At 70.9% G+C, this 55125-nt stretch carries 57 protein-coding genes (1 of these 57 only partly in view); 22 read left to right on the top strand and 35 right to left on the bottom strand.

Features of this window, described 5'->3' with window-relative positions; genetic code table 11:
• Positions 1-80: the 3' portion of an LPXTG cell wall anchor domain-containing protein gene (locus ACFPIJ_RS63610; protein ID WP_380129281.1), read on the top strand. The gene continues 895 nt to the left of window position 1, outside the view; only the last 80 of its 975 coding nucleotides appear in the window; its start codon lies off the left edge, out of view; the stop codon is at positions 78-80.
• Here ACFPIJ_RS63610 and ACFPIJ_RS63605 read toward each other — a convergent pair.
• Complete coding sequence (locus ACFPIJ_RS63605) at positions 27-1298, bottom strand: MFS transporter (protein ID WP_380129280.1); 1272 nt, start codon at positions 1296-1298, stop codon at positions 27-29. The genes ACFPIJ_RS63610 and ACFPIJ_RS63605 overlap by 54 nt on opposite strands.
• Before the next feature lie 22 nt (positions 1299-1320).
• The gene (locus ACFPIJ_RS63600) at positions 1321-2667 is read right to left on the bottom strand and encodes an aspartate aminotransferase family protein (protein ID WP_380129279.1); all 1347 of its coding nucleotides are present in this window, start codon (positions 2665-2667) and stop codon (positions 1321-1323) included.
• 79 nt (positions 2668-2746) lie between these two features.
• Here ACFPIJ_RS63600 and ACFPIJ_RS63595 point away from each other — a divergent pair, with 79 nt between their 5' ends.
• Complete coding sequence (locus ACFPIJ_RS63595; RefSeq protein ID WP_380129278.1) at positions 2747-3367, top strand: pyridoxamine 5'-phosphate oxidase family protein; 621 nt, start codon at positions 2747-2749, stop codon at positions 3365-3367.
• Positions 3368-3500: 133 nt separating this feature from the next.
• On the opposite strand, the gene ACFPIJ_RS63590 is transcribed toward ACFPIJ_RS63595, so the two are convergent.
• Positions 3501-4115 carry a hypothetical protein gene (locus ACFPIJ_RS63590; RefSeq protein WP_380129277.1) on the bottom strand — a complete coding sequence of 205 codons (615 nt, stop codon included), beginning with the start codon at positions 4113-4115 and terminating at the stop codon, positions 3501-3503.
• Positions 4116-4168: 53 nt separating this feature from the next.
• A complete protein-coding gene (locus tag ACFPIJ_RS63585; RefSeq protein ID WP_380129276.1) occupies positions 4169-6031 on the bottom strand; it encodes a M48 family metallopeptidase in 1863 nt (620 codons plus the stop codon).
• A 146-nt stretch (positions 6032-6177) separates the two neighbouring features.
• Here ACFPIJ_RS63585 and ACFPIJ_RS63580 point away from each other — a divergent pair, with 146 nt between their 5' ends.
• From ACFPIJ_RS63580 to ACFPIJ_RS63570, 3 genes are read left to right on the top strand one after another with little or no spacing between them, the layout of a single operon-like run.
• Positions 6178-7140, top strand: a complete 963-nt coding sequence (locus ACFPIJ_RS63580) for a hypothetical protein (RefSeq protein WP_380129275.1) — start codon at positions 6178-6180, stop codon at positions 7138-7140.
• Positions 7141-7187: 47 nt separating this feature from the next.
• Entirely contained in the window at positions 7188-8486 is a 1299-nt protein-coding gene (locus tag ACFPIJ_RS63575; RefSeq protein ID WP_380129274.1) for a sensor histidine kinase, read from the top strand.
• Positions 8438-9073 (top strand): LuxR C-terminal-related transcriptional regulator, encoded by a 636-nt coding sequence (locus ACFPIJ_RS63570; protein ID WP_203852766.1) that lies wholly within the window; start codon positions 8438-8440, stop codon positions 9071-9073. The genes ACFPIJ_RS63575 and ACFPIJ_RS63570 overlap by 49 nt, the downstream gene beginning before the upstream one ends.
• Positions 9074-9124: 51 nt before the next feature.
• Here the strand turns inward: ACFPIJ_RS63570 and ACFPIJ_RS63565 are convergent, their stop codons facing one another.
• Genes ACFPIJ_RS63565 through ACFPIJ_RS63530 form a run of 8 tightly spaced genes read right to left on the bottom strand, consistent with a single transcriptional unit; the run spans position 9125 to position 17420 of the window.
• A complete protein-coding gene (locus ACFPIJ_RS63565) occupies positions 9125-10258 on the bottom strand; it encodes an ABC transporter substrate-binding protein (protein WP_380129273.1) in 1134 nt (377 codons plus the stop codon).
• 33 nt (positions 10259-10291) lie between these two features.
• Complete coding sequence (locus ACFPIJ_RS63560) at positions 10292-11050, bottom strand: ABC transporter permease (RefSeq protein ID WP_380129272.1); 759 nt, start codon at positions 11048-11050, stop codon at positions 10292-10294.
• Complete coding sequence (locus ACFPIJ_RS63555; RefSeq protein ID WP_380129271.1) at positions 11047-11805, bottom strand: ABC transporter ATP-binding protein; 759 nt, start codon at positions 11803-11805, stop codon at positions 11047-11049. The genes ACFPIJ_RS63560 and ACFPIJ_RS63555 overlap by 4 nt, the downstream gene beginning before the upstream one ends.
• Positions 11802-12662 (bottom strand): ABC transporter permease, encoded by an 861-nt coding sequence (locus tag ACFPIJ_RS63550; RefSeq protein ID WP_380129270.1) that lies wholly within the window; start codon positions 12660-12662, stop codon positions 11802-11804. The genes ACFPIJ_RS63555 and ACFPIJ_RS63550 overlap by 4 nt, the downstream gene beginning before the upstream one ends.
• Complete coding sequence (locus tag ACFPIJ_RS63545) at positions 12659-13657, bottom strand: TIGR03842 family LLM class F420-dependent oxidoreductase (RefSeq protein ID WP_380129381.1); 999 nt, start codon at positions 13655-13657, stop codon at positions 12659-12661. Before ACFPIJ_RS63545 ends, ACFPIJ_RS63550 begins: the two co-directional genes overlap by 4 nt.
• Before the next feature lie 27 nt (positions 13658-13684).
• Positions 13685-15166, bottom strand: a complete 1482-nt coding sequence (locus tag ACFPIJ_RS63540; RefSeq protein WP_380129269.1) for a CoA-acylating methylmalonate-semialdehyde dehydrogenase — start codon at positions 15164-15166, stop codon at positions 13685-13687.
• A gap of 14 nt (positions 15167-15180) precedes the next feature.
• Positions 15181-16584: a dihydropyrimidinase gene (gene hydA, locus ACFPIJ_RS63535; protein ID WP_380129268.1), complete on the bottom strand. Its 1404-nt coding sequence runs from the start codon at positions 16582-16584 to the stop codon at positions 15181-15183.
• A complete protein-coding gene (locus ACFPIJ_RS63530; RefSeq protein WP_380129267.1) occupies positions 16581-17420 on the bottom strand; it encodes a nitrilase-related carbon-nitrogen hydrolase in 840 nt (279 codons plus the stop codon). Before ACFPIJ_RS63530 ends, hydA begins: the two co-directional genes overlap by 4 nt.
• A 157-nt stretch (positions 17421-17577) precedes the next feature.
• Between ACFPIJ_RS63530 and ACFPIJ_RS63525 the strand changes: the two genes are divergently transcribed.
• Positions 17578-18966 (top strand): aminotransferase-like domain-containing protein, encoded by a 1389-nt coding sequence (locus ACFPIJ_RS63525; protein WP_380129266.1) that lies wholly within the window; start codon positions 17578-17580, stop codon positions 18964-18966.
• A gap of 107 nt (positions 18967-19073) precedes the next feature.
• On the opposite strand, the gene ACFPIJ_RS63520 is transcribed toward ACFPIJ_RS63525, so the two are convergent.
• Positions 19074-20216, bottom strand: a complete 1143-nt coding sequence (locus ACFPIJ_RS63520) for an acetate/propionate family kinase (RefSeq protein ID WP_380129265.1) — start codon at positions 20214-20216, stop codon at positions 19074-19076.
• 18 nt (positions 20217-20234) lie between these two features.
• On the opposite strand from ACFPIJ_RS63520, the gene pta reads away from it, so the two are divergent.
• Positions 20235-22307 (top strand): phosphate acetyltransferase, encoded by a 2073-nt coding sequence (pta, locus tag ACFPIJ_RS63515; protein ID WP_380129264.1) that lies wholly within the window; start codon positions 20235-20237, stop codon positions 22305-22307.
• The gene (locus ACFPIJ_RS63510; RefSeq protein WP_380129263.1) at positions 22304-22654 is read left to right on the top strand and encodes a VOC family protein; all 351 of its coding nucleotides are present in this window, start codon (positions 22304-22306) and stop codon (positions 22652-22654) included. Before pta ends, ACFPIJ_RS63510 begins: the two co-directional genes overlap by 4 nt.
• An 8-nt stretch (positions 22655-22662) precedes the next feature.
• Here the strand turns inward: ACFPIJ_RS63510 and ACFPIJ_RS63505 are convergent, their stop codons facing one another.
• Together ACFPIJ_RS63505 and ACFPIJ_RS63500 are read right to left on the bottom strand one after the other, a co-directional pair.
• Positions 22663-23409, bottom strand: a complete 747-nt coding sequence (locus ACFPIJ_RS63505) for a M23 family metallopeptidase (RefSeq protein WP_380129262.1) — start codon at positions 23407-23409, stop codon at positions 22663-22665.
• 251 nt (positions 23410-23660) lie between these two features.
• Positions 23661-24551 carry an AraC family transcriptional regulator gene (locus ACFPIJ_RS63500; protein WP_380129261.1) on the bottom strand — a complete coding sequence of 297 codons (891 nt, stop codon included), beginning with the start codon at positions 24549-24551 and terminating at the stop codon, positions 23661-23663.
• Positions 24552-24617: 66 nt separating this feature from the next.
• On the opposite strand from ACFPIJ_RS63500, the gene ACFPIJ_RS63495 reads away from it, so the two are divergent.
• Complete coding sequence (locus ACFPIJ_RS63495) at positions 24618-25181, top strand: TIGR03086 family metal-binding protein (RefSeq protein ID WP_380129260.1); 564 nt, start codon at positions 24618-24620, stop codon at positions 25179-25181.
• A 9-nt stretch (positions 25182-25190) separates the two neighbouring features.
• Here ACFPIJ_RS63495 and ACFPIJ_RS63490 read toward each other — a convergent pair whose 3' ends face one another.
• Both ACFPIJ_RS63490 and ACFPIJ_RS63485 read right to left on the bottom strand, forming a co-directional pair.
• Complete coding sequence (locus ACFPIJ_RS63490; RefSeq protein ID WP_380129259.1) at positions 25191-26639, bottom strand: serine/threonine-protein kinase; 1449 nt, start codon at positions 26637-26639, stop codon at positions 25191-25193.
• A 145-nt stretch (positions 26640-26784) separates the two neighbouring features.
• Positions 26785-27321 (bottom strand): MarR family winged helix-turn-helix transcriptional regulator, encoded by a 537-nt coding sequence (locus ACFPIJ_RS63485; RefSeq protein ID WP_380129258.1) that lies wholly within the window; start codon positions 27319-27321, stop codon positions 26785-26787.
• A 95-nt stretch (positions 27322-27416) separates the two neighbouring features.
• On the opposite strand from ACFPIJ_RS63485, the gene ACFPIJ_RS63480 reads away from it, so the two are divergent.
• Positions 27417-28058 carry an FMN-dependent NADH-azoreductase gene (locus ACFPIJ_RS63480; RefSeq protein ID WP_380129257.1) on the top strand — a complete coding sequence of 214 codons (642 nt, stop codon included), beginning with the start codon at positions 27417-27419 and terminating at the stop codon, positions 28056-28058.
• An 8-nt stretch (positions 28059-28066) separates the two neighbouring features.
• Here ACFPIJ_RS63480 and ACFPIJ_RS63475 read toward each other — a convergent pair whose 3' ends face one another.
• A complete protein-coding gene (locus ACFPIJ_RS63475; protein WP_380129256.1) occupies positions 28067-28462 on the bottom strand; it encodes a MerR family transcriptional regulator in 396 nt (131 codons plus the stop codon).
• Positions 28463-28499: 37 nt separating this feature from the next.
• Here ACFPIJ_RS63475 and ACFPIJ_RS63470 point away from each other — a divergent pair, with 37 nt between their 5' ends.
• Together ACFPIJ_RS63470 and ACFPIJ_RS63465 are read left to right on the top strand one after the other, a co-directional pair.
• A complete protein-coding gene (locus tag ACFPIJ_RS63470) occupies positions 28500-29288 on the top strand; it encodes a sporulation protein (protein ID WP_380129255.1) in 789 nt (262 codons plus the stop codon).
• Positions 29289-29356: 68 nt separating this feature from the next.
• Positions 29357-30058, top strand: coding sequence for a bifunctional nuclease domain-containing protein (locus tag ACFPIJ_RS63465; protein WP_380129254.1), 702 nt, complete (start codon positions 29357-29359; stop codon positions 30056-30058).
• An 18-nt stretch (positions 30059-30076) separates the two neighbouring features.
• On the opposite strand, the gene ACFPIJ_RS63460 is transcribed toward ACFPIJ_RS63465, so the two are convergent.
• On the bottom strand, positions 30077-31519 hold the full coding sequence (locus tag ACFPIJ_RS63460; RefSeq protein ID WP_380129380.1) for an SDR family NAD(P)-dependent oxidoreductase: 1443 nt from the start codon (positions 31517-31519) through the stop codon (positions 30077-30079).
• Positions 31520-31766: 247 nt separating this feature from the next.
• Positions 31767-32963: an MFS transporter gene (locus tag ACFPIJ_RS63455; protein ID WP_380129253.1), complete on the bottom strand. Its 1197-nt coding sequence runs from the start codon at positions 32961-32963 to the stop codon at positions 31767-31769.
• 87 nt (positions 32964-33050) lie between these two features.
• Between ACFPIJ_RS63455 and ACFPIJ_RS63450 the strand changes: the two genes are divergently transcribed.
• The 6 genes from ACFPIJ_RS63450 to ACFPIJ_RS63425 all read left to right on the top strand — a co-directional run bounded on the left by ACFPIJ_RS63450 (position 33051) and on the right by ACFPIJ_RS63425 (position 37876).
• Positions 33051-34367 (top strand): NAD(P)/FAD-dependent oxidoreductase, encoded by a 1317-nt coding sequence (locus tag ACFPIJ_RS63450; RefSeq protein WP_380129252.1) that lies wholly within the window; start codon positions 33051-33053, stop codon positions 34365-34367.
• A gap of 91 nt (positions 34368-34458) precedes the next feature.
• The gene (locus tag ACFPIJ_RS63445) at positions 34459-35274 is read left to right on the top strand and encodes a lytic polysaccharide monooxygenase (RefSeq protein ID WP_380129251.1); all 816 of its coding nucleotides are present in this window, start codon (positions 34459-34461) and stop codon (positions 35272-35274) included.
• A 5-nt stretch (positions 35275-35279) separates the two neighbouring features.
• Positions 35280-35867 (top strand): DUF305 domain-containing protein, encoded by a 588-nt coding sequence (locus tag ACFPIJ_RS63440; protein ID WP_380129250.1) that lies wholly within the window; start codon positions 35280-35282, stop codon positions 35865-35867.
• A 68-nt stretch (positions 35868-35935) separates the two neighbouring features.
• Positions 35936-36064, top strand: coding sequence for a hypothetical protein (locus ACFPIJ_RS63435; RefSeq protein ID WP_380129249.1), 129 nt, complete (start codon positions 35936-35938; stop codon positions 36062-36064).
• A 78-nt stretch (positions 36065-36142) separates the two neighbouring features.
• Entirely contained in the window at positions 36143-36388 is a 246-nt protein-coding gene (locus ACFPIJ_RS63430; protein WP_380129248.1) for a hypothetical protein, read from the top strand.
• Positions 36389-36763: 375 nt separating this feature from the next.
• Positions 36764-37876, top strand: a complete 1113-nt coding sequence (locus ACFPIJ_RS63425; protein ID WP_380129247.1) for a hypothetical protein — start codon at positions 36764-36766, stop codon at positions 37874-37876.
• A gap of 311 nt (positions 37877-38187) precedes the next feature.
• Here ACFPIJ_RS63425 and ACFPIJ_RS63420 read toward each other — a convergent pair whose 3' ends face one another.
• From ACFPIJ_RS63420 to ACFPIJ_RS63385, 8 genes are all read right to left on the bottom strand, one after another.
• Positions 38188-38781, bottom strand: coding sequence for a GTP-binding protein (locus tag ACFPIJ_RS63420; protein WP_380129246.1), 594 nt, complete (start codon positions 38779-38781; stop codon positions 38188-38190).
• A complete protein-coding gene (locus ACFPIJ_RS63415) occupies positions 38762-39127 on the bottom strand; it encodes a DUF742 domain-containing protein (RefSeq protein ID WP_380129245.1) in 366 nt (121 codons plus the stop codon). Before ACFPIJ_RS63415 ends, ACFPIJ_RS63420 begins: the two co-directional genes overlap by 20 nt.
• A 9-nt stretch (positions 39128-39136) precedes the next feature.
• On the bottom strand, positions 39137-39559 hold the full coding sequence (locus tag ACFPIJ_RS63410) for a roadblock/LC7 domain-containing protein (RefSeq protein WP_380129244.1): 423 nt from the start codon (positions 39557-39559) through the stop codon (positions 39137-39139).
• A gap of 55 nt (positions 39560-39614) precedes the next feature.
• The gene (locus tag ACFPIJ_RS63405) at positions 39615-42041 is read right to left on the bottom strand and encodes a sensor histidine kinase (protein ID WP_380129243.1); all 2427 of its coding nucleotides are present in this window, start codon (positions 42039-42041) and stop codon (positions 39615-39617) included.
• A 169-nt stretch (positions 42042-42210) separates the two neighbouring features.
• The gene (locus ACFPIJ_RS63400) at positions 42211-43839 is read right to left on the bottom strand and encodes a prenyltransferase/squalene oxidase repeat-containing protein (RefSeq protein WP_380129242.1); all 1629 of its coding nucleotides are present in this window, start codon (positions 43837-43839) and stop codon (positions 42211-42213) included.
• The gene (locus ACFPIJ_RS63395) at positions 43836-44741 is read right to left on the bottom strand and encodes a terpene synthase family protein (protein ID WP_380129241.1); all 906 of its coding nucleotides are present in this window, start codon (positions 44739-44741) and stop codon (positions 43836-43838) included. Before ACFPIJ_RS63395 ends, ACFPIJ_RS63400 begins: the two co-directional genes overlap by 4 nt.
• 8 nt (positions 44742-44749) lie before the next feature.
• Complete coding sequence (locus ACFPIJ_RS63390) at positions 44750-46039, bottom strand: cytochrome P450 (RefSeq protein ID WP_380129240.1); 1290 nt, start codon at positions 46037-46039, stop codon at positions 44750-44752.
• 269 nt (positions 46040-46308) lie between these two features.
• Positions 46309-46713 carry a hypothetical protein gene (locus tag ACFPIJ_RS63385; RefSeq protein ID WP_380129239.1) on the bottom strand — a complete coding sequence of 135 codons (405 nt, stop codon included), beginning with the start codon at positions 46711-46713 and terminating at the stop codon, positions 46309-46311.
• A gap of 682 nt (positions 46714-47395) precedes the next feature.
• Between ACFPIJ_RS63385 and ACFPIJ_RS63380 the strand changes: the two genes are divergently transcribed.
• A complete protein-coding gene (locus ACFPIJ_RS63380) occupies positions 47396-47845 on the top strand; it encodes a hypothetical protein (RefSeq protein ID WP_380129238.1) in 450 nt (149 codons plus the stop codon).
• Positions 47846-47903: 58 nt separating this feature from the next.
• Here ACFPIJ_RS63380 and ACFPIJ_RS63375 read toward each other — a convergent pair whose 3' ends face one another.
• Positions 47904-48161, bottom strand: a complete 258-nt coding sequence (locus ACFPIJ_RS63375; RefSeq protein WP_380129237.1) for a hypothetical protein — start codon at positions 48159-48161, stop codon at positions 47904-47906.
• Positions 48162-48237: 76 nt separating this feature from the next.
• Between ACFPIJ_RS63375 and ACFPIJ_RS63370 the strand changes: the two genes are divergently transcribed.
• Together ACFPIJ_RS63370 and ACFPIJ_RS63365 are read left to right on the top strand one after the other, a co-directional pair.
• Entirely contained in the window at positions 48238-49494 is a 1257-nt protein-coding gene (locus ACFPIJ_RS63370) for a hypothetical protein (protein WP_380129236.1), read from the top strand.
• A gap of 33 nt (positions 49495-49527) precedes the next feature.
• Positions 49528-49983 (top strand): hypothetical protein, encoded by a 456-nt coding sequence (locus ACFPIJ_RS63365; RefSeq protein ID WP_380129235.1) that lies wholly within the window; start codon positions 49528-49530, stop codon positions 49981-49983.
• A gap of 15 nt (positions 49984-49998) precedes the next feature.
• Here the strand turns inward: ACFPIJ_RS63365 and ACFPIJ_RS63360 are convergent, their stop codons facing one another.
• Positions 49999-50577 (bottom strand): TetR/AcrR family transcriptional regulator, encoded by a 579-nt coding sequence (locus ACFPIJ_RS63360; protein ID WP_380129234.1) that lies wholly within the window; start codon positions 50575-50577, stop codon positions 49999-50001.
• Between the two features lie 66 nt (positions 50578-50643).
• On the opposite strand from ACFPIJ_RS63360, the gene ACFPIJ_RS63355 reads away from it, so the two are divergent.
• Complete coding sequence (locus ACFPIJ_RS63355; protein WP_380129233.1) at positions 50644-51105, top strand: GNAT family N-acetyltransferase; 462 nt, start codon at positions 50644-50646, stop codon at positions 51103-51105.
• 47 nt (positions 51106-51152) lie between these two features.
• On the opposite strand, the gene ACFPIJ_RS63350 is transcribed toward ACFPIJ_RS63355, so the two are convergent.
• The 5 genes from ACFPIJ_RS63350 to ACFPIJ_RS63330 all read right to left on the bottom strand — a co-directional run.
• Positions 51153-52364: an SGNH/GDSL hydrolase family protein gene (locus tag ACFPIJ_RS63350; RefSeq protein WP_380129379.1), complete on the bottom strand. Its 1212-nt coding sequence runs from the start codon at positions 52362-52364 to the stop codon at positions 51153-51155.
• Positions 52365-52451: 87 nt separating this feature from the next.
• Positions 52452-52598 carry a hypothetical protein gene (locus ACFPIJ_RS63345; RefSeq protein WP_380129232.1) on the bottom strand — a complete coding sequence of 49 codons (147 nt, stop codon included), beginning with the start codon at positions 52596-52598 and terminating at the stop codon, positions 52452-52454.
• A 61-nt stretch (positions 52599-52659) separates the two neighbouring features.
• A complete protein-coding gene (locus ACFPIJ_RS63340) occupies positions 52660-53112 on the bottom strand; it encodes a DUF1203 domain-containing protein (protein WP_380129231.1) in 453 nt (150 codons plus the stop codon).
• A gap of 172 nt (positions 53113-53284) precedes the next feature.
• Positions 53285-54046, bottom strand: a complete 762-nt coding sequence (locus tag ACFPIJ_RS63335; protein WP_380129230.1) for an SDR family NAD(P)-dependent oxidoreductase — start codon at positions 54044-54046, stop codon at positions 53285-53287.
• Positions 54047-54351: 305 nt separating this feature from the next.
• The coding region (locus ACFPIJ_RS63330; protein WP_380129229.1) for a helix-turn-helix domain-containing protein at positions 54352-55125 on the bottom strand (774 nt) is incomplete at its 5' end.

Below are 55125 nucleotides of genomic sequence, written 5' to 3'. Positions count from 1 at the left end.
TCGCCGCCGTCGCGATGTTCGGGCTGCTACTCGTGGCGCTCGGCGGCGCGCTCGTCCGGCGCCGCCGCCGGCACGGTTGAGCCTGCGGCGTCGCCGTTGCGGGCCTTGACGAGGAACGGCAGGGCGCAGGCGGACACCGCGGAGGAGACGAGGAACGAGGCCGGGTAGCCCCACACGTCGGCGACCCGGCCGAGCGCCGGCTGGGTGACGACGCCGCCGGTCGAGGCCATCAGCGAGTCGAACGACAGGATCGTCGCGCGCTGCTGCGAGGGGATGAGCCCGTTGACGTACGCCTGCCGCAGTGGCATCCCGGCCGACGCCAGCACCGCCCACACCACGATGAGCCCGAGCGCCGCCCAGAACTGCCCGGCCAGGCCGAGCCCGACGAGGGCCAGCACGCCGGCCGTCTCCAGGGCGAGGTATGCGGTGAGCCGGTGCGGGAACAGCCGGCCGATCCGTTCGGCGAGGAGCCCGCCGGCGATCTGCGCCCCGGCGACGGCCGCGGCGGCGAGTCCGGCGATGCCGTAGGCGCGCTCGTCGTGGAACAGGTCGAGCAGGTGCGGCTGCAGCGCGTAGAACACGTACACGCCGACGCCGCCGGTGAACGGTACGGCCAGCATCAGCAGCCGGACCTGGCGGACCCGCCAGCCGTAGCGGACCGAGTCGGCGGCGATGCGGCGCATCCTGGCCACCGGGGGCAGGCTCCGGTCAGGGGTGAACCCGAGGTCCCGCATGAGGAACGCGGCGAGGACGAACATGAGCAGGTACACGCCGGCGCGGGCCAGGAACGGCACGCTCAGGTCGGTCAGTTGGGCCAGGTAGCCGCCGGCGACGGATCCGGTGAGCATCGCGACCCCGCCGACGACCTGCCCGCGGGCGAACACCGCCTCCAGGGGTTCGGTCGAGCCCGTCGCGGCGAGGGCGTCGACGAGCCACGCCTCCACCGCGCCGGAGAAGAACGTGAAGCCCAGGCCCAGCAGCAGCGACACGACCGCCCACGACCAGAACGGGGCGTGCAGGCGCCACAGCCACACGTACAGGCCGGTGGTGCCGGCCAGGGTCACGGTGCCGAGCAGGAACGACACCCGCCGGCCCCACAGGTCCGCGACCACGCCGGTCGGCACCTCGAACAGGACCATGCCGGCGGTGAAGCAGGCGTTCGCGGCGAACGCGGCCAGGTTCGACAGGCCCGCGTCCAGCAGGAAGATCGTGTTGATGCCCCAGATGAGCGACCCGGCGAGGGTGTTGCCGGCGGTGAGCAGGTAATAGGTCCGCCGGACCAGCGATGCCGTCAACACCCTCGCCACTGTGCCACGTGGGTCAGGCCACGTACGCGTCGGCCGCGTCCAGGGCGTCGTCGATCGCGTCGATGCCCTGCAGCAGCTCCTCCTCGGTGACGACCAGCGGCGGCACCACATGCACCCGGTTGAAGTGCGTGAACGGCCACACCCCACGGGCCTTGCAGGCGGCGATGACGTCGGCCATCGGCTTCGCGGCGGCGCCGGAGGCGTTGTAGGGCACCAGCATCTCGCGGGTGTCCCGGTCGCGGACCAGCTCGATCGCCCAGAACAGGCCGAGGCCGCGGACCTCGCCGACCGACGGGTGCCGATCGCGGAGCTTCTCCAGCCGCGGCCCGACGACCCGCTCGCCGAGGTCCCGGACCCGCTCGGGGATCCGCTCGTCGCGCATGACCTCGATGGTGGCGATCGCGGCGGCGCAGGCGAGGGGGTGCCCGGAATACGTGAGACCGCCGGGGAACGGGCGTTCGGCGAACGTCTCGTACACCTTCTCGCCGAGAATGACGCCACCGAGCGGGACGTAGCCGGAGTTGACGCCCTTCGCGAACGTGATCAGGTCCGGCACCACATCCCACCGGTCGACCGCGAACCACTCGCCGCACCGGCCGAACCCGCTCATCACCTCGTCGCAGATGAGCAGCACGCCGTGCTTGTCGCACAGCTCGCGGACCCCGGCGAGGTATCCGGGCGGCGGCACCAGGATCCCGTTGGTGCCGACGACGGTCTCGAGAATGACGGCGGCGATGGTGTGCGGCCCCTCGAACGTGAACACCTCCTCGAGGTGCTGCAACGCCCGCTGGGTCTCCTGCTCGGCGCTGTCGGAGTGGAACGACGAGCGGTAGGGATACGGCCCGAAGAACCGCACGACGCCCGGCATCGCGGGCTCGTTGGCCCAGCGCCGCGGGTCGCCGGTCAGCGTGATGGATCCGGTGGTGGCGCCGTGGTACGAGCGGTACGCCGCGAGCACCTTGTGCCGGCCGGTCGTGAGCCGGGCCATCTTCACCGCGTGCTCGTTTGCCTCGGTGCCGCCGTTGGTGAAGAACACGTGCGACAGGTCGCCGGGTGCCACCTCCGCGATGAGGCGGGCGGCCTCGCTGCGGGTCGGGTTGGCGAAGCTCGGCGCGATCGTGCACAGCGTCGCCGCCTGCTCCTGGATCGCGGCGACGACCTTGGGATGCTGGTGCCCGAGGTTGAGGTTGACCAGTTGCGAGGAGAAGTCGAGGTACCTGGTGCCCTCGGCGTCCCAGAACGTGCTGCCGAGGCCGCCGGTGACGACGACCGGGTCCAGCGCCCGCTGCGCCGACCAGGAGTGGAAGACGTGCGCGCGGTCGTCACGGTAGGCGTCGGCTTCGGGGGTGTGTCCGGTCATGAGCCGACGCTAATGGCACACGTCGGCCCGTACAATATCTTCACTGTTACAGCTTGTTACCGCCCGTATCCTTGAGACCATGCAGATCACCTCGACCGCCGAACTGGAGGACCTGCTCGGGTCGCCGATGCCCCGGGCCGTGAGCAAGGAACGCAGCACCCTCACCCAGACCGACCGGGACTGGCTGGCACTGTCGCCGTTCGTCCTCGTCGCCACGTCCGACGCCGACGGCAACTGCGACGTCTCCCCGAAGGGCGACCCGCCCGGCTTCGTCCACGTCATCGACGACCACACGATCGCTGTCCCCGAGCGCCCCGGCAACCGGCGCGCCGACAGCTTCCACAACGTCCTGTCCAACCCGCACGTCGGCCTGATCTTCCTGATCCCGGGCCGCCGCGAGACGCTGCGCATCAACGGCCGCGTCCGGGTCTTCTCCGACGCTCCCTGGTTCGACGAGATGGTGGTCGAGGGGCATCGGCCGATCCTGGCCCTGGTCGTCGACATCGACACGATCTACTTCCACTGCCAGAAGGCGTTCATGCGCTCGAAGCTCTGGAAGCCGGAGACCTGGACCCCCGAGGCCCTGCCGTCGCACGCCAAGCTCATCAAGAGCGTCCAGGACACCCCGGAATCGGTCGAGGACCTCGAGGCGTACTACGCCGAGGAGCGCTACAGCCGCGGCCTCTACGCCACACCCTGACCGCCGCCCGTGATCACGGAACTTCAGCGGGGCGTTCCGTGATCACGCAGGTCGGCGCCTATTCCGCAGTATGCGGTGATCGATCCGCCGGCATCAGAGACGACCTTGGTTCGACACCTGAAGTTGTGCCAAGTCACCGGCTTTCCGGGCTGCCGGTCGGCCATACCGCTTCCAGGCCGTGGTCGGTGGCGTAGAGCAGGTATGGCCGCAACTCAGGGGCGTGTTCCAGGTCGCGGCGCAGCGCGTACAGATGAGCTGACCTCGCCGCCAGGAACGGTTGGGCGGCGAGCAGGCCCCTGAGATCCCCGAACCGCCAATCCACACCCAGCAGCTTCCTTGCCTGTACCAGCAGCTGAACTCCATCGACCGGAATCCTGCCCACATAGACGTCGGCGGTTGGCGGCAGGTTCGGCTCCGGGTCGACCGGCAGAGCGAAACCGGAACGCAGCCACACCTCGAACACCGGGGCAGCAACATCGAGGTCGACTTCGCCGAGACTGCCCAGGTCGGCCCGAAACACCGGGCCGCCGCCATCGTCGCACCTGAGGAAGAATCCCCGATCGCCTTCTTGGCCGATCATGAGGTAGCCCGTCAGCCACTCGCCGATTTCGTAGGTCGTGTTGCGCTCCGGCAGGGATTCCAGGCAGTACATGACCACTCCACCGGCGACGACGTCGTCGGTGACCGACGCCAACCATCGCTGGTAGGCGGCATCCGTCCGTGAAATGAGCTGCTCGACCATCTCCACCGCGGGCTCCTATTCCTTCCCGCACCCGCATGACAACCACGCGAGCACCGGGGTCAGGTCGTGGCGGCGTGCATGGCCTGGGTGAAGACGGTCTCGGCGTCGGCGTGTTCCTCGCTCTGGCCGCCGTTGCGCAGCTCCACCACCGTGCCGTCGTGCAGGGTGAGCTCCCAGCGGAACCGGAGCTTCGTGGTGCGCACCGCGGTGGCGATCTCCTCGTACGGGATGAACCGGCTGCCCGGGGTCGCGGCCAGCTCCCGCGCGTCGCCCTCGCTGAGCCAGCGGCGCATCCGGTAGCGGGCCATGCCCGTCTTGTACCGCGGCATCCCCGGCATCAAGAGCAGCCCGTGGCTCAGGATGAGCAGGTCGGCGCGCTTGCCGTCGACGATGGCGGTGGTGATGCCGGCGAGGATGGTGGCGTGTTCGGTGCCGACCCGGCGGCGGACATGCTTGGCGGCGGTGACGTCGATGCCCCGGTCCCGCAGGCGCTGCCGGGCCAGCGGCAGCGTGGCCGGGTCGCAGGCCAGGCCGGCGAGGTCGGAGAGGTCCAGCGGGGCGCCGTCGCGGCCGAGCAGCGTCGTCGGGCCGGTCCACGAGTGCTGCCAGCGGGCCACGCCGGAGCGCACGGCGGCGAGGGCGAGCAGGGTGCCGAGGGGGTCCGCGAAGCGTTTGCGGGCCTCGCGGCGGGTCGCGTCGGGCAGGATCAGGGCGGCGAGGTCGTCGATGCGGCCGGCGCCGATCAGGTCGAGGACCGCGCCGACGTCCTCGACGGGCTGGCCGACGGCGCGGGTGAAGACCCGCAGCATGGCGTCGGACTCCTCCTGCAGCTCGGCGCCCGCGGAGGCGGCCAGGAACTCGTCCCATGGCAGCAGCACCGCGCCGTCGAGGCGCAGCGCCGCCGCCTGCAGGGCCCGGCCGGCGGCGCCGAGGTCGGCGATGAGGCCGGCGGCGGGGCTGTTGTCGATGGTGGCGGTCGTCTCCGGGGCGGCCATGATCGCGTCGACCCGGGCGCCCAGCGGCGGGTGCGTGTCCCAGCGGCTCGCCGGGGCTCCGGTGGCGGTCCGGGCGCCGGCACGCAGCGCCGAGATCTCCTCCGCGCGGGCCCGCAGCATCGCCGCGAAGCCGCCGAACAGGTCCTCGGGCACGTAACCGGCCTCCAGGCCGGGCAGGACGAACCGGGTCATGTAGAAGCCGAACGCGGTGTCGAGGACCTCGACCTCCTGCAGCGCGCCCGCCGCGGCGTAGCGGCCCGCGACCCGCACCGACGAGAGGTCGGCCTCCAGCTCCTGGCGGCGGCTGACCGCGTGCTCGACCAGCATGAACAGCCGGGCGTAGCCGCGGAAGACCCACCCGGCGACGTTGGCCTGACCGAGGTGACCGATGGTGCGTTCCAGGGCAAGGCGGCCACGGTACGAGATGCCGGCGAACCTGGTGTGCTTGCCCGAGTAGTGCCCGAGCTCGTGGGCCAGGACGGATCGCAGCTGCGCGACGGTGAACGTCTGCAGCAGCGGCATGCCCACGTACAGCGAGCGCTTGCCGCCGATCAGGCCCATCAGCCGGGTCCGTTCGCTGACGGCGGCGTTGACCTCGGCGACCAGGTGGATCTCGTCGGGGGCGCGGGTGCCGACGGCCTTGGACAGCTCGTAGACCGCCTGCCACAGCAGCGGCGCGTTGTGCAGGGTCAGCGGGATGCCGGGCGGGCCGTCGCGGCCGGCGCGCAGGGCCTTCCACGTGCCGTAGCCGACTGCCCACACGGTGCCGAGGAACACCGCGGCGCCGATCTTCGCGCCGAGGACGCCGGTGGTGACCGATGTCACCCAGGCGGCGAGGGCGATGCCGGCGACGAACTGGACGAAGGCCAGCACATAGAACCCGGCCAGCATGACGATCGACAAGAAGGCGCGCACTGCGACGGCCATCGGTGGTTCCTTCCCCACGCGACGCCCCGCGACATCCGAGACACCCGAGACAGACGCGTCACCCGTAGCACCAGGGCGATAGCGGCCATGGCGAACGGACCCTATAGTTCGGGGCCATTGACCGCAACGGGGGAAGGAACGTTTCGATGTGGCCATTCCGGCGAAGAGCGGCGGATGGGATCGAACGGCTCGAGATCGACCCCGCGCAGGGTGACCCCGAGGCGACCCGGCTGATCGCGGCCGCGAAGCGCGGCGACTGGCAGGCGGCGGCGGAGTTCCTGCGCGACGTCGAGCACCCCGACGACCGGTACTTCTACTGCCGCATCCTCGGCGAGCACGCCGGCGACGGCGTCTGGATCGACGAGTGGATCGCCGCGGAGACCGGCAGGGCCAAGGCGACGGCACTCACCGTCAAGGGGCAGTACGCGATCGACTGGGCGTGGCAGGCCCGCGGCAACGGCCGGGCCAAGACGGTCAGCGAGGAGGCGTTCAAGATCTTCTTCCGGCGGTTGAAGATCGCCGAGGACTGCCTTGACGACGCCACCGACCTCGACGCCGACGACCCGACCCCGTGGGCCGGCCTGGTCACCCTCGGCCGGGCCCGGCAGCTGGGTCTGGACGAGACGCGGCGGCGCTTCGACGAGGCGGTCCGGCGGTACCCCTCGCACCGCGACGCGCACTACCACATGCTGCAGCAGCTGTGCCGCAAGTGGAGCGGCTCGCACGCGCTGATGCACGACTTCGCGGAGTCCTCGGCCGCCGCGGCGCCGCCCGGCTCGCCGCTGGGTGTCCTGGTCGCCGACGCCCACATCGAACACTGGCTGGACCTGCCCGAGGGCGAAGACGGCGAATACATGCAGAGCCCCGAGGTCGGCGAGCGGCTGCGGCTGGCCGCGGACCGCTCGGTGCGGCACCACAGCTACGAACGCCGGCCCGGCTGGACCAGCGGCGACAACGCGTTCGCGATGGCGTTCACGCTCCACGGGGACCGGCCCGCCGCCGCGGAGCGCTTCGACGTCCTCGGCGACCGGGTGACCCGCTGGCCGTGGTCGTACCTCGCGACCCCCGACGTCGCCTTCACCAGGGCCCGCCAGAACGCCCGGAGGTAGGGCTAAGCCCACTGACCCCGACCGAAAAGACCGGAAGAATGGCCGGCATGAGGGTGAAGGCGTTCGTGCGGGCAGGGGCCACCGCCATCGGCCGGGTGGCCCTGCTCGGGCTGCTGTCACCGCCGGTCAAGCTGGCCCTGCTCGTGCTGTCCGTGGTGTCGCTGGCACTCACCGTCGTCGGGCTCGGGCTGGTCCTCGCCCCGCTGGTCGCGATGCTGGTGCGGGCCTACGCCGACCTGCACCGGCGGGTCGCCCGGGACTGGTCCGGGGTCGAGATCCCCCGGCCGTACCGGCCGCGGCCGGCGGGCGCGTTCGTCGGCACCCCGAGCCGGTGGCTGTGGCTGGTCCGCGACCCGGCGACCTGGCGGGACCTGCTGTGGCTGCTCGCCGGCGCGCCCACCGGGCTGCTGCTGGGCATCGTCGGTCCGGTGCTGCTCGCGTACGGCCTGGAGGGGCTGCTCGGCATCGCGATCATCATCGACGCCGCGTCGGGCTGGTACGGCTACGGCGTCACCTGGCCGATCCAGGACGCGCTCGACATCATCAGCGTCCCGCCGCAGGGTGCCCTGGTCACCGCCGGTGCCCTGTACGCCGGGCCGTGGCTGCTGTGGGCCCTGGCCCAGTTCGACCGGTCGCTGCTCGGGCCGACCCGCGGCGCCGCGCTCGCCCAGCGGGTCGACCGGCTCACCGAGACCCGCACCCAGGTCGTCGACGCGCAGGCCGCCGAGCTGCGCCGGATCGAGCGGGACCTGCACGACGGCGCCCAGGCGCGGATCGTCTCGCTCGGCATGAGCCTCGGCATGGCCGAGGATCTCGTCACCCGCGACCCGGCCGCCGCGCAGGCGCTCATCGCCGAGGCCCGGCAGGCCAGTGGCCTCGCCCTGGCCGAGTTGCGGCACCTGGTGCGCGGCATCCACCCGCCGGTCCTGGCCGAACGCGGTCTCGACGGCGGCCTGCGCGCCCTCGCGCTGACCCTGCCGGTGCCGGTGGCCGTGGACGTCGACCTGGACGGCCGCCCCGACGCGCCGGTCGAGTCCGCGGCGTACTTCGCGGTCGCGGAGGCCCTCACCAACGTCGTCAAGCACGCGCACGCGTCGGCGGCCTGGGTATCGTTGACCCACCTCGGGGGCGCGCTCTACATCACCGTCGGCGACGACGGCGCCGGTGGTGCCGTGCTCGACCCGCCGGGCGGTGGCTCCGGGCTGGCCGGTGTCGCCCGCCGGTTGGGGGCGTTCGACGGCAGCCTGCACGTCGACAGCCCGGCCGGCGGTCCCACCGTGCTGACCATGGAGCTGCCGTGCGCGTTGTCATCGCCGAGGACCTCGCCCTCCTCCGCGACGGGCTGATCCGGCTGCTGACCGCCTACGACTTCACGGTCGTCGCGGCCGTCGACACCGGCGACGCGTTACGGGCCGCGCTCCTGGAGCACCGGCCCGACGTGGCGGTCGTCGACGTGCGGCTGCCCCCGACGTTCACCGACGAGGGGCTGCGGGCCGCGATCGCCGCCCGGGCCGAGGCGCCGGGCCTGCCGGTGCTGGTGCTGTCCCAGCACGTCGAGCAGTTGTACGCCCGGGAGCTGCTCTCCGACCGTCGCGGCGGTGTGGGGTACCTGCTGAAGGACCGGGTCGCCACGGTCGGCGAGTTCGTCGACGCGGTCCGCCGGGTCGCGGGCGGCGGCACCGCCATGGATCCGGAGGTGGTCTCGCAGCTCCTCGCCCGCAGCGCGCCGACGGCGGCGCTCACCCCGCGCGAGCGGGAGGTGCTGGGGTTGATGGCGGAGGGCCGGTCCAACGCCGCGATCGCCGGTCAGCTGTTCGTCACCGACAAGGCCGTCGGCAAGCACATCAACAACATCTTCGCCAAGCTGGGCCTGCCCCCGTCCGAGGACGACAACCGCCGCGTCCTCGCCGTCCTCGCCTATCTCAACGCGTAGGCGAGAAGGCGGCCGCCCCCGGGGGAAGGGCGGCCGCCTTCAGCGTGGGGGTTACGCGCCGCCGGCCGTCAGGGTGACGGTCTGCGGGGCGAACGAGGAGCCGTTGACGTCGATGCCGGCAGCCTTCGCCGCGGCGATCGCCTTCTGCATGTAGTCGTTGGTGTACGCCAGGCCCTCGGGCTTCTTCTTCAGGACCGTGTCGCCGACCTGGTTCTTCGTCGTCATCGAGATGTCGACGGTCTGGCTCCAGGCGGCCTCGTCGATCAGACCGATGCCCTGCCCGGCCGGCCAGACCAGCTTGTTGACCTCGTTCATCTGCCACAGCTGGTGGCTCTTGCCGAGCTTGGAGCCCTTCGCCACGACCATGTCGCGGCACTCCTCCGGCTTGTCCCGGCAGTACGCCCAGCCCTTGATGGTCGCGGTGAGGAACTTGACCGTCTGGTCCTGGTACGCCTTGTCGTTGAGCTTCTGGGTGTTGGCCCAGACCGCGTCCTGCAGCATCGAGCTGCCGACGGTCTTCCAGTCGATGATCGAGAAGTCCTCCGGTTTGTACAGCGCGCCGGTGGCCGGGTTGGTGGCCTCCAGCAGCTGCGCGTACTCGTTGTAGGACATGGCCTGCGCGACGTCGATCTCCTTCTTCAGCAGCGCCTGCATGTCGAACTGCTGCTGCACGAGGGTGACGTCCTTGCCCGGGTCGAGCCCGGCCTTGGTCATGCCGGCGAAGAGCTCGAACTCGTTGCCGAAGCCCCAGTTGCCGACCTTCTTGCCCTTGAAGTCCGCCGGGGACTTGATACCGCTGGAGGCGAAGGCGACCTGGTAGGTGCCGGAGCGGGCGAAGATCTGCCCGACGTCGGTGATGCCGGCGCCCTGCTCCCGCGAGGCGAGGGCCTTGGGCACCCAGGCGACGGCGTAGTCGGCCTTGCCCGTGGCGAGGACGGTCTGCGGCACGATGTCCACGCCGCCCTCGATGAGCTGCACGTCGAGGCCCTGCTCCTTGTAGAAGCCCTTGTCGACGGCGGCGATGTAGCCGGCGAACTGGGCCTGGAAGAACCACTGCAGTTGCAGCTTCACGGTGGTGACGCCGCCGGCGCCGGTGGTGGTCGTTGTCGGTGTGTCGGCGGTGCCGCAGCCGGTCAACAGCAGACCGGTGATCGCGGTGCCGACGATGAGGGACCTGGTTCTCATGGGGGTTCCTCCGTCATTGGCGAACGAGCGTCTTTATGAACGGGCCTTCCAGGGCATTGCGAGACGCTCCAGCAGGAGCGTGGTCAGGTAGAAGACGAGGCCGAGGGCGCAGGCGCCGACCACGAACGCCCACGCTCGGGGATACGCGGTGAACGCGGCGGCGGAGGTGATCCGCGCCCCCAGCCCGTCCTGCAGGCCGCCGAAGTACTCGGCGACGACCGCGGCGATGACGGCGAGGGAGGACGCCTGCCGCAGTCCGGTGAACACGTAGGGCAGCGCGCCGGGCAGGCGCACGAGCCGGGCGAACGTCCAGCTGCCCGCCGCGTAGCTGGCCATCAGTTCCCGGTGCGTGGGGTCGACCTCGCGCAGCCCGCGCAGCGTGTTGATGAACACCGGGAAGAACGCGATGATCCCGGCCACGACCCGCCGGGGCAGGCTGCTGGTGGAGTCGAACATGTTGTTGAGGATCGGGGCGAGCGCGATGATCGGCAGCGCGTTGACGACCGCGGCGTAGGGCACCGCGACGTCGCTGAGCAGCTTCGACCGGCTGGTGGCCAGGGCCGCGAGGACCGCGACGACGGTGCCGCCGATGAGCCCGACGAGCGCGTTGGCACCGCTGGCGAGGGCCGCGTCGACGACGTTGTCGCGCTGCTCGACCAGTTGCGCCCAGATCGCCGACGGCGCCGGCAGGATGAACGGCGCGATCCGCCCGGCGGTGACGATGAGTTCCCACAGCGCGATCGCGACGACGCCGACGAGCACCGGGGGCACGACCGACCTGACGTACCTCATGCCCGCAGCGCTTTCCGCACCTCGGTCACGTGTTCGAAGTAGGCCGGGGACTGCCGGGCCGCCTCGTCGCGGCCGGGCAGGTCGATGTCGATCGTCGCGGTGATCCGGCCCGGGCGGGCGGACATGACGACGACCTTGTCGGACAGGAACACCGCCTCGGAGATCGAGTGCGTGACGAACACCGTGCTGGTGCCGGTCTTGGCGCAGATCTGCAGCAGCTCGCCCTGCAACCGCTCCCTCGTCATCTCGTCGAGGGCACCGAACGGTTCGTCCATCAGCAGCAGCGGCGGGTGCACGGCCAGGGCACGGGCGATCGCCACGCGCTGCTGCATCCCGCCGGACAGCTGGGCCGGATAGTGCCCGGCGAAGTCGGCCAGGCCGACCAGCGCCAGCATCTCCTCGGCCTTCTGTTTCCGGGCCGCCCGCGGCGTTTTGCGCAGCTCCAGGGGCAGTTCGACGTTGCGGCGCACGGTCCGCCACTCGAACAGGCCGGCCTGCTGGAAGGCGATGCCGTACTCCTGGTCGCGCCGGGCCTGCGCGGCCGGTTTCCCGGCGACGGTGACGGTGCCCGAGGTAGGATCAATGAGGTCGGCGATGAGGCGCAGCAGGGTGCTCTTGCCACACCCCGACGGCCCGATCAGCGACACGAACTGTCCACTGTCGACGGTGAGGTCCACGTCGGACAGTGCGGTCACCTCGTCGGGGCGGCCGGCGTTGAAAACCTTGCTGACACCGGAAATCTCGACCGCGGTCATACGACGTTCACCTCGACCCTACGGCGATGACGCATGAGGGGGAGCTCGAGCAGGCTGACGACGCCAGCGACGACGAGGCCGAGGACGGCGGCGCCGAGCATGGCGGTGTAGACCTTCGCGGGGTCAGAGGTGGCCTCCCGGGAGTACTCGATGACGAGCCGGCCGATCCCGCCCCGGGTGCCGGTGGAGATCTCGCCGACGACCGCGCCGACGACCGCGGCCGCGCCGGCGAGGCGCAGCGCGGGGAACAGGAACGGCAGCGCGGCGGGGAGCCGCAGCTTGCCGTAGGTGCGCCACCAGCCGGCCGCGTAGGAGCGCATCAGCTCCACCCCCGCGGCGCTCGGTGACTGCAGGCCGCGCAGCAGCCCGACGGCGACGGGGAAGAACGCGAGGTAGGCGGCGATGACCGCGACCGTCATCCAGTCCTGCCACGGGTAGGGTCCGAACGACAGCGCCCCGCTCCAGCCCGCGACGAGCGGGGCGAGGGCGACGAGCGGCACCGTCTGCGACAGCACCACGTAGGGCAGCAGCCCCCGTTCGACGACCCGGAACCGCTGCATGAGGGTCGCCAGGACGAAGCCGATGGCCGTGCCGACGACGAAACCGACGGCCGTGACACCCAACGTGAACAGGCACGCGTCGAAGACCACCTGCCACACGGGCCGGCCGCCGGTGAGCTCCGGCCTGCCGAGCCGCTGCGCGACCGTCCACAGGTGCGGCATCGACAGGTCGTCGGCGCGGGGCAGGACCTTCACCCCGAGGACCGCGGTGCCCTCGGGGTTGCCGACCGCCTTGTACCCCTCCCACAACAGGGCGAAGACGATCAACCCCCCGAGGGCACCGAGGACCCGTTTCATCGGGTAACGGCCGGGATGATGTGCTCGCCGTACGCCCGCAACGTCGACTCCTTGGCGTCGTGCTGCAGGTACACTGCGAACTGGTCGACGCCGAGGTCCTTGAGCTCGGCGAGACGCTTGAGGTGCTCCTCGACCGGGCCCAGGATGCAGAACCGGTCGACGATCTCGTCGGGCACGAAGTCGGTGTGCGTGTTGCCGGCCCGGCCGTGCTCGGCGTAGTCGTAGCCCTTGCGGCCCTTGATGTAGTCGGTCAGGACGGTCGGGACCGCGCCGTCGCTGCCATACCGCTCGACGATGTCGGCGATGTGGTTGCCGACCATCCCGCCGAACCACCGGGTCTGTTCCCGCTGGTGCGGCACGTCGTCGCCGACGTACGCCGGCGCGGCCACGCAGAACTTGATCGCGGCCGGGTCGCGGCCCGCCCTCTCCGCCGCGTCCCGGACCGCCTTGATCATCCAGGCGGCGATGTCGGGGTCGGCGAGCTGCAGGATGTACCCGTCGCCGACCTCGCCGGTCAGGGCGAGGGCCTTCGGCCCGTACGCGGCCACCCACACCTCGAGGCGGCTGTCCGGGGCCCACGCGAACTGCAGGTCCTTCTCCCGCAGGCGGACCGGCCGGCCGTTGCCGAGCTCCCGGACCACCTGCACGCACTCGCGCAGCTCGGCGAGGGTCTGCGGCCGGGAGCCGAGGACCCTGACCGCGGAGTCGCCGCGGCCGATGCCGCAGATGGTCCGGTTGCCGTACATCTCGTTGAGCGTGGCGAACAACGACGCCGTCACGGTCCAGTCGCGGGTGCCGGGGTTGGTCACCATCGGCCCGACAATGATCCGCTCGGTGTCGGCGAGGATCTTGCTGTAGATGACGAACGGCTCCTGCCACAGCACGTGCGAGTCGAACGTCCACACGTGGCTGAACCCGGCCGCCTCGGCCTGCTTCGCCAGCTCGACGGTCTGGGTCGCGGGCGGGTCGCACTGCAGCACCACGCCAATGTCCATTGTGGTCACCGCCTTTCGTTCATGTGGCTACCGCACCTTCGGGAAGCCCAGGTCGACCTCGGACGTGGCCGGGTCCGGCCAGCGGGAGGTGACGACCTTGCTACGGGTGTAGAACTGGATCCCTTCGGGGCCGTACATGTGCAGGTCGCCGAAGAGCGAGGACTTCCAGCCGCCGAAGCTGTAGTAGGCGACGGGGACGGGCACCGGCACGTTGACGCCGACCATGCCGCAGACGACGTCGTACTGGAACTGCCGGGCGGCGCCGCCGTCGCGGGTGAAGATGGCGGTGCCGTTGCCGTACTCACTGTCGTTCACGAGCTTCAGGGCCTCGTCGTAGCTGTCCACGCGGACGACCGACAGGACCGGGCCGAAGATCTCGTCCTTGTACAGGGCCTCATCGACGCTGACCTTGTCCACCAGCGACGCGCCGAGGAAGAAGCCCGGGCCGCTGCTGACGGGCGCCTCACGGCCGTCGACCACGACCTCGGCAGTGGTCGCGGCCAGGTAGCCGGCGACCTTGTCGCGGTGCTCGCGGGTGATGAGCGGGCCCATCTCCGCGGACGGGTCGCTGGCCGGGCCGACCGCGATCCGGCCGATCCGCTCGCTGATCGCCGCGACGAGCGGGTCGGCGACAGAGCCGACGGCGACGACGACGGAGATCGCCATGCACCGCTCCCCCGCCGAGCCGTACCCGGCGGACACGGCCGCGTCGGCGGCGGCGTTGATGTCGGCGTCGGGCAGCACCACCATGTGGTTCTTCGCGCCGCCGAGCGCCTGGACCCGCTTGCCCGCCTTCGTGCCCGCCTCGTAGACCGCCTTGGCGATCGGGGTCGAGCCGACGAAGCTCAACGCCTGCACGTCGGGGTGGTTGATGAGGGTCTCGACGGCCACCCGGTCGCCCTGCACGACGTTGAACACGCCGTCGGGCAGGCCCGCCTGCCGCAGCAGGTCCGCCAGGAGCAGCGAGACCGACGGGTCCTTCTCACTCGGTTTGAGCACGAACGTGTTGCCGCAGACGAGCGCGTTGGCGAACATCCACATCGGCACCATCGCCGGGAAGTTGAACGGGGTGATCCCGGCGACGACACCCAGGGGCTGGCGGATCGAGTACACGTCGACGCCGCTGGACGCCTGTTCGCTGTAACCGCCCTTGAGCAGGTGCGGGGCGCCGGTGGCGAACTCGATGTTCTCCAGGCCGCGGGCCAGCTCACCGCCGGCGTCGGCTTCGGTCTTGCCGTGCTCCTTGCTGACCAGCGATGCGATCTCCTTGCGGTTCGCGTCGACGAGCTCCCGGAAGCGGAACATCACCTCGGCGCGGCGGGACAGCGACGCGGCCCGCCACGCGGGGAACGCGGCTTTCGCGCTGGCGACCGCTCGGTCGGTCTCCTCTTTTGTCGCGGCGACCACGTATGCCTGCTGCTCGCCGGTCGCCGGGTCCCAGACCGGCAACTGACGGCCGCTGGTGCCGCTGACAGCGGCACCGTCGAGCCAATGCTTGATCTCACGCATGATGTGTTGCCTCTTCAGATCAGGTAGTCGGAGAGTCCGCGGCGGACGAACTGCCCATGGCCCTTGGCGCCGTGGTACGCACCGTCCTTCACCAGGACCCGGCCGCGGGAGATGACGGTGTCGACCTTGCCGGCGATCTCGTAGCCTTCCCAGGCGGAGTGGTCCATGTTCATGTGGTGCGTCTCGACGCCGATGCGGGTGCGGGCCGCCGGGTCGTAGAGGACGATGTCGGCGTCGGACCCGGGCGCGATGATGCCCTTCTTCGGGTACAGGCCGAACATCCGCGCGGGCGTGGTGGCGATCGTCTCGACCCACCGGCCGAGGCTGAGCTTGCCGTCGACGACCCCCTGGTAGAGCAGGTCGACGCGGTGCTCGACGCTGCCGATGCCGTTGGGGATCTTCGAGAAGTCGCCGATGCCGAGCTCCTTCTGGTCCTTGAAGCAGAAGGGGCAGTGGTCGGTGGACACGACCGACAGGTCGTTGCTGCGCAGGCCCTTCCAAAGGTCGGCGCGGTGCGTCTCGTGCTTGCTGCGCAGCGGCGTCGAGCAGACCCACTTGGCGCCCTCGAAGCCGGGCGCGCCGAGCTGGTCCTCGAGCGTCAGGTACAGGTACTGCGGGCAGGTCTCGGCGAACACGTTGCGGCCGAGGTCGCGGGCGGCGGCGACCTGCTCCAGGGCCTTGCTCGCGGACAGGTGCACGATGTAGAGCGGGCAGTCGGCGGCGACGCCGGCCAGCCAGATCGCGCGGCTGGTGGCCTCCGCCTCCAGGGCCTCGGGGCGGGTGAGGCCGTGGTGGATCGGGTCGGTCTCACCCCGCTCCAGGGCCTGCTTGACGAGCACGTCGATGGCCGGCCCGTTCTCCGCGTGCATCATGATCATGGCGCCGTTGTCGCGGGCCTTCTGCATCGCGCGCAGGATCTGGCCGTCGTCGCTGTAGAAGACGCCGGGGTACGCCATGAACAGCTTGAAGCTCGTGATCCCCTCGTCGGTGACGAGCGTGTCCATGGCCTTGAGCGACTCGTCGTCGACCCCGCCGAGGATCATGTGGAACGCGTAGTCGACGTGACAGTTGCCGTCGGCCTTGCCGTGCCACGCGGCGAGCCCGTCCTGCACCACCTCACCGGTGCGCTGCACGGCGAAGTCGATGATGGTCGTCGTGCCGCCCCAGGCGGCGGCGCGGGTGCCGGTGTCGAACGTGTCGCTGGCGAACGTGCCGCCGAACGGCAGCTCCATGTGGGTGTGCGCGTCGACGCCGCCGGGGATGACGTACTTGCCGGTCGCGTCGATCGTCTCGAAGTCGCCCTCCTGCGGCCCCTGATCGGGCGCGAAGATCGCCGACACCTGCTCCCCGACGACGAGCACGTCGGCCTGGTACGGACCGGTGGGACCGACCACGGTCCCGCCCTTGATGAGAATCATGGCTGCACCAGGTCCCCGTACGCGTCGGGACGGCGGTCCCGGTAGAACTGCCATCGGTCCCGTACCTCGGCCAGGAGGCCCAGGTCGAGGTCGCGGACGATCAGCTCCGGGTTGTGCGCGTCGCCGACCTCGCCGACGAACTTGCCCTCCGGGTCCACGAAGTAGCTCGTGCCGTAGAAGTCGTTGTCGCCGAGGTCCTCGATGCCGGTGCGGTTGATCGCGCCGATGAAGTACTCGTTGGCCACGGCGCTGGCCGGCTGCTCCAGCTGCCACAGGTACGCCGACAGGCCGCGGCTGGTCGCCGACGGGTTGAACACGATCTGCGCGCCGTTGAGGCCGAGCGCCCGCCAGCCCTCCGGGAAGTGCCGGTCGTAGCAGATGTAGACGCCGACCTTGCCGACCGCCGTGTCGAAGACGGGGTAACCGAGGTTTCCGGGGCGGAAGTAGAACTTCTCCCAGAAGCCTTTGACCTGAGGGATGTGGTTCTTGCGGTACTTACCGAGGTACCGGCCGTCCGCGTCCACGACGGCGGCGGTGTTGTACAGGACGCCGGGCTGCTCCTGCTCGTACATCGGCAACACCATCACCAGGCCCAGCTCTGCGGCCAGGGCCTGGAACCGTTCGGTGGTGGGGCCGGGGATGGACTCGGCGTACTCGTAGTAGGCCTTGTCCTGCACCTGGCAGAAGTACGGCCCGTAGAACAGCTCTTGGAAGCAGATCACCTTCGCGCCCTGCGCCGCGGCCTGCCGCGCATAGTCCTCGTGCGCCTTGATCATCGATTCCTTGTCGCCCGTCCAGCTGGTCTGGACGATGGCGGCCCGGATGACATCTGCCATGGCTGCCCCTCTCTGGGCTTTTGGCGGGTGTTGGGCTTCTACGGCTTTTGGCGCCTACGGCGTTGACCTTGTGTCGGGTCGGATGCCGTAGGACACTAACGACACAAATCTAGGCGGACAATGGTCCAAGCGTTACAGAATGTTTCGGAGATGTAATTTGCTCGCGCTCATCGCCGGGGCGGTCGACGACCGCAGCGCCCGCGGAATCGCCGCTGCCGTCAGCCGCCTGGTGACGGCCGGGACGCTGCCCGCCGGCTCCCGCCTGCCCACCGTGCGGGACGTCGCGCGCGAGCTCGGGATCAGCCCCACCACCGTGTCCGAGGCGTGGCGCAGCCTGGCGCGCGCCGGCGCGATCCAGACCCGGGGCCGCTCCGGCACATTCGTCGCCACGCCGTCCCTACCCCGCCAGCGCCTGCGATATGCGCAGCTCGGCGGCCGCGTGGGTGAGCTCGGCTCGGGCCTCGTCCACGACTATTCGACCGGTGTACCCGACTACGACCTGCTGCCGTCGCTCACTTCCGCGCTGCGCCGGATCGGCGACGCGCGACTGACCACCAGCTACCTCGACGGGGCCGTGCTGCCGTCGCTGGAGAGCGTGCTGCGGGCCCGCTGGCCGTTCCCGCCCGATCAGCTCACGGTCGTGGACGGCGCCATGGACGCGCTCGACCGGATCACCGGGTGCGTGGTCCGCTTCGGCGACCACGTCCTCGTCGAGAACCCGGCGTTCCCGCCGATGCTGGACCTCCTCGAAGCCGTCGGCGCCACGGTCGTCGGCGTCGCCATCGACGAGCACGGGATGCGCCCCGACGCGCTCGCCTCCGCGCTCGCTTCGTGTGAACCCGTCGCGGTGTACCTGCAACCCCGCGCCCACAACCCGACCGGCGCGAGCATGACCCAGGCCCGCGCCGACAAGCTCGCCCGCGTCCTGGCCCGCCACCCCGCGGTGACCGTCATCGAGGACGACCACGCCGGCGACATCGCCACCGCGGCGCCGGTCAGCCTGGGCCGCCGCCTGCCCGACCGGACCGTGCACGTGCTGAGCTTCTCCAAGAGCCACGGCCCCGACCTGCGCCTCGCCGCGATCGGCGGCCCCGCCGACGTGGTCACCGCCGTCACCGACCGCCGCCTGCTCGGCCCCGGCTGGTCCAGCCGCCTGCTGCAGGCAGTCCTCGTCGAGCTCCTCACCGATCCGTCCACAGTGGACCAGATCGCGCACGCCCGCGACGAGTACGCCCGCCGCCGCACCCTCCTCCTCGACGCCCTCGACACCCGCGGCGTGACCGCGACCGCCGCCGACGGGATCAACCTCTGGATGGCGGTGGCCAACCAGCAGGTGGCAATGTTGACCCTGGCCGCGCACGGGATCGCGGTCGCACCCGGCGCCCCGTTCGAGGTGAGCCACCTGGACAGCGACCACGTCCGCATCACCGCCGGCCTGGTCCGCGACGGCTTCGACGAACTGGCCGACGTGCTGGCGGAGGCGGCGGGCGCGGCAGCCCGCGGCAGCGGGCCCCGCACCGCCAACCACCCCCGCGGCTGGCGCTGAGCTCTGCTCTAATCAGCGCATGCTGAGCCTGCCCGCGCCAGGAACCCCGTTCCACCGCCTCGCTCGCACTGCCACGCACCGCTGGTGGCGACCGATCGTCGGCACGATCACCCCCGCGCCGGCCCCCGCGGCGGCGCCGGCACCCGTCTAACCGGTACGGCCCGGACCTGTTCGGCGATCGCGAGTTCCTCGTCGGTCGGGATCACGCAGACCGCCACGGGGGCGTCGTCCGGGGAGATGAGCGGGGCGTGGGCCGCGTTGCGGGCCGGGTCGATCGTGATGCCCCAGCCGTCGAGGCCGGCGAGAGCGGCCTCGCGGACCGGGGCGGCGTGCTCGCCCACGCCGGCGGTGAACACGATCGCGTCGAGGCGACCGAGCACGGCGTGGTAGGCGCCGACGTACTTGCGGATGCGGTGGCAGTACACGTCGAAGGCGAGCGACGCATCGGAGTCCCCGGCGGCGCGGCGTTCCAGGACGGTGCGCATGTCGTTGGCGCCGGCGAGCCCGCGCAGGCCGCCGTGGCGTTGCAGCTGCTCCTCGGCAGCGGCGAAGTCGAGGCCGGCGGCGCGGTGCAGGTAGCTCAGGACGGCCGGGTCGACGTCGCCGGAGCGGGTGCCCATGACGAGACCTTCGAGCGGGGTGAGGCCCATCGACGTCTCGACGCTGCGGCCGCCCTGGATCGCGGTGGCGCTGGCGCCGTTGCCGAGGTGCAGCACGATGAGGTTCAGCTCGGCGAGCGGGCGGCCGAGCAGGTCGGCGGTGCGGCGGGAGACGATGTCGCAGGAGGTGCCGTGGAAGCCGTACCGGCGGATCCCGTGGCGTGCGGCGAGGTCACGGTCGAGGGCGTACGTGCTGGCAGAAGGCGGCAGGGACGCGTGGAACGCGGTGTCGAACACGGCCACGTGGGGCACGCCGGGCAGCGCCGCGCGAGCCGCCTCGATGCCGGCGATGCCGCCCGGGTTGTGCAGCGGCGCGAGCGGGGTCAGCTCCCGCAGGACCGCCAGCATCGCGTCGTCGACCACGGCCGGCGCGGTGAAGGTGGCGCCGCCGTGCACGATCCGGTGCCCGACGGCGGTGATGCCGGCGGCGTCCAGGCCGCCGAGGATCTGGTCGAGCGCCGCCGCATGGTCCGGCACCCCACCGGGCTCGCCGATCCGCTCCACCGAACCGCGGTCCCCGGCCGTGGGGTCGGCGAGGTCGACGACCCGGAACTTCACCGACGAGGAGCCACTGTTGAGCACGAGGATCATGCCAGGCAGACTAACGCGGTGGCTCGCATCGTGTACCTGGTCGAACACGGACCCGGATCCGGCAAGTCCGCCGTCGCGCTCGGTCTGGCCGAGCTGCTGTCGCGGAAGGTCCCCGGGATCGGCGTGTTCCGCCCGTTCGTCGACGGTGCGGCACCGGACCCGACGTTGTCGCTGCTGCGCTCGCGGTACCACATCCCGAACGACGGTCACGAGCCCTTCGGAGTGACGGCGGCGGAGGCGGCCGGGATGCTGTCCGCTGGTGACGGCGAAGGCCTGGTCGGGCGGATCGTGGAGCGGTTCCGGCCGATCGCGCGCGACTATGACGCCGTGGTGGTCATCGGCAGCGACCTCGACGACGAGCAGTCGCCGACGCTCGCCCTCAACGCCCGGCTGGCCAACGAGTTCGGCGCGGTCGTGGTCGCCGTCGTCAACGGCGCCGACCTGGACGCCGACACGGTCGGATCGGTGGCGCGGCAGGCGTACCACGCGCTGGTCGAACTCGACGCGACCGTCGCCGCGGTCGTGGTCAACAAGTCCGCCGAGCAGCCGCCGAAGCTGCCGGTGCCCTGTTACACGATCCCCAACGTGCCGACGGTCGCGGCGCCGACGGTCGCGGAGGTGGCCGCGGCGTTGGGTGCCACGGTGCTCAGCGCCGGGCCCGCCTCCCTCGAGCGGGACGTGCTCGACTACGTCGTCGGCGCGGCGCAGGTCCCGGCGCTGCTGTCCCACCTGACCGACAACTGCCTGCTCATCACCCCCGGCGACCGGGCCGACCTGCTCGTCGCCGCGGCGGCCGCGCACGCCTCGGGGACCGTGCCGCTCGCCGGGATCGTGCTGACCCTGGGCATCGCCCCGGACCCGGCGGCGCTGGCGCTGTTCGAGCGGTTGAACACCGGTCTCGCGGTGTTGTCGGTGCCGACGGCAAGCTACGACACGATCGCGGCCTCGACGCGTATGGAGCACCGGCTGGGGCCGGACAACCCGCGGAAGGTGGCGGCGGCGCTCGGGGCGTTCGAGTCGCACGTGGACACGGCGGCGCTCGCCGACGCGCTGGAGCTGACGGCGTCGACGCGGGTCACGCCGCTGATGTTCGAGTACGACCTGATCGACCGCGCCCGGGCGGCGCGGAAGCACCTCGTCCTGCCGGAGGGGACGGAGGAACGGATCCTGCGGGCGGCGGACATCCTGCTGCGGCGGGGCGTGGCAGCGTTGACGTTGCTGGGCGATCCTGCGGTGATCGCCGCGAAGGCGCGGGACCTTGGGCTGGACATTTCGGATGCTTCGGTCATCGACCCGGCCACTTCTCCGCTGCTGGAGCGGTTCGCTCCGATTTACGCGGAATTACGGGCACATAAGGGTGTGACACTGGATTTGGCCCGGGATGTGGTACGGGACGTCTCGTACTTCGGCACGATGATGGTCCATCTGGGTCTCGCCGACGGCATGGTCTCCGGCGCGACGCACACCACGGCGGCCACCATCCGTCCCGCGTTCGAGATCATCAAGACGGTGCCGGGCCTGGGCGTCGCCTCCAGCGTCTTCTTCATGCTGCTGCCCGACCGGGTCCTGGTGTACGGCGACTGCGCCGTCAACCCGGACCCCGACGCCGAGCAGCTCGCCGACATCGCGCTGTCCTCCGCCACGACGGCGGCCCAGTTCGGCATCACGGCCCGGGTGGCGATGCTGTCGTACTCGACCGGGACCTCCGGCACCGGTGCCGACGTGACGAAGGTGGCCTCGGCGACCTCGCTCGTGCGCGCCCGCCGCCCTTCGCTGCCGGTGGAGGGTCCGATCCAGTACGACGCCGCCGTCGACCCCTCGGTGGCCGCCACCAAGCTGCCCGGCAGCGCCGTCGCCGGTCAGGCCACCGTCTTCGTGTTCCCGGACCTGAACACGGGCAACAACACGTACAAGGCGGTGCAGCGCTCGGCGGGCGCGGTCGCAGTCGGACCCGTCATGCAGGGCCTGCGCAAACCCGTCAACGACCTGTCCCGCGGCGCGACCGTGAAGGACATCGTCAACACCGTCGCCATCACCGCTATCCAGGCTCAGGGTTTTTTGTCAGACCCGTCGGGCACGATGGAGGAATGACGGCGAAACTCACCTCGGTGGTCCTCGACTCCCCCGACCCGCAGGCCCTCGCCCGGTTCTACTCCGAGCTGCTCGACCTGCCGGTCACCCGCGTCGACGGGGACTGGGTCGACATCGGCGACGGCACCACGAAGCTCAGCTTCCAGCACGCCCCTGAATACCGGCCGCCGCTGTGGCCCGACCCCAACTTCCCGCAGCAGATCCACCTCGACATCCAGGTCGACGACATCGACGCCACGGAGTCCAAGGTGTTACGGCTGGGCGCGACCCTGTTGTCGACCAAGGAGGCCGGCTTCCGGGTGTACAGCGACCCGTCCGGACACCCGTTCTGCCTCTGCTACGACTGAGCGGTGGCTCACGGATTCGTCAGCGGCTTGGTCGGGCAGCCGTGCTCCTGCTGCCACTTGCCGACTTCGGCGACCGGTGACTTCTCCTTGCCCGCCTTCCACGCGTCCAGGTAGGACCACGGCCAGATCGCACCGCGCCGGGTCCACCAGTCGCCGGTCTTCTGGCACACCGGCGACAGGCCGAAGTGGATGTGGCAGGCGCTGGCGTCGCCGGTCTCGCCGACCTTCGCGACCGGCTGGCCCGCCCTGACGACGGTGCCCGCCTCAATGCCCGCGTCGATCGTGGAGAAATGCGACATGTAGTACCGCACCCCGTCCCCGCCGAGGATCGACACCGACAGCCCACCGCGGGTCGCCCCGTCGTTGACCTTCGCCTTCCACGTGTCGGTCCGCGTCACCTCAAGGACCGTGCCGTCGACCGGCGACACCGCCGTCAACCCGCACGCCGCGATGATGTCACTGGCCGGGTAGTCGTGGTGGGTCCGGCTGTAGGACGCCTTGCCCTGCAGCGGGAACGCGTGCTTGACCGCCTGCCCGCCGGGTGCCGCAGCCCCGTTGTCCGCCCCTCCGGCCCCAGCCGACGCGCTGCCGGCGGCAGAGGGCGGAAGCCCCGACGCACCCTCGGCGACCTGCCGCCCTGGCGACGGGGCCTTGGTGGTCGAGGTGCTGGTCGGGGCAGAGTCGCCGCCACAGCCAGCGGCGCCGAGCGCCACCAGCACGGCGACACCGGCAAGCCTGGTGCGCAGCGCAAACATCGCCCGCCACACTACGCCGTCCCGACAAACCCCCGCACGACACCGCCCCACCTGCCTCCTGCCGTCACCCGCCGCCTCACCGGTCTGCGACGCCGGCCGGCCACCGTCACCCGCCCACGGCAACCGCTGCCCACCACCTCCCCGGCCACTCGTCCCCGACTCCGCGCCCGATCCAGCAGCGCCGATGCCCAGATCAGCCGCAGTTCCGGTCAGTGGCGGGCCGGTCCCGGTCGGCGGTGGGGCGGTCCACGTCAGTAGCGGGCGGCGTACGTGGTTGGGGGCTCGCCGAACATGGCGGCGAAGTCCCTGCTCAGGTGGGCCTGATCGACGTAGCCGAGGTCGGCGGCGAGGCCGGCCCAGTCGACCGGGGCGCCCGGAGCGGCGGCGAGGGTGTCGGTCACCTCCTGCAGGCGGAAGCGGCGCAGCAGCCACTTCGGGCTCGCCCCCACGTGGTCGGCGAACAGGCGTTGGAGGCGGCGGACGTTCACCCCGCACAGGGCGGCCAGGTCGTCGACGCGGCGCACATCAGGGGTGGCGGACGCGCACTCGACCCAGGCCGCGACCTCATCGCCCACCGGGTCGGCGGAGACCCGGTCCGCAAGGAAGACGTCGACGGCATCAGCCCCCGCAGCGAACGGACCCGACCCCACAATCCCCGCGGCGGGCGGGCCGGACACTGAAATCCCGGCAGCGGGCAGGTCGGACACCAACCCTGTAGCGGGCGGGCCGGGCACTGAAATCCCGGCAATGGGCGGGTCGGAGCCGACGATCGTGGGCAGGTCGGGGCCGAAGATGTCGATGGCGGGGACGGTGCGGTTGGTCAGGGTGGTGGCCGGGGCGTTGAGGAAGCGGCGGAACGTCCCGGGCCGGAACGCAACGCCGAGCACGCCCCCGGCGCCGGACAGGACGCGGTGGAAGTAGCGGCGGTGGACGCCGCGCAGCAGGGGTGGGCCGTCGGTGGGGAACGTCAGGTGGACGCTCGGCGTGGGTGGGAGCAACTGCCGGTACGGGGCCTGGCCGCGCAGGTCCCAGGTCGCCCACCAGTACCGGCTGACGACGCCGGCGAGGGGTGGGGACGGTGGGGCTGAGCCGTGCTGCTGGAATGCCGACCACGCGCCGGACAGTTCCCTCGGGTCGCGCACGAGGATCCACGGTAGCCGTCGCGTTTGTCCAAGACCGGGTGCGGTGCCGGCCGTACCGTCGGGGCGATGGACGGACATCTGCTCATCGGTACCGCTGCCGCTGTGACCTTGAAGGTTGTGGACGGGGTCGGTTCGCTCGACACACCGACGCCGTGTGCGGGCTGGGACGTGCGGGCCCTGGTCAATCATCTGCTGCACTGGGGGCCGGCGTTGACCGCGGCGGCCACGAAGGAGGCGCTCGACCCGGGGGCGGAGATCGACCGCACCGGCGGCGACTGGCGGGACCTGCTCCGGGCGCAGGTCGAGGAGACCGCCGCGGCGTGGGGTGCGCCGGCGGCATGGGAGGGCGTCACATGGATGGGCGGGCCGATGGAGCTGCCCGCGGACCTCGTCGGGGGCATGGTGCTGGGTGAGCTGGTGCTGCACGGCTGGGATCTGGCCCGCGCCGGCGGCCTGCACCCGCACTGGGACGACGCGCTGGTGCTGCGGGTGCACGACGAGGTCGCCCGTTCCGCCGACATGGGTCGCCAGATGGGTGTGTACGCCGCCGAGGTGCCCGTGCCGGCAACCGCTCCGCCCCTGGCCAGGGTGCTCGGCCTCAGCGGCCGTGACCCGGACTGGACCCCCTGAGCGGAACGGTTACGGCGCGGCTGCCTCCGGGGAGACAGAAGCAGAAGCAGACGGCGAGGCGGAGGCGGACGGCGAGGCGGACGGGGACGCCGAGGTCGACGGCGACGCGGACGCCGAAGGAGAAGCAGACGCCGACGCGGACGGGGAAGCGGACGCCGAGGTCGACGGGCGGGTCGAGCTCGGGCGGGTCGTCGGCCGGCGGGTGGTCGGCTGGGTCTGCGGGGTGGTCGTCGCCACGGGTGGCGGCGGCGCCGGCGCGGTCGTGACGACCGGGAGGGGACTCGCGGCGGCGGTCGCGGTCTGCACCGTCCCGCTCGCCGGAGGTCCTCCCTCCGCCTGCGGCTGGCCGATGGCGGCGACCGCGGCGAGGGACACGATCCCGGCGACGACGGAGCCGACGGCGGCCCGGATCGCCCAGCGCCGGCCGCCGCTCTTTGCCGGCTCGACAAGACGAGCGGGCCGGGCGGGGCGGGCGGAGCGCAGGTCCACGAGGGTCACGTCGTTGAGGTGCGCGCTGGTCCGGGTGTGCGCACCGAACGGCAGCCTGGACAGCACGATGCGGGTGTGCGCGGCCGAGCGGGCGCCGAGCTGCGTGGCGGGACGGATCCACGGCCGGTGCGCGGCGATGCGGGCCGTGCCGTCCAGGGCGGCGGAGCCGGCGCGGCGCAGGCGCATCGGCGGGAAGGCCCGCGGCAGCACTGACGGGCGGCGTACCAACGGGCCAGGGAGGTCCTCGGTGGGCGCGGACAGCGTGTACCAGGCGGGCAGGTCGACACGGGTGCCGGCGATGCGGGCGAAGGCCAGGGCGGCCTCGTCGCTGCCGGGGCGCAGGACCGCGTCGGGGTGCAGGCACCGGGCGATGAGGGCGGCCAGATCGGCGGGTGCGACCAGCTCGGGTGACCCGGCGGCGGTCCCGGCCGGGGCCGACCCGGTGAGGGCGGCCCGCAGGAGGCTGCCCAGTGCGTAGACGTCGAGGCTGACGTCGTGCGGGTCGGCGCCGCGGCGGTCGGTGAAGCCGAACACCTTCGCGCCGACGTCGGTGATGGCGACCTTCGCCGGGGTGAGGGCGCCGTGGGTGACCCACTGGCCGTGCGCGTGGGCGAGGGCGGCGCCGATCTCCGCGCCGATCTGGGCGACCTCGTCGGGGGTGAGGGGTCCGTGGCGGAGCCGGTCGGCGACGGTGTCGCCCTCGACGAACTCCATCACCACGTATGGCACGTCGCCGCGCTCGGGCAGCTCGACGACCCCGACGTCGTAGACGGCGGCGACGTTGGCGTGGGTGAGCCGGGCGGCGGCGCGGCCCTCGGCCAGGAACGAATCGGCGAGTGGGGCGCGGTCGGCGCGCAGCAGGCGGACCGCCACCTGGCGACGCAGGAGCTCGTCGTGGCCCTGCCAGACCTCGCTGGTGGTGCCCGCACCGATCAGCCGCTCGAGCCGATACCGGCGTTGCAGCATCATCGCGACCGGAGGTTCCTTACTGCTCGCCCAGTGGTCCGGACTCAAGTATGCGCACCTGGGAGCGTTGCGTCCGGCAATGAGATCAGACCGTTGCCATATCCAGGCGAATCATGACATCAGGGTAGGTCGGGCCGGGGCCAAGATCTCACCCGGAGGGTCTGCGACGGCGGGCTCTGGCGGTCGGCGGGACGTCGGTGAGCTCCTCGACCATGGTGCAGGCGTCGGCGAGGGGGTCGTGCTCGTCGACGCGGGTGGCGAGCTTGCGGAGCAGGTCGCGGAAGACCGCCCGCTCGGGCTCGGCGAGCGCGCCCAGGACGCGGGTCTCGACGTGCTCCAGCTTGACCTGCAGCTCGCACATCGTGGCGCGGCCGGCGTCGGTGGCGACGATGCGCCGGGCGCGACGGTCGGCGGGGTCGGGACGGCGCTCGATGAGGCCGGCCTGCTCCAGGTCGTCGAGCAGGTAGGTCATGACGGTGCGGTCGACGCCGAGCTTGTTGGCCAGGGCCAGCTGGGTGCCCTCGGCGCCGGACGCGGCGGCCGCGAGGACCTGGTAGCCGCGGGGGCCGCCGGGGACGCCGGCGATGACGTGACCCGCGCCCTTGGCGTAGGCACGCAGCACGACGCCCAGCGCCCAGCCGAGGTCGGACTGGAGTTCGTCGCGTACCTCCGGCGCCTGCGTCATGCCGCAATGATAAGCGGCTCACTCACTCTTGCGGGAAGATGTTCTGCTGTGCAGACTATCTGCGTAACAGCCGAACTACGTGGGGGTACCACACCATGCATCTGTTCCGTCTCGACGCGAGCATCCGCACCACCGGATCGGTGAGCCGCGCGCTCGCGGACACCGCCGAGCAGGCCTGGCTCGCAGAGCACCACGACGCCGTCGTCACCCGGCGCGACCTCGGGGCTCAGCCGCTGCCCGCGGACGCGTGGACCGCCCTCGCCCGCGCCGCCGTCGACCCGGCCGCGCCGCCTGCCGACGAGGCGCGCCAGCTCGTCGACCGCCTCGGCGCGGAACTGCTCGGCGCCGATGCCTTCCTGTTCGCCGTGCCGCTGTACAACTGGAACCTCCCGGCACAGGTCAAGGCCTGGATCGACCTGATCGTGATGCACCCCCGCCTCGGCCTGCAGGGTGACCAGCCCCTCGCGGGCAAGCCCGCGGTGCTCGCGCTGAGCCGGGGCGGCGGCTACGGGCCCGGCACGCCGAAGGAGGGCTGGGACCACGTCACGCCGTACCTGCGCCGGATCCTGGGCGAGGTCTTCGGCCTCGACCTGCACATCGCCGAGGCGGAGCTGACCCTGGCGGACGTGACGCCGGCGATGGCGCCGCTGCGGGGCCTCGCCGCCGAGTCGCTGAAGGCAGGGCACGCGAAGGCGGCCGAGCACGGCCTGCGGGTCGCCGAGCTGATCAGGTCCTGAAACACGCGCTAGATCGGCGGCAGGTTGCCCGTGACCTCGATGGCAGTGGCGATCAGCGACTGCAGCCGGGCGGTGAGGGCGAGCAGCAACTGGTGGGCGGCCGGGCCGGAGTGCGCGGCCGCCTCCCGCAGCGTGTCCAGGTCGACCTGGAGCTGGCTCAGCTGGCCCGGCAGGTCGCCCTTGCCGGGCCCGAGTGCCCCGGCCATGTCGGCGAGGCTGACCCCGTTGGCCTCCAGGGCCCTGATCGCCGCGATGCGGTCGATGCAGTCCGTGCTGTAGAGCCGGAAGTTGCCGGCGGTGCGCTCAGCAGCCTCGATGAGTCCGAGCCCGGTGTAGAAGTCCACCGTGCGGGTGGACACGCCCGCGAGGTTCGCGAGCTCCCCGATCCGCAGCAGTCTCGACACCCTCCAACCCTACAGTCCTGCGTGTTAGTCTCCGCGAATGGTCTTCAAGAGCCTGAAGCGCGCACTCGGTGTTGGTGGCCCGACCGTGGACACCGTCCTTGACGGACCCGACGTCCAGCCGGGTGGTTACGTGTCAGGCCAGGTCCGTTTCGCCGGCGGCGACCACGAGGTCGAGGTCGAGCGGATCACCGTGGCGCTGCAGACCCGCGTCGAGGTCGAGGGCGCCGACAGCGAATACGACGCGACCGTGGAGTTCCAGCGGCAGCAGCTGACCGGCGGCTTCCGGCTCGGACCCGGCCAGCAGCACGCGGTGCCGTTCCAGCTGCCGGTGCCGTGGGAGACCCCGATCACGCACATGTACGGCCAGCGCCTGCACGGCATGACCATGGGCGTGCGCACCGAACTCGAGGTGGCCCGCGCGATCGACAAGGGCGACCTGGACGCGATCAACGTGCACCCGCTGCCGGTGCAGGGCGCCATCCTCGACGCGTTCGGACAGCTCGGCTTCCGGTTCAAGGGCGCCGACCTGGAGCGCGGCCAGATCCACGGGGTGCACCAGACGCTGCCGTTCTACCAGGAGATCGAGTTCTACGCCGCGCACCAGTACGCGAGCCGCATCAACGAGGTCGAGGTCACCTTCGTGACCGACCAGCACGGCACGCAGGTGATCCTGGAGTTCGACAAGCGCGGCGGTTTCATCTCCGAGGGACACGACGCGATCAACCGGTTCCAGATCGGACATGCGCAGGCCGCGGGCGTCAACTGGCCCTCACAGGTCGAGGGTTGGGTCCGGCAGGCGACGGAACGACGGGGCTGGCATTTCTGAAAGCAAGGCACCTCCCGGTACCGTTAGCGGCACATCAAAGTTGACCGTCGGACACGGGAGGCCCGGGCATGCGAGAGCTCGTCGTCGTTGGTGTGCGGGCTCAGACCTGGCAGAGCCGTCCGATGGTGCTGCTCAAGGACGAGCAGACCGGCCGCCACCTGCAGTTCGCGGTCGAAGGTGGACCGCGTGACCTGGTCGAGCCGGTCAGTGCCGAGCTGTTTCAGCGGGCGCTGACGGCCCTGCGCGCCCCGCTGCGTGCGATCGAGGTCGTCGCCGCGCACGGACCGTTCCAGCTCGTGCTCGGCGACGGCATCCGGGTGCCGGCCGCCCCGCTGGAGGCGATCGCCCTGGCCCGCCACTGGGGCGTGCCGATCGTGACCAGCGAGGAACTCCTCTCCCAGGCCTCCGTCGCCGCCCCCGAGGGTGCGACGCAGCCGCTCGACCTGACCGCGCACATGGAGAAGCTGCCGTCCGGCCGGGCGACCCTGCTGATCCGCAAGGGTGCCGAGGCCGGCGCCGAGTTCGCGCTCGACGGCGACATCTGCCGCTGCGGCCGCGACTCCGCCAACCAGATCGTCCTGGACGACAACACGGTGTCCCGCAAGCACGTCGAGTTCCACCGCAACCCGAGCGGCTTCGGCTACTCGACGCTGGACCTGGGCAGCCTGAACGGCACCTACGTCAACGGCGAGCGGGTCAAGAGCGCCACGCTCAAGGACGGCGACGAGGTCCAGGTCGGCAAGTTCACGCTGTCCTACCAGCTGCGCTGACCCGGACCTGGCATCCGCTCACCACGCTGACGGGTTGTAGTCCTTCAGGAAGCAGCCGTAGAGGTCCTCGCCCTGCTCGCCGCGGACGATCGGGTCGTAGACCCGGGCCGCGCCGTCGGTGAGGTCGAGCGGGGCGTGGAAGCCCTCCTCGTGCAGCCGCATCTTCGTCGGATGCGGGCGCTCGTCGGTGATCCAGCCGGTGTCGACCGCGGTCATCAGGATGCCCTCGGTGAGCATCTCCTCGGCGCTGGTCCGCGTGAGCATGTTCAGCGCGGCCTTCGCCATGTTGGTGTGCGGGTGGCCGGGCCCCTTGTACCTGCGGCTGAACTGGCCTTCCATGGCGGACACGTTGACCACGTACTTGCGGCGGGCCGGCGCCGCGGCGAGGGCCGGACGCAGTCTGCTGACCAGGATGAACGGCGCGGTGACGTTGCAGAGCTGGACCTCGAGCAGCTCCAGGGGGTCGACCTCGTGCACCCGCTGGGTCCAGCTGTTGATCGAGGCGAGGTCGGGCACCAGCCCGCCGGCGTCGATGGCCGTGAGCGCGGCGATCCGCTCCGGGGTGGCCGACCCGGTGGTCAGGGCGAGCGCGGCGAGGGCGTGCGGCGGAATGATCCCCGTCGCGTCCGGCGGGCCGGCCTCGAGGGTCAGCTCGGCGTGCGGGTCCGCCTTGTGGAACGTCAGCATCTCCGGCACCGGCCCGTCCAGCTCGACCGGGACCGACTCGGCGGCGACCAGGTGCGCGTAGGAGCCGGCCGCCCGCTTGACCGTCTGCGCCGCGTTGTTGATCAGGATGTCGAGGGTGCCCTGCGCGGCGACCTCGTCGGCGAGCGCGACGACCTGGGCGGGGTCGCGCAGGTCGATGCCGATGATCCGCAGCCGGTGGATCCAGTCGGCGCTGTCAGGCATCGCGGCGAAGCGGCGCACGGCGTCGTTGGGGAACCGGGTGGTGATCGTCGTGTGGGCGCCGTCACGCAGCAGCCGCAGCGCGATGTACATGCCGATCTTCGCCCGCCCGCCGGTGAGCAGGGCGCGCCGGCCGGTCAGGTCGGTGCGGGCGTCGCGGCGCTGCCGGTTGAGCCTGGCGCAGGACGGGCAGAGCTGGTGGTAGAAGGCGTCGACGTCGACGTAGCGGTCCTTGCACGTGTAGCAGGACCTGGCCCGCTGCAGGCGGCCCGCGGTCGCGCCGATAGTGGGCGACACCAGCGCGATGCCCTGCGTCTCGTCGTCGATGCGGCCGGGCGCCCCGGTCGCGGTGGCGGCGGTGACGGTGCGGTCGGCCTCGGTGATGGCGGCCCGGCGGTCGCTGCGCCGTTGCCGTTTGACGCTCTTGTACAGGTGTGACGTCGCCCTGCGCACCCGCACCACGTCGGGGTGGTCCGGTGGCAGGTCGTCGAGTTCCTCGAAGACCGCGAGGCAGATCGCCAGCCGCTCGGGATCGACGCCGGGGCCGAACGGCACGCCGTCGCTGTCGAGAGCACCGGCAGCGCTGTCAGCACCGGCAGCGCTGTCAGCAGCGTCCGACGGGGGCGGGTCGACCCTGGGGGCAGGGGCGGAGGTGAGAGTGGGGTCGTGCGGAGTCACCCCGGAACTGTACGCGAAACGCCGAACGGGTCCGGGTGGCGCCGTTGCCGCCCCGGACCCGCCGCTGCCGCGACGTCCACCGTCCCCCGTTGTTCTGCCGGTGGGCGCCGCGCTGCTTTCGACACTAGTCAGTAAACTCGATTTTCCGGTTATTTCGGACAAATCCGTTCATCGCCGCTCGAACGTGTCTTGCCAGGGGTACCAACAACGGCGCGGCAAGCATGATGACCAGCGGAGACAGCAGGAACCCGATTCTCGGGCCCGTGGTCGCGTCGAGGATGGCACCGTCCAGCGCCGCACCGGTCGCCGCGCCGACCGAGAACGCGGTCGCCACCCACGCGAACGCCTCCGCCGCGGTGCCCGCCGGGGCGATCCGGTCGACCGTGACGAACGTCGCGGCCAGGAACGGCGGCAGGAACAGGCCCGACACCACCGCGAGGAGCAGCAGCAGGGCGGGCTCCGACGGGGTGAGCAGCAACGGCACGAACGCCAGACCGAGGCACATCGCGAGCAGCGGCAGCCGCCGCCCGTCGACCTTCACCCGGGTGTTGATCAGGCCGCCGATGAGCGCGCCGGTCGCCTGCGCCGCCAGGATCCAGCTCGACCAGCCCCGGCTGCCGACCGACTCGGCGTAGTCGATCACGGCGACGGGCAGGCTCCCCACCCCGGTGCCGACGAGGATGACCGCGACGAGGAGCAGCCGCAGCCGCCCCGAGCGCAGCGCGCCGGCCCAGTGCCGCTCGGCGTGCTCGCCCCGCCAGCCGCGCACGACGGGCGTGCTGACGAACCAGAGCGTCCCGAGCAGCTGCAGGCCGGCGGTCACGTAGAGCCCGGCGACCGGGCCGCCGAGCGTGACGGAGGCGCCGGCGACCAGCGGGCCGAAGATGAAGATGAGCTCCTGCACCGCGATGTCCAGGGTGTACGCGGTGGGCACCTGCTCCTCGTCCAGCAGCGTCCGCCACAGCACCCGCAGCCCCGCCTCGAACGGTGGCGCGCCGAGCCCGGCCAGAAGCACGGCGAGCAGCGCCGCCCAGAACGGCACCCCGGAGGCGAGCAGCAGGAAACCGGCGGTGGACACGGCGGCGCCGGCAAGCATCACCGGCGGCTGCCGCAGCCGGTCCGCGACCCGGGCGAGGACCGGCCCGCCGACCGCGATCCCGGCCGTGTACACCCCGACGAGCGCCCCGGCCGCACCGATCGACATCGTCTCGCGGGCGAACAGCAGCAGCGCGACGGGCGCGGCGCCGAGCGGCAGCCGGCCGAGGGTACTGGCCGCGAGGACCCGGGCGACCTGAGCGGTCCGCAGCACGACGGTGAGCATGGCAGCGATCATGCTGGGCGGGCGTGGACCATGTCGACACGGGTACGGGCAGCGTGACGCTCATGACCTGACGACCTGGAGGCGAAGATGGCACCACACATCGTGGTGGTCGGTGGCGGGTTCGCGGGGTTCCACGCGGCCCGGCGGCTGGCGCGGATGTCCCGCGGCAACGCCCGGATCACGCTGCTCAACCCGACGGACTACTTCCTGTACCTGCCGCTGCTGCCGGAGGTGGCGGCCGGCGTGCTGGAGCCCCGCCGGGTGACGGTGTCGCTACCGGCGGCGCTGCCCGGGGTCCGGCTGGTGCTCGGCGAGGCGGAGCACGTCGACCCGGACCGGGCCGAGGTCCGCTACCGCGACCCGGACGGCCGCGTCCGGTACCTCGGCTACGACCGGGTCGTGGTCGCCGCCGGCAGCGTCAACAAGCTGCTGCCGATCCCGGGGCTCGCCGAGCACGCGCACGGGTTCCGCGGCATCCCGGAGGCGCTGTACCTGCGCGACCACCTGGTCCGGCAGGTCGAGCTGGCGGCCGAGACCGACGACCCGGCGGAGCGCGCGGCCCGGCTGACGTTCGTCGTGGTCGGCGCCGGCTACACCGGCACGGAGGTCGCCGCACACTGCCAGCTCGCCGTCCGCGACCTGCTGCGCCACCAGCCGGCGCTGATCGGGGAGCAGGTCCGCTGGCTGCTGCTGGACACCGCGCCGCGGGTGCTGCCGGAGCTGTCGCCGCGGCTGTCCCGCACCGCGGAGCAGGTGCTGCGCGAACGCGGCGTCGAGGTGCTCGCCGGCTGCTCGGTGGCCGAGGCCCTGGCCGACCGGGTCCGCCTCACCGACGGCCGCGAGCTGCCGACCCGCACGCTCATCTGGTGCGTCGGCGTGCGGCCGGACCCGCTGATCGAGGATCTGGAGCTGCGCACCGAGCAGGGCCGGCTCGTCGTCGACGAGTACCTGACGGTGCCCGGATACCCGGAGGTGTTCGCCTGCGGCGACGCGGCCGCCGTGCCCGACCTGACCCGTCCGGGTCGGCTGACCCCGATGACGGCGCAGCATGCGGTGCGGCAGGGCGCGCTCGTCGCACACAACATCGCCGCGTCGTTCGGGATCGGGCGGCGGCGCCGGTACAAGCACCGGGACCTGGGATTCCTGGTCGACCTCGGCGGCACCGACGCGGCCGCGAACCCGCTGCGCCTGCCGCTGTCCGGGCTGCCGGCCAAGGCGGTCACCCGGGCGTACCACCTGATCTCGCTGCCCGGCAACCGCCGCCGGGTGGTCGCCGACTGGATCCTGGACGCCGTGGCCGGCCGGCCCGCGGTCGAGCTCGGCCTCGTCCCCGGCGCGCACGTGCCGCTGGACGCGGCCACGCCGGAACGCGTGTCGCTTAACGCCGCCATAAATACGCGTTAGGCGGGATTTGCAAATCGCAGAAGGGCTCGTTAAGCGCCCTTCAGATACGTTTTCCACACCCCGCGAACAATGGTGTGGAAGGTGTTTTCAAATGCGTAGATCCGTGGTCTATCCGCTGGTCGCCCTGGGTGCGGCGGCCAGCACCCTGTGGCTCGGCTCGCCCGCGTCGGCACACGGATACGTGTCGTCCCCGCCGAGCCGCCAGGCGCTGTGCGCGCAGGGAAAGGTGGCCGACTGCGGCGCCATTCAGTACGAGCCGCAGAGCGTCGAAGGTCCGAAGGGGCTCAAGACGTGCAACGCGAACAAGCCCGAGTTCGCGGTGCTCAACGACAACAGCCGCAACTGGCCCGCGACGCAGGTCGGTTCGTCGGTCACCTTCAACTGGGTGCTGACGGCCCGGCACTCGACCAGCACCTGGGACTACTTCATCGGCAACACCCGTATCGCGCAGTTCAACGACGGCGGCAAGCAGCCCAACGCGACCGTGTCGCACCAGGTGAGCCTCGCCGGGTACTCGGGCCGCCAGACGGTGCTCGCGGTGTGGAACATCGCCGACACCGCGAACGCCTTCTACAACTGCGTCGACCTGCAGGTCGGCAGCGGCGGCGGCACCAGCACCCCGACGCCCAGACCGAGCGCGACCACGTCGTCACCAAAGCCGACCGCGACGGCCACCAGCAAGCCCACGGCCACCGCGACTGCGACTGCGACTGCGACGAAGACCCCGACCACGGCACCCACCACCAAGCCACCCGCGCCGAGCGGCGCCGCCTGGGCGGCCGGGACCACGTACCACGTCGGCGACGTCGTCACGTATGACGGCCGCCGGTACCAGTGCCGCCAGTCGCACACGTCCATCTACACGTGGGAGCCGATCTACACCCTGGCCCTCTGGCTGCCGGTGTGAGCCTCATGACGCGTATCCGTGCCGTCGCCGCCGTCCTGGTCGCCGCGGCCGTCCTCCTCACCGGTTGCAAGGACGTCAACCAGCCGGCCACCGCCGTCCCGCAGGGCGTCGCGGCCGTCGCCGAGGGCCCGCACAACGCCTACGACGTGCTGTTCCTGCAGATGATGATCGGCCACCAGCGGCAGGGCCTGGAGATGCTGAAGCTCGGCCGGGACAAGGGCGTCCGCGAGGACGTCGTCAACCTCGCCGGCGCCATCGACGTCACCGAGGCCGAGGAGGTCGACCGGATGAGCGGCTGGCTCACCGGCTGGAACGAGCAGGCCACCGGCAGCGACGACCACAGCTCGCACGCCGCGCACGGCGGCCAGGCCGCCACCGGCGAGGAGCAGCTCGCGGCCCTGCGCAACGCGTCCGGCGCCGACTTCGAGATGAAGTTCCTGAACCTGCTCATCGCCCACCAGCACAACGCGGTCGAGATGGCGCAGCAGCTCAAGACGAACGGCCAGAACACGACCGTGAAGCAGTTCGCCGAACGCATCGAACTGTCCCGCACCCAGCAGATCCAGCAGATGCTGGTGCTCGTCAGCGGCTGACATGTTCAAACGGGCCGGACGAGGGGAAACAGTCCTCTCGTCCGGTCCTTCTTTGCGAGGTGTACGAGATGTCCACGGAAGCCACGAGCCGGTGCCCTGTCTGCGACGCGAAGGTCCACGTCAACGCCGGTGCCCCCACCCCGCCGCACCAGGCCGGCGGAGGCCAGTGCGACGGCACCGGCAAGCCCACGCACTAGCGGGTGATCTCCCGCGCGCAGGCGTTTCACCCGTTTTGCACAGCGGCCGCCGCCTCCACCGACGGCACGATCATCGGCATGTTGCACCTCGACCCTGACAGCGTCCTCGTCACCACCGCCGCCGAACTCCAGACCCGCCACCTCGAGCGCGACCCCGACGACCCGGCCCGCTGCGGCGCCTGCGGCGCCCTGCTCCCCTGCCCCATCGAGGCGGCCGCCGCACTGGTCTGCCGCGCCGGCGGCCTCTGGCTGGAGGGCGACACACTCGTCGACGCCCTCGAACCCCCGACCCAGCTGATCGCCATCCTCCCCGCGCCCGTCTGAGGAAGCCTCACCGGTCCAGCAATCGAGGCGAGCCCAAGGCCCAGCGGCCGCCGGCCCGGCGTGTACAACAGACGCCATGGACGCGAAGAGGCGCAAGGAATCGGGTTCGCCGCCGTGATGGGCGCCGTGGCCGGTGCCGCGCTCGGTGCACACCGGGGGCCGCGGCGTGCCGTCACGGAAGCGCTGCTCGGCGCCGCCGCCCTGGCGTCCGTCGACGCGGCCGCACGAGCCTTGCAGAAGCCGAACGAGATCCCCGCCGTCTGGTCCAGGATCGCGGCCAGCGGCGCCGTCGCGGCACCGGTCGGATGGGTCGCCGGCAAGGCGGGCGCGAGCCCCCTCGCCGTCGGCGCCGCGGCCGGGGTGGTCGCCGGCGCGATGGGGATCCGGCCGCACAAGGTGGCGCTCGGGCCCGTCGTCGGGCTGGCGGTCGGTGCGGCGATGCGCGGGCGGCCGCCGGCGCAGGTTGCCGCCGCGGCCGTGGTCGCGTTCCGGACGGTGTCGCAGCTGGTGTTCCGCGACCCGCAGGTCAGTCTCCTCGCGGACCGGGTGCCGGCGGAGCGGCTGCCGTTCGTCGTGCCGCTCGAGGCGCGGACCCGGTATGTCGGCACCGGCTACTTCCGCGCCCTCGCCGAAGCGACCGGCGGCGTGTACCAGGAGGCGGCGCCGGACGTCGGCATCGTCCCGGACCTGGACCAGCTGGCCGGGCCGGAGTTCGACCCGGCGGCGGTGCACCCGCTCGTGCGCGAGTTCTACGAGCACACGACCCGCTTCACGCTGGACATCGTGCCCCGCTGGCGGACCTGGGTGCGGCCCGGATACCTGCTGTACCGCACGCTCGTCGCGCGGCCGCCACCTCACCCACTGCAGGATCGGGCAAGCCCGGACCAGACGGAGCAGACGGTGACGGCTGGCCGGCATACCCAACGCTGCAGCCATCCTCGCCCCAGCCCGGCCGGCCAACGCGAGCCCGACCGTGGTCAACATCTGCCGCAGCCCATCGCTGATCCGCGACCACCGCCGAGTCAACCCATCGACCTGTTCGGTGAACGTCTGCGCCTCGCACCGCGTTGTCGCAGAAGAACCGCACCCACAACACGATCCGCGTCGGCCGGCCGGCGACCGGAACATCCGCAAACGTCCGGCGATACCGCGAATGCACCCGAGACGACGGCACCGCACACGCCTGACAAACGGCCTGACCGCTACGGACCCGACCCGCGAGGACCAACTCGGGACCAGCGTCCACGACCTCGTCGATCTCAATGCCGTCCAGATGGGCAAGCAGCTGTCCGACGGCATCGCGCACTCGGGCAACGATTCATGGTCCGGCATCCATCACACAGTTCGCGCCAGAGCCCCGAAGTCACCGACGAAGCCATTCGTCCTCGTACGGCCGCTCAGCTGTGGGAAGCGAGGTCCACGGCCAATCGAGAGCACCGAGATGTGAGCGCGGCGCCGACAAGGTTCAGAACGAAATCCACAGAATGACGGAATCCGACGTAGAGATCCATAGCGCGCTCGAAACTGGGCCCCGAGGTCCCGGTCCTGCACTGCGACGCCCGGGCACGCCACTCTGTCAAGGACGCGCTGATCCGTCTGGTCGAACAGGTCATCCGGCTCCGGCTCGCACAGCGATACCCCGGTCATAGGCCAGAGTCATAGGCCAGCCGGGCTGCGTGACGTGCAACGGTGCCGGTACCCGCGCCTGCGCGGTGCTGTCGAAGTCAACCTCGGCGAAGGTGGTGTGGGCGCGGCCAGGGCCTGGGCGCGGGTGGCTAGGCGTTCAGGCTGGTTGTGCGTCACGCGTTGGCGCGCACTGCCGCCCCTCTGGCGCGGGTGCTGCCAGCGTGCCGCAGCAGCGTGATCAGCACTTCTTTGCCTGATTCCCGCCGCCGGGCGTCGCAGAGGACGATCGGCACGTCGGTCTCAAGGTTCAGCGCCTGCTTGATCTCGTGCAGGTCGTAGCTAGGGGCGCCCTCGAAGCAGTTCACCGCGATGATGAAGGGTGTGCCGCGCTGCTCGAAGTAGTCCACCGACGGGAAGCAGTCGGCGAGCCGGCGGGTGTCGGCGAGCACGACCGCGCCCGTCGCGCCCAGCGCGAGCTCGTCCCAGATGAACCAGAACCGGTCCTGGCCCGGCGTGCCGAACACATACAGCACGAGTTGCTCGTTGATGGTGATTCGACCGAAGTCCAGCGCCACCGTCGTGGTTGACTTCGTCTCCACGCCGCTGAGGCTGTCAACGCCGGTGCTCGCCTCGGTGAGGACCTCCTCGGTGCGGAGCGGGCCGGTCTCGCTCACCGCACCGACCATCGTGGTCTTGCCGACGCCGAACCCGCCCGCGATAAGGATCTTGATCGCAGTGGGTACCCCGTCAGAGCGCCCGTAGGCCATTGATCGCCGCCTCTATGATGTCGATGTCGGGACGAGTCCCAGCTGGCTCAGAAACCTGGACAAGAAATCGGTCGAGCAGGTCGCCGAGCATGACGCGGATGGTGCCGAGCGGCAGGTCGAGAAAGGCGGCCAGTTCGGACACCGATGTCGGCTGCTGGCACAGCCTGATAATCGACAGGTGCTCGGGCTCCAGCCCGACCGCGGGCGCCGTCGTAGTTACCATGGCCGTGACTAGAGCGATGCGGTCAAACGTTCCCCGCACCGGCTGGGTCCGTCCACGGGTCATCGCATATGGACGCACGACCGGGCCGGCGTAGTCGTCGACCCACTCTTCGGGGGTGCTCATCGTGACGCGTCACCCCGCCTTTCCGGCCGGATCGCCTGTTCGCGGCGGCGAGCCGAGGTACTTCCCGACGCGAGTGACGAGCATCGCCATCTCGTAGGCGATGACGCCCAGGTCGGCGCTCGCCGCCGCAAGAACCGCCAGGCACGAGCCGTCGCCCGCCTCCGTGACGAGCAGCGAGGAATCCTGCATCTCGACGATCGTCTGCTGCAGGGGCCCGCCGTTGAACCGCTTGCCCGCGGCCCGGGCCAGGCTCTGGATGCCCGCCGCGATCGCGCACAGATGCTCCGCGTCGTCCTGGCCGAGCGTTTTCGATGATGCCTTGAGCAGGCCGTCCACCGACAGCACAATCGCGTGCTCTGCGTGGTCGATCCGCGTCACGAAGTCGTCTAATAGCCAGGTCAGGTCGGCGTTTGCCGCCGTCTTCAGAACCACAGGTTTCCCCTTAGGTCATGCCCGCGATGGGCGAGTTCGGCTCGCGTCGGTCTGTTCACGTCGTCGGCTGTTCGTCGTTGCCGTCAGACGCAGCGCGGGTCGGAAGGGGTGTCGGTGGGTCGATGTCGCTGGCCGAGTGGCGGGGCGAGGCGGCGCGGCCCAGGCGGCTGCCCTGTTGGTAGGAGGAGATCCGGCTCAGCACCTGCTCGGGAGACCGCAACGGCTCTGTCGCCGGCGCTGGGCCGTCGGCGCTGAGGTCGCCGTCCCGCAGCCCTGCCGCGAGGTTGGCCTGGCGCATCCGAACGGGCAGGCCACCCTGGGTGAACGCGCCCCCCGCGTCGGCGGAGGCTCCCGGCTGGGCTCCGTTCCCAGCGGCGGGCATCGCGCCCGGCGGCTCCTGCGGTTCCGGCAACGGCATCGCGCTCATCGTCGCGGCGAGGTCCAGACCGAGCATCGGGGGCGGCTCGGCAAGAGCGACCGGCCTACGGTCCCTCGTTGGCGGTATGAAGGCAACATCAGATCCCTCCAGCTGGTGCGTACCACTGACCGCCGCCAAGGCGCGCGGGCTCGACGCCGGGATGCCGCTGGCCTCGCCGTCGCCGGTGCCCTCGCCCAGCAGGTCCTTGGGGATCAGCACGACGGCCGTCGTCCCGCCGTACGCCGATTCCTTGAGCTGGACCCGGATCCCGTGCCGCTCGGCGAGCCGGCTCACCACGAACAGCCCCAGCCGCGCGGCGCTGCTCAGGGTGAACTCGGGGTGGCTGGTGATGCGCTGGTTCAGCTCGGCGAGCTCGTCGGGCGCGATGCCCAGGCCCCGGTCCTCGACCTCCAGCACGTAGCCGGCACCGACCATCTGGCCCTTGATGTGAACCTCGGTGTGCGGCGGCGAGAATGACAGCGCGTTCTCGACCAGTTCGGCGAGCAGGTGGCTCACGTCGCTGACCGCCCGGCCGGCCAGGTCAACCGGCCCGAATGGGTACACCGTGACCCGTGCGTAGTCCTCGACCTCCGCGATGGCGCTGCGGACGATGTCGACCATCGGGATCGTGCGCCGCCAGACGCGGCCCGGGCTCGACCCGGCCAGCACGATGAGGTTCTCCGCGTTGCGTCGCAAACGGGTGGAGAGGTGGTCTACGCGGAACAGCTCGTCGAGCTTGACCGCGTCGCCCTCCCGCCGCTCCATGCCGTCGAGCAGGGTGAGCTGGCGGTGGACCAGCGACTGAGACCGGCGGGCGATACTCAGGAAGACGTCACGGACGCTGCGGCGCAGGTCGGCCTGCTCGACCGCGGCACGGACCGCCGTCTCCTGCACCGCGTTGAACGCATGACCCACCTGGCCGATCTCGTCGTCGCCGAACTCCAGCGGCGGCGCATCGACCTTGACGTCGACCACCTCGCCGCGGCTGAGACGGTCCACCACGCTCGGCAGGCGCTCATCGGCGAGCTGCCGCGCCGCGTCGCGCAGACGCTCCAACTGCCGCACGATCCGGCGGGCTGTGGTGATCGAGACGATGATCGACGCGATGACCGTCGCGAGCCCGAGGCCGGCAGCGAGCACCAGGCGGATGAGGACCCAGACCGCGACTGGCGTTGAGCGCGCCACGATGTCCTTGCCGCCGGTCACCACGACGTCGTGCAGGTCAGCCAGGGCGGGGTCGACCACGGCGCGCCATTCGTCGTTGCTGGCCGGCGGCTTGACGCCCGCCCGCGTGTCAGCAATGACGCGGTCCTCCACGGCCCGGAACGCCGTGAAGTTCTTTCCGCTGGCCATCTGGCTGTACCGGGCCTGGTCAGCGCTTGAAAGTCTGGAAGTGGTATCGCCGGCGAGGAATCGTTGCGCGCCCACGATTTGGACGAATTGCGCGTGATCGTCGGCCGTCATACGGCCGGCAGCCATGGAGCCGGTCAATAGGGCGTCCTCCTGGGAGATCAGCTCCCAGGTCCGGTTGAGCTGGATCAGTGCGGCTGCGTCGTCGGCGATGGATTTGTCGTCCAAGCCGCCCAGCGAGTCGTAAACCTCGAAGAGGGAGTCGACCAGCTTCGTGAACGCGGTCGACGCCGCAGCACGGTCAATGTTACGAGCGTCGATCGAGGCCCGCACCGCGGCCAATCCGTCCAGGCCGGCGACGACCTTGTCGACGGCCCGTTGCAGCTCCGCATCCCCTGACGGGTTGGCCTGCCAGCTCTGCACCGAGTTCCGGAACGCTGCGCTAGCCTGCTCGGTCTGCTGCCGTCCGGCGGTCAGGGCCTGGCGCTGTTGGTCGCCGGAGGCGCCGAGATAGGCCGCGGAGAGCCGACGCTCGGATTGCAGGTCTCTCAGTAGGGGCTCGCTCGGCTGGTAGATTCTGCTGTTGTGGGCCTGAACCCAGAACAGGTTCAAACCCTCTCGCAGGGTCACCCACGCCGCGAACGCCCACAGGGCAGCCAGCGAAACCAGCAGCGCGGTAATTTTCGCACGCAAATTCGTGCTACGAGAACGCATCACACCATCCACCGCAGGCGCGGAAAGCAAGAAAAGGCATCGGCTAACTTGGGGAAGTTAATCATGTTGCAAACTTGCGACCTCGTAGACATCGGGCACCGTAACAGCGATGTACGACTCCCTCAAGTTTGGCTGGTCAGCCGCTGTTCGCTGCGACCGGCGTACGGCATTACCACACGCCACCGAGACTGACCTTGCGCTGCGCCGAGTACAGCGCGGCGAGCACCGCGGCGCGGACGATGGCCGTGGGCAGATAGAGTTCCTTGCCGTACCACAGCGGGGGGTCGGCCTGCCGGTCGAACGCCTCTGCGAGAAACGCGTACCCCTGCCCCACGGCCTCGCCGATCGCGCGTCGTGCGGGATTGACCGTGGCCAGCAGTACCTGCATGGCGTACGCCGTTTCTTCCGCGGTGCCGGACCACCGGCCCCACGACCCGTCGGGCCGCTGCGTCGCCAGGACCCAGTCCACGGCTGCGGCGACCGCCTCGACCGCCGCTGGCCCACGGCCGAACTGATCGAGCGCGACCGCGCAGCAGACCGTCGCGTAGTACGGCGAGGCGTGCCACCGGTCGCGCCACGATCCATCCGCCTGCTGCTCACCTGGCAGCGTCGCCGACAGCTTGTCCAGCACCGCGAGAGAGCGTGGTGACGCATCGGCACAATTGACCGCGTGCTGCCCGAAAGCATCCAGTACATGGGCATTGGTGGTGACTGAGAAGCCGTCCTCACCCGGCCAGGTGCAAAAGCCAGCCTCCGTCTCGAACGCCCACAGACTGTCCGGAGTAACCAGCCGGCCGAGCTTGCCGAGCGCGTACAGCGTCACCGAGCTGGTGTCCGCGTCGGCGGGCAGTCCCGCGCCGGCGGCGATGCCGGACGGCTCCACGGTCGCGGAAAGCTCGTCGAGCAACACCGGCGGCACGGCGAATGGCACGCCGGCGCGCGCCAGCGAGCTGAGCACCCAGGCGCGTTCGAACACCGTGATCGGGACCGGGCACGGCACCGGCCCGTCGTGCCAACCGGAAACGTCTTCCAAAAACTGCCTCGCCGGCCCTGCCGATCCCACCGCTGTCGGCCCTCCGAGCCACGCAGCGGTCGCCGCGGGCGAGGCGCCGACCGCGCCCGGCGATCCTGGGCGCACGCCGGGCGCGCCTCGCGCCCCAGTCCCCAGTACCTCCAGGAAGTGCCGCAGTTTTGGCGGCAGTTGGGCCCCGGCCGCCAGCTGCTGTCGGACCGCGGCGAGGCGTCTCGGGGTCATGCCCGGGGGCAGGCCAAGGCGGCGATCGCCCGACCACGCAACCAGTCCCCTGATCGGCGCGTCGCGGACCTCGTCAAGGTGCTCGTTGATGGAGGCGACAAGGGCCGGCACGATGACGTCGATCGCCGGGGTGTCCGGAATGGACAGTGCGCCGTGCTGCAGCCAGCGGAACAGGGCCTCTAACCCTCGATCGGCCGCGCCAGCCAACTCCACCTCGATGACGCCGCTGGGTGCACCAGCGTGACTGCGGCTCAGCGTATGGAGCAGGGCCTCCGTCGCGCTCAATGTCGGGACGAGCGCGTACGCCTCTGGGGGTCCCCATCCACCGTCCGGCCGCTGGTTGTCCAGCAGGTACCGCACCCGCCGTTCGTGCCCGGTCAGCCACGAAGCTGCGGTCACGAGTCGTGCGGTCTCATACACCGATGGGCCGACCTGCCCCCAGGGTTTGGCCGTCAGCTGGGCGATCAGGTCCTGCGCCGAGGCAGCGATACCGATGTCCGTCATCGGAAGGGATACGCGTTTGCCGGCGTCCTCGATCGTCATGTGCCACCCCAGAAATCTGTGACCTGGTAGAAGCCGCTGGTGAACCCGATCTGTCGCGCCAGATAGACGACTTGCTGGGGACAGGTCGGCTCCAATGGGCGCAGCAGGTCCTGGCAGCGCTCAACGAGCCTGGTGATCCGCTGGGACACGTCGGCGTGGTCGGTGAGCATGAGAGCGTTGAGGTCCCCCCACCGCAGATCGCGTTCGTGTGTGGCCAGGTCGTTGACGAGGCGCAGCACGCGCTGCGCCTCGCGGCCAGCTCTGGTGAGCTCGCCGAGCTGTTCCAGGCAGGCCCGGTCACCCGTGAACAGCCAGTGCGAAACGTTGACGAACGACAGTCCGGTGTTGTCGGCGTTGTCGAGGTACTCGTCGAACGTCGGCCCTGTCGGCCCTGCCGGCCCGCCGGCGAGGGCGGACTTCCACCCCCATTCCTGGGCCATCGCCGCCAACATCCGTTCGACCTCCTCGCGCCAGCGCTGACGCCCGGTCCGGAACGAGGGTGCCGCTGTCAAGGTGTCCCGGATCTCGCCCAGGAACCGCCCGAGCGGGCTGGCGGCCGCAGGTGCGGCGCCATCCGCGACGGCGAGGCAATCGGCGACGATCGAGGCCACCTCGTCCCGCGATGTCGCCTGGTGGTCGATCAGCCAATCCGCCGCGAAAACCCACAGCGACGCCCCGTTGGCGACCTGCAACTGCTCGACTGTGCACCACGGCGCGCCGAACGCGGTGGCATGAGCGATGGCGCTGAAGAGGGTCGGGTCGAACGGCTTGGCCGCGAACAGCTCGTGGTGCGCGGCGGCGCGCTCCTGCAGATCACGCTGGCCGGCGGCCGCCATCGCGCAGATCCTGCCGTGCTCCGAGCCCACCAGGATTTCGTCGTGGCTGGTGAACGGTGTGCGCATCGGCGCTCTCAGCACGCGCGGGAACGGTCGACTGGGGCCAGCGTCAACTGTGCGCTCTGCCGTGGCCGGAGCGAGGCGCCCATCCGAGGGGTGAGGTCGGCCTCGCCACGCATCCGGATCCGGAACCGGCTCAGAAGGGTCGCAATGATCAGTGGCGCTTCCAGCAGGAACAGGTACTGGCCCAGACACTGGTGCGGGCCACCGCCGAAGGGGAAGAACGAGTACCGGTGCTCACGTCGTGGCGCGGTGGGAGCGAACCGCTCCGGATCGAAGATCTCAGGATCCTCCCAGAACGCCGCCATCCGCTGGGTGACGTACGGGCTGACGAGGATCGTCGCGCCGCTCGGGATCCGCGTTCGGCCCAGGGTCTCGCTCGACACGGCCGTGCGCGGGATCATCCAGCCGGCCGGGTACAGGCGCAGGAGCTCATCCAAAACCATCCGGGTGTACCGAAGCTCAGCCACGTGCGATCGCTGGACCGGGCCCGCGCCGACCACCCGGTCGATCTCGTCATAGAGCCGGGTCGCTACGTCGGGATGCGTCTCGAGCACCGGCCACAACCAGGACAGCACCGCGATGGTGGTCTCGGTCGACGTCGAGATCATCGCCACGACGTCGTCGCGGATCTGCCGCTCAGTGATCTCCTGACCGTTGACGCTGCGCGGCCGGCACAAGGTGGAGAAGATGTCCTGGCCGTCGCTCGGCCGGCGCAGGGTCTCCCGAATGATCGGGAGCACCACGTCGTCGATGGTCTGAACAGCGTCGCGGAACGCGCGATCGCCCGGCATCGGAATCGCGTAGGGCATGAACGGCACAAGCAGCCGAGGCACCATCGCCGTCGCGATCGTGCCCAGTGCGGCGACGACCCGCACCGCGTCCGGAACGGAGATCTTGTCGGCGAAGAGCACCCGCATCGTGGCTTGGCAGACGATCCGGGACAGTGCGTCGTTGGCGTCGACCGCCTGTCCCGTCCTGGCCGGCTCGTCCAGCACGTCGACCGCCTCGCCGATCGCGGCGGCCATCCCGTCGGCCAGCGTCTCGACCCGTTTCGCCGTGAACAGCGGTTGCAGGACCCCCCGGCTGGACTCCCACCGCGGCCCCTCCACGACGAGGATCGCCTCCCCGACCGCCCGGCGTACCGGCCGCCAGAGCAGACCCTTTCCGTCACGCACGTAGTTGGCGGCGTTGTCGCGCAGAATGTGCTGCAGATGCTCTGGATGCGCCACCAGGTACGGACGGAACGTGCCGAAACTCAACCGCACGATCTCGCCGGCGGCCTCGTCAGCAAAGCCGACCAACGCGTCGAGCGGACTGCGGACAAGCCGTGGCAGCGCCCGATGCAATGGTACAGAGTTGGCCGTTTTGACCCTGACATCCTGAATGGCTGACAAACCGACACCCCCAGCCGGGCTCGCGGAACCCGGGCGTTCAAGCAGTACGCACGTTCTGGATCACCTTGATGATCTCACCCTGCCCGCTGCGGTCCTAGGAGAAATGTCATATACGTACATACCTCGCTGCTTTGTGAGTTCTCACACGACCGGTTGCGTAGCGTAATCAGCGGTGGCTACCGCGCGTTCGCAGATCCGGCCGGCTGGCCCGGCCCCCTCAGCTTCAACGCTCCACCGACGACGAACACCAGCCCTTCCCCCTCGACACCCAGGCGTGACCAGCTGCTGCAGGATTTCGGGCGGTGATCACGAACGCGACCGCCGCCACGCCGAACCACAGCCCGGCACTTGAGGCGGCGGGCGACCCCCGCGAGTCGCTGAAGGGCGAGCAGCTGACCGGTCTGCGGGTTGAGCATGATCGTGTATTGGTGGTCCGGTTCGGTGAGGGTGAACGCCACTCCGGTGCGTCCGGCGAGGTCGGTCATCGGCCCGGCGTAGGTCAGGCCTTGGACATCGGCGAGGACGCGGAGCGCGGCGGAGCGGTGCGCCCTGTCCAGGTATTGCTCCACGTAGAGGTTCATGAGCTGTCCGACGAGTCGCCGCGGGCCAGCTTCGGCGGGCCTTGGCGCCGGTGCATCAGCACCGCGTCAGTGAGCTGGACGGGGTCGGTCGGTACTGGCTCTGGCACCAGCGGTTGCAGGTGGCCGCTGCTGTAGTGCTGGATGTACGGCTGTGCGGTGGCGAACTGGGGCCGGTCGGAGCCGTCCGGCAGTGGTAGGAGTCCGGGTCGATCAGGCAGGACACGCTCGAACTCCAGTCCCGAGCCATCGGTGTCGTCGCGGCAGGTGGTGGTGTCGTCGCGGTGCAGGGCTGTGGTGGCTCGGCTCCAGCTCTGTGTCCGCCGGCACCTGTACCTGCCGGTGAGCGCGTCGGTTTCGGCGTCGCGGAGCTGCTCAGCAAAGCGGGCGAGCCGCTGGACCGTGTCCAGTCCGGGAACGTCGTACCAGGCCGGGCCTGCAGCAACGGATGGCGAACCGGATGGTGTGGGCGTGGATGTGCTGTGCTGTCCCTGCGCCGCGGTGTCGGTAGCATGCGGGTGCGTTGCAACATACCCGACGTAACCGCCGGTGAGCAGCGCCACTGCGGCGGCTGCCGCGATGACGAGGCGGCGCGTTGCGGCGGGGCGTCATCGGCGCGTTGAACCGGGCAACACGTACTGGAAACTGCGTCCTGTCCGGTGGTCGCTGGCATCATGCGGGCCGGTTGGGCCTGCGGGTCAACGGCACCGGCGCACCCGACACAGAGCTCGCTCTCACGGTCGGCGCCACCGACCGCTTCGAGCCGAACCATGTCACCTGGAACCTGCACGGGGCCGGCCCACAGATCCTGGCCCCCACCGCGTCCCAGTCCCTGCTGCGCGCCTGTGTGATCCTCACCGACTGCGACTGGGCCGCGATCTCGAGCACCGACATCGACCACTGGCAGACGGCCGCCCCTGACGGCCCGACCATCGGTTGGAGCACGTACCTGGCGCACCGTCTTCTACCGGACGGCCCACCAGAGGTCCCGGGCGTCGCAGTCGAACCGGTCCACCGAGGCTACCTGCTCACCAGCACCACCAGACCGGAACACACCGACCGCAGCACTGTCCTGGCGGTCGCCTCTACCGTCATGCACCGAAGGCCCGCTGGACAAGGTGGGCTTCAGCGATGATGTTCGGTCGCTACCGACACGTGTCGCACATCAGGCACCGGTTGTCGTTGCTCCGGATTCACGCAACGCACCGCGCGGCGAGTTCCTGACGCACCTCAGCAGTTGTGACACCCCGCAGACCGGCGACATCCTCGACGAGGTGCTCACAAAGCGTCGCCAACGCAACCGTCATCGCGCCGGCGCCACCGATGGTGTTCTCGCCGTCGACCTGCTTGAGATATTCGATCTGCTCGGGCACGTTGATGTGGTCGCCGTCCGCGCGAAGCGTCAGCAGACCTATGGCGTCGAGCAGGACTTGCCAGCCGCGATCGTTCATCGACGTAATACGCTCAGCCGAATCGGCCCACCACCTCAAGCGCGGAGCCGGCGAGCCTGCCATGTACAACAGTGGCATGGATGCGAAACGGGCGCAGGGGATCGGATTCGCCGCCGTGATGGGCGCTGCGGCTGGCGCTGCCCTCGCCGGGCACCGCGGTTCGCGCGGTGTGATCAAGGGTGCGTTACTCGGCGCTGGCGTGCTGGCGGCTGTCGACGCGACCGCCAGGGCGATGCAGAAGCCGGATGAGATTCCCGCCGTCTGGGCCAGGATCGCGGCGAGCGGTGCAATTGCCGCACCGGTTGGCTGGGCTGCCGGCAAGGCCGGCGCGAGCGCGCTGGCCGTGGGTGTCGCCAGTGGCGCGGTCGCGGGGGCAATGGGGGTACGCCCCCAGAAGGTCGCGCTCGGCCCGGTCGTTGGACTCGCCGTGGGCGCGGCGATGCGCGGGCGGCCACCGGCGCAGGTCGCTGCGGCAAGCGTCGTCGCGTTCCGCACCCTGTCACAGCTGATATTCCGCCAGCCGCAGGTAACGCTCGTCGCGGACAAGGCACCGGCCGAACGGCTGCCGTTCGTGGTGCCGCTCGAAGCACGGACCCGATACGTCGGAACCGGCTACGTCCGCGCCCTCGCCGAAGCGACCGGCGGCGTCTATCAGGAAGCCGCACCCGACATCGGCATCGTCGCTGACCTCGACGCACTCGCCGGACCGGAATTCGACCCAACCGGCGTCGACCCTCTTGTGCGCGAGTTCTACGAGCACACCACCCGGTTCAAACTCGACATCGTGCCCCACTGGCGGACCTGGGTACGCCCCGGCTACCTGCTGTACCGCAGCCTCGTCGCCGGCCCGCTCGGCCAGGCCAACGTACCGATGAACCAACGAGAAGCACAGCAAGGCATACACAGCCGCATCGACACCATCACCAACCCAGGCAGCACCGCCATATCGACCCGCGGCTGGATACGCAGCTACGCCAGCACCGGCGAGCCGATCTATGTCGGCATCTACACGACGTACCGCCACAACAACCGTGGCTACGTCAGCGTCGGCTTCCCGCTCCCCCAGGCAAACTTCACCGCCACTCTCACACCGCAGCAGCGCACGGACGGCGGGCTTCGCCTCACTAGCCGCGGTACGGACGGCCAGACCGGCCACTACCTCAGCTACATCGACGCGGACAGCCGTGACCTGTCCACTCTCGCCGTCCACGGCTTCGCCGAAACCCTCGACGTGTACGTGGACGACGGCGAACTTCACGCCGACCATGCCTTCGCCCTGTTCGGGCTACCGTTCCTCACCCTCGAATACCGCATCGCCCGCGCACCCGCTTAGGACCTGCCCTGCCGATCATTCAGGTGGTGATCGGTGACGACGTATTGGTGGTTTCGTCGGGACGGGTTGACCGATGCGTCGTGGGCGGTGATCGCGCCGCTATTGCCGGAGGCTGGGAAGCGTTCCGGAGACACCGGGGAGCCGATCTACGTCGGCATCTGCACCACGTACCGGCACGACGGCCGCGGCTACGTCAGCGTCGGTTTCCCACTCCCCCAGGCCAACTTCACCGCCATGCTCGCGCCCCGGCAGCGGGAGCGGGGGCTGATCCTCACCAGCTCCGCGCACGACGGGCAGACCGGGCACTACCTGAGCCACATCGACGAACACACCCGGGACCTGACGACGCTGGCGGTGAGCGGTTTCGCCGAGGAGCTCGACGTGTACGTGTACGTGGACGACGACGGCGAGCTGCGGGCCGTGCACGCGTTCACGGTGTTCGGGCTGCCGTTCCTGCGACTGGAGTACGCCATCCGCCGGAAGCCCTGACGCCGCCGCGGACCTTCACCCCAGCGGGTCGGTCAGGCCGAAGGCGTCGAGCGTGAGATCCAGCATCGCCGTCTGGACGGCCGGTGGGTACGCCTCCGGATCGGCCGCCGCGAACGCGGCCGCCCCCTCCACCATGGTGATGAGCGCGACGGTGACGGCCGCCGGGTCCTGCCGCGGCGCGGCGGCCTCGACGAGCCGGCCGACCCTGGCCCGCCAGGCCCGGTTGCCGGCCCGGTGCATCGCGATCAGGTCGTCGTCGGCGACGGCGGCGGCCAGGAAGCCCAGCCACACCGTGCTCTCCGCGGTGGTCTGCGGGTCGAGGGCGAGGCCCTGGTGCAGGACCGCGCGCAGCGCCGCCCTGGGCGAGCCCGCGGCGGCCTCCAGGGCCTCGACGCGGGCCCGGGTCGTCTCGTGCAGCAGCTGCCGGGCGTGCCGCAGCAGCGCCCGCCGGTTGGGGAAGCGGTGCATGACCAGGCCGGTCGTGCAGCCCGCGGCGGCGGCCACGGCCCTGATCGTCAGCCGCTCCAGCCCCTGCTGCGCCAGGACGTCCCAGACGGCCCTGGACAGCAGCTCGCCCTGCCCCTCACGTGGCACGCGTCTCACCTCTCGTCTCGTAACAACTGTTACCGTAACAGCTGTTACGACGCCGAGGGGGCAACGATGACGGACTGGACCATCGAGGTGCGCGCCTGGGACGACCCGGCGGGGGCGGCCCTGCGCGCGGCGCAGCGGGCCGAGCTCGACGCGCGATACGGCAGCGACGACCACGAGCCCGGCGCCGCCCCGACCGCCGCGGACATCGACCTGTTCCTGGTCGCGGTCGACGACGCCGCCGGCACCCCGGTCGGCTGCGGTGCCCTGCGCCGGCTGGAGGAGCACGCCGCCGAGGTCAAGCGGATGTACGTGGTGCCGGCGGCCCGGGGCACCGGCGTCGCGGCCGCGATCCTGCGGGCCCTCGAAACGGCGGCACTGGACCGCGGCTGGGCGACGCTGCGCCTGGAGACGGGCACCGAGCAGCCCGACGCGCAGCGCTTCTACGAGCGGGAGGGGTATCACCGGATCCCGCTGTTCGGGGCGTACGCCGGCTCGACGCTCTCGGTCTGCTACGAACGCGTCCTCTGAGAGCGGACGGCCACCTCCGCGGAGATGGCCGTCCGCTCACCGGAGGGTCAGGCCGTGACGATCGTGCCGTCCGGCTGGCGGGTGCAGGTGACGGTGCGGGCCGAGCCGGCCGCGGCGCCGGTCAGGCACTTGCCGAGCACGGCGTGCCCGGCGGCGCTGGGGTGCCACGACTCCTGGCAGGTCTGGAAGTACGAGACGCAGGTGTTCGCGATCCGCTGGATGGCGATCTTGTCCTTGCCGGCGAGGCTGGTCACGAACACGCCGCTCGCGCCGTCCTGCAGGCGGATCGGGGTGGCGAGGGCGTTGCCGGGGCTGCCGGCCTGCTCGCACAGCCGGGCACCGTCGAAGGCGTGCTGGACGTTGAGATAGACCAGGTCGTCGGCGGGGAACTCGGCGGCGAGGGTGTTGCGGGTCGTGCTCACGATCGTGCCGAGGCCCTGCGAGAAGCCGTGGCCGGGGGCGAGGCTGGCCCGGTGGATCGGGCAGCCGGCGGCGTACCGCTCGGCGCCGAGGTCCCGGAACTTGTCCCGGTCGTCCTGCCGGCCGTCCTCTTCCCAGTAGGACTGCTCCAGGTCGAACGGCAGCGGGTTCGTGTAGTCCTGGAAGATCACGCGGTGCTGCCCGTCGGCGTCGATCTGGTCGAGGGTGGTGATGACCTGCCGGGCGGCGGCGATCGTCTCGGCCGTCGCGGCCTGGACCTGCGCGGCGGTGGCGAGGTCGGCGGCGGTGCACGGCTCCTGCTCGACCGGGCCGTTGAGGTAGGCCCAGAACTCCCACCAGCCGGTCCACGCGTCGGCGATGAACCGGTTCGCGCACTTCTCGGCCACGTCGCCGAACGTGAACGAGCTGTTGTTGGAGCCGAGACCGATCAGCACCACGTCGATGTCGTGGGTCTGCGCGACGGCCCGCAGCTGGTCCAGCTGCGAGGCGACGCTCCGGCCCTTCGTGCGGCCGCCGGACGCGTTGGCGATGTCATACGGGCGGCCGCCGGAACACGCCAGGTTGAAGCGGGCCTGGATGCCCGGCAGCGTCGCCTGGTTGAGCGAGGCGTTGGCGGAGCGGTGGCAGAAGAAGGCGTTGGCGTTGGGCGCGGACCAGCCGGGGAACGGCTGCGCGACGCCGTTGACGTCGACGACCGGCTGGTAGCTGCCGGCGCCTTCCCCGCTGATGAAGCTGTCGCCGAGGGCAACGGCGGCGGTCGGCAGGGCGGCGATGGCCGGCGACCCTGGCACGACCGCCGCGCCGGTGGCGGCCAGCATGCCGGCCACCACCAGGGCGGTGCGACGGAACACGGACACGGCGGTCTCCTCGATCCCATCGAATGTGAAAAATCCTCTGGGTCGGGATCAGATCATGGAGTCCGCATGTACGTCAATGTTTCGATCCGATTTCCCGATAAAGCCGGTCGGGTTAGTCATGAAGTCGGTGTCCAGCGCCGCGGCGAGGGCGAGCAGCAGGTCCTCCCGGCCGGCGGTCTGCAGGAACCGCCCCACGTCCGGCACATCCTGGCGAAGCTCGGCCGGCCGAACCGGACCGCGCTGACCGCGCACGTGCTCAACGGGTCACGGTGAACATGTAGCAGCCGTAGGCGACGTTGCGGGAGTCGACGCGGACCACCGCCGGATCGGCGAGGATCTCCGCCAGCACCCCCTCGGGGTCGGCGCCGTCGTGCACCCGGGTCGCCGGATGGATCCAGCCGCGCGCGTCATAGGCCCGCAACACCTGCGACCGCCCCCGCCAGCCCTCGGGGTAGCCGGTGCCGGCCGGCCCGTCGCACCGCTCGGCGTGCGCGAACACCGCCCCGATCTCCCGGTACGGGCTCGGTGGCAACACCGGTTCGTGCCCGAACAGCATGAGCCGCTCCCCCTCGACGGCGTCGCGCAGGCAGCACCGCAACGGCTCGCCGCCGCCGGCCACCGACCGCTCGACGGGGTTGCCGGAGACGTCAATTCCCTTGCCCCGCACCAGTTCCAGGGTGTCGGGGTCGATCGCGTGAATCGTGGTCATGCCCCGATCCTGACGCACCCCACCGGCCCTGGCTGGCGGAAATCGGCCGTCGCGCTCGCCGTGCGGACCCCTGCCCGTGGACTTACCGTTGAGCAGGTGGAACGCGTACCCCTGGACGAGAACGCCGCCGCGCGGCGACGCCTCATCGAACACGCCCTGCGCTGAGATGCCTTCAGGCTTGCTGCTGGGTGGGGCGCACCAGGAGTTCGTTGACCGCGACGTGGCGGGGGCGGGTGACGATGAAGGCGATCGTCTCGGCGACGTCGTCGGCCTCGAGGCGTTCGACGTCGGCGAACCGCTGTCTGATCGTTTCGAGGATCTCCGGCCGGTTGTGGTCGGCGAGCTCGGTCGAGACGGCGCCGGGCTCGACCAGTGAGATCCGCACGTACCGGCCGGTCACCTCCTGCCGCAGGGCCTCACTGAAGGCGCCCACGGCGTGTTTGGTGGCGTTGTAGACGCCGCTGCCGTTGCGGGCGACCCGGCCGGCGACGGAGCTGACGTTGACCATGTCGGCGACCTTGCGCCGGCCGTCCGTGGCGGCGGCCAGCAGGTGCGGCAGCGCGGCGTGGGCGGTGTACAGCAGGCCCAGGACGTTGACGGAGACCATCCGCTGCCACTCCTCGACGGGTGCGTCGACCACGGGGCCGAGCAGCATCACGCCGGCGTTGTTGACGAGCGTGTCGAGGCGCCCGAGTTCGCCGACGGTGCGCTGCACCGCCGCCACCGCCGCCTCCTGCGAGGTGACGTCGGCCTCGACGACCAGCGCGACGCCGCCTTCGCCGCGGATGCGGTCGGCGAGCGCGGAGAGCCGGTCGGCGCGGCGGGCCACGAGGGCGACCGAGGCGCCGCGGGAGGCCAGCGACAGTGCGGCGGCTTCGCCGATGCCGCTGGAAGCGCCGGTGACCAGTGCAACAGTGCCTGACAAAGATCCCATACCAGGAGAAGCTACGCCTCCAGGTCGCGCCGGACGCCGACGACCTTCGTCACCCAGTGGGTGCGCCGGTCATCGACCTGGCGGATCGACTCGAACTGCGACCCCGCGCTACGCGGAGGGCGACCACCGGATGGGCGCGTACGCGCCATCCCAGCCAGCGCGGAACGCGCGGCTGTGCGAGCGCAGCGAGCATTGGGGGTCCGGGGTGAGAATCCCCCGGCGGGACCCGCCGCGCCAGCGGTGGGGCAGCGAGCCCATGGCGAAGCCACGGGCGGGAAACAGCGAAGCCAACTGGCGGGAAACAGCTACTCCAGGTCGCGCCGGATCTCCTCAAGGACCTTGGAGGTGTCCGTCGGCGGGCGCGCCTCGACGCAGAGCCGCTCCATGGCTTCGGCGTACAGGTCGACGTCGTCGCGCTTGTCGAGATACAGGGCGCTGGTGAGCTGCTCGATGTAGACGACGTCGGGCAGGTCCTGGTCGGGGAAGCGCAGGATGGTGAACGCACCGCCGGCCGCGGCGTGGCCGCCCGCGTTGAACGGGATGACCTGCAGCCGCACGTTGGGCAGCGTGTTGGCCTCCAGGAGGGCGTCGACCTGGCCGCGCATGATGTCGATGCCGCCGATCGGCCGGCGCAGCGCGGCCTCGTCGACGACGACCCACAGCTTGGGCGCGTCGGGGCGGGTCAGCACCTGCTGGCGGGCCATCCGCAGCTCGACCCGGCGGTCGATCTCGTCGGCCTTGGCCCGGCCGTGGCCGAGCAGGACGACGGCGCGCGCATACTCCTTGGTCTGCAGCAGGCCGGGGACGAACTGGACCTCATACGTGCGGATGAGGGCCGCGGCGGCCTCGAGGCCGAGGTAGGACTGGAACCAGTTGGGCAGCACGTCGCCGAAGCGGTGCCACCAGCCGGGGTTGTTGGCGTCGCGGGCCAGGGCGAGCAGCCGGGTGCGTTCCTCGTCGTCGTCGAGGCCGTAGAGGGTGAGCAGGTCGGCGACGTCGCGCTCCTTGAAGCCGACGCGGCCGAGCTCCATCCGGCTGATCTTCGACTCGGAGGAGCGGATCTCCCAGCCCGCGTCCTC

The organism is Dactylosporangium cerinum, assembly GCF_042653625.1.
In the GTDB taxonomy this organism is placed as follows: Bacteria; Actinomycetota; Actinomycetes; order Mycobacteriales; family Micromonosporaceae; genus Dactylosporangium; species Dactylosporangium cerinum.
This window is presented reverse-complemented; position numbering and strand designations above follow the sequence as displayed.

Excerpts from the sequence above, each read along its gene's own strand:
- ACFPIJ_RS63600 (WP_380129279.1), bottom strand. The coding sequence starts at position 2,667 with ATGACCGGACACACCCCCGAAGCCGACGCCTACCGTGACGACCGCGCG.
- ACFPIJ_RS63595 (WP_380129278.1), top strand. The coding sequence starts at position 2,747 with ATGCAGATCACCTCGACCGCCGAACTGGAGGACCTGCTCGGGTCGCCG.
- ACFPIJ_RS63585 (WP_380129276.1), bottom strand. The coding sequence starts at position 6,031 with ATGGCCGTCGCAGTGCGCGCCTTCTTGTCGATCGTCATGCTGGCCGGG.
- ACFPIJ_RS63580 (WP_380129275.1), top strand. The coding sequence starts at position 6,178 with ATGTGGCCATTCCGGCGAAGAGCGGCGGATGGGATCGAACGGCTCGAG.
- ACFPIJ_RS63575 (WP_380129274.1), top strand. The coding sequence starts at position 7,188 with ATGAGGGTGAAGGCGTTCGTGCGGGCAGGGGCCACCGCCATCGGCCGG.
- ACFPIJ_RS63565 (WP_380129273.1), bottom strand. The coding sequence starts at position 10,258 with ATGAGAACCAGGTCCCTCATCGTCGGCACCGCGATCACCGGTCTGCTG.
- ACFPIJ_RS63560 (WP_380129272.1), bottom strand. The coding sequence starts at position 11,050 with ATGAGGTACGTCAGGTCGGTCGTGCCCCCGGTGCTCGTCGGCGTCGTC.
- ACFPIJ_RS63555 (WP_380129271.1), bottom strand. The coding sequence starts at position 11,805 with ATGACCGCGGTCGAGATTTCCGGTGTCAGCAAGGTTTTCAACGCCGGC.
- ACFPIJ_RS63550 (WP_380129270.1), bottom strand. The coding sequence starts at position 12,662 with ATGAAACGGGTCCTCGGTGCCCTCGGGGGGTTGATCGTCTTCGCCCTG.
- ACFPIJ_RS63545 (WP_380129381.1), bottom strand. The coding sequence starts at position 13,657 with ATGGACATTGGCGTGGTGCTGCAGTGCGACCCGCCCGCGACCCAGACC.
- ACFPIJ_RS63540 (WP_380129269.1), bottom strand. The coding sequence starts at position 15,166 with ATGCGTGAGATCAAGCATTGGCTCGACGGTGCCGCTGTCAGCGGCACC.
- hydA (WP_380129268.1), bottom strand. The coding sequence starts at position 16,584 with ATGATTCTCATCAAGGGCGGGACCGTGGTCGGTCCCACCGGTCCGTAC.
- ACFPIJ_RS63530 (WP_380129267.1), bottom strand. The coding sequence starts at position 17,420 with ATGGCAGATGTCATCCGGGCCGCCATCGTCCAGACCAGCTGGACGGGC.
- ACFPIJ_RS63520 (WP_380129265.1), bottom strand. The coding sequence starts at position 20,216 with ATGATCCTCGTGCTCAACAGTGGCTCCTCGTCGGTGAAGTTCCGGGTC.
- ACFPIJ_RS63510 (WP_380129263.1), top strand. The coding sequence starts at position 22,304 with ATGACGGCGAAACTCACCTCGGTGGTCCTCGACTCCCCCGACCCGCAG.
- ACFPIJ_RS63505 (WP_380129262.1), bottom strand. The coding sequence starts at position 23,409 with ATGTTTGCGCTGCGCACCAGGCTTGCCGGTGTCGCCGTGCTGGTGGCG.
- ACFPIJ_RS63495 (WP_380129260.1), top strand. The coding sequence starts at position 24,618 with ATGGACGGACATCTGCTCATCGGTACCGCTGCCGCTGTGACCTTGAAG.
- ACFPIJ_RS63490 (WP_380129259.1), bottom strand. The coding sequence starts at position 26,639 with ATGATGCTGCAACGCCGGTATCGGCTCGAGCGGCTGATCGGTGCGGGC.
- ACFPIJ_RS63485 (WP_380129258.1), bottom strand. The coding sequence starts at position 27,321 with ATGACGCAGGCGCCGGAGGTACGCGACGAACTCCAGTCCGACCTCGGC.
- ACFPIJ_RS63480 (WP_380129257.1), top strand. The coding sequence starts at position 27,417 with ATGCATCTGTTCCGTCTCGACGCGAGCATCCGCACCACCGGATCGGTG.
- ACFPIJ_RS63470 (WP_380129255.1), top strand. The coding sequence starts at position 28,500 with ATGGTCTTCAAGAGCCTGAAGCGCGCACTCGGTGTTGGTGGCCCGACC.
- ACFPIJ_RS63465 (WP_380129254.1), top strand. The coding sequence starts at position 29,357 with ATGCGAGAGCTCGTCGTCGTTGGTGTGCGGGCTCAGACCTGGCAGAGC.
- ACFPIJ_RS63455 (WP_380129253.1), bottom strand. The coding sequence starts at position 32,963 with ATGCTCACCGTCGTGCTGCGGACCGCTCAGGTCGCCCGGGTCCTCGCG.
- ACFPIJ_RS63450 (WP_380129252.1), top strand. The coding sequence starts at position 33,051 with ATGGCACCACACATCGTGGTGGTCGGTGGCGGGTTCGCGGGGTTCCAC.
- ACFPIJ_RS63445 (WP_380129251.1), top strand. The coding sequence starts at position 34,459 with ATGCGTAGATCCGTGGTCTATCCGCTGGTCGCCCTGGGTGCGGCGGCC.
- ACFPIJ_RS63440 (WP_380129250.1), top strand. The coding sequence starts at position 35,280 with ATGACGCGTATCCGTGCCGTCGCCGCCGTCCTGGTCGCCGCGGCCGTC.
- ACFPIJ_RS63435 (WP_380129249.1), top strand. The coding sequence starts at position 35,936 with ATGTCCACGGAAGCCACGAGCCGGTGCCCTGTCTGCGACGCGAAGGTC.
- ACFPIJ_RS63430 (WP_380129248.1), top strand. The coding sequence starts at position 36,143 with ATGTTGCACCTCGACCCTGACAGCGTCCTCGTCACCACCGCCGCCGAA.
- ACFPIJ_RS63425 (WP_380129247.1), top strand. The coding sequence starts at position 36,764 with ATGGGGATCCGGCCGCACAAGGTGGCGCTCGGGCCCGTCGTCGGGCTG.
- ACFPIJ_RS63420 (WP_380129246.1), bottom strand. The coding sequence starts at position 38,781 with ATGGCCTACGGGCGCTCTGACGGGGTACCCACTGCGATCAAGATCCTT.
- ACFPIJ_RS63415 (WP_380129245.1), bottom strand. The coding sequence starts at position 39,127 with ATGAGCACCCCCGAAGAGTGGGTCGACGACTACGCCGGCCCGGTCGTG.
- ACFPIJ_RS63405 (WP_380129243.1), bottom strand. The coding sequence starts at position 42,041 with ATGCGTTCTCGTAGCACGAATTTGCGTGCGAAAATTACCGCGCTGCTG.
- ACFPIJ_RS63400 (WP_380129242.1), bottom strand. The coding sequence starts at position 43,839 with ATGACGATCGAGGACGCCGGCAAACGCGTATCCCTTCCGATGACGGAC.
- ACFPIJ_RS63395 (WP_380129241.1), bottom strand. The coding sequence starts at position 44,741 with ATGCGCACACCGTTCACCAGCCACGACGAAATCCTGGTGGGCTCGGAG.
- ACFPIJ_RS63385 (WP_380129239.1), bottom strand. The coding sequence starts at position 46,713 with ATGAACCTCTACGTGGAGCAATACCTGGACAGGGCGCACCGCTCCGCC.
- ACFPIJ_RS63375 (WP_380129237.1), bottom strand. The coding sequence starts at position 48,161 with ATGAACGATCGCGGCTGGCAAGTCCTGCTCGACGCCATAGGTCTGCTG.
- ACFPIJ_RS63370 (WP_380129236.1), top strand. The coding sequence starts at position 48,238 with ATGGATGCGAAACGGGCGCAGGGGATCGGATTCGCCGCCGTGATGGGC.
- ACFPIJ_RS63355 (WP_380129233.1), top strand. The coding sequence starts at position 50,644 with ATGACGGACTGGACCATCGAGGTGCGCGCCTGGGACGACCCGGCGGGG.
- ACFPIJ_RS63350 (WP_380129379.1), bottom strand. The coding sequence starts at position 52,364 with ATGCTGGCCGCCACCGGCGCGGCGGTCGTGCCAGGGTCGCCGGCCATC.
- ACFPIJ_RS63340 (WP_380129231.1), bottom strand. The coding sequence starts at position 53,112 with ATGACCACGATTCACGCGATCGACCCCGACACCCTGGAACTGGTGCGG.
- ACFPIJ_RS63335 (WP_380129230.1), bottom strand. The coding sequence starts at position 54,046 with ATGGGATCTTTGTCAGGCACTGTTGCACTGGTCACCGGCGCTTCCAGC.